The organism is Terrimonas sp. (genome assembly GCF_003075435.1).
GTDB lineage: Bacteria > Bacteroidota > Bacteroidia > Chitinophagales > Chitinophagaceae > Agriterribacter.
Map to the genome: position 1 here is coordinate 1 of NZ_QCZJ01000037.1, position 44545 is coordinate 44545.

General features: G+C 40.7%; 30 protein-coding genes. 18 read left to right on the forward strand and 12 right to left on the reverse strand.

Annotated features, from left to right (window positions below; translation table 11 throughout):
- Positions 1–133: 133 nt before the first annotated feature.
- The 3 genes from DC498_RS23710 to apaG form a co-directional block, all read right to left on the reverse strand.
- A complete protein-coding gene (locus DC498_RS23710; protein WP_116876609.1) occupies positions 134–928 on the reverse strand; it encodes a DNA adenine methylase in 795 nt (264 codons plus the stop codon).
- A gap of 241 nt (positions 929–1169) precedes the next feature.
- Entirely contained in the window at positions 1170–2276 is a 1107-nt protein-coding gene (locus DC498_RS23715) for a fatty acid desaturase family protein (protein ID WP_116876610.1), read from the reverse strand.
- A 176-nt stretch (positions 2277–2452) separates the two neighbouring features.
- A complete protein-coding gene (gene apaG, locus DC498_RS23720) occupies positions 2453–2839 on the reverse strand; it encodes a Co2+/Mg2+ efflux protein ApaG (RefSeq protein WP_116876611.1) in 387 nt (128 codons plus the stop codon).
- Between the two features lie 161 nt (positions 2840–3000).
- Here apaG and DC498_RS23725 point away from each other — a divergent pair, with 161 nt between their 5' ends.
- Both DC498_RS23725 and DC498_RS23730 read left to right on the forward strand, forming a co-directional pair.
- Entirely contained in the window at positions 3001–4452 is a 1452-nt protein-coding gene (locus tag DC498_RS23725) for an NADP-dependent isocitrate dehydrogenase (protein ID WP_116876612.1), read from the forward strand.
- A 266-nt stretch (positions 4453–4718) separates the two neighbouring features.
- Positions 4719–5399, forward strand: coding sequence for a Spy/CpxP family protein refolding chaperone (locus tag DC498_RS23730; RefSeq protein ID WP_116876613.1), 681 nt, complete (start codon positions 4719–4721; stop codon positions 5397–5399).
- A gap of 267 nt (positions 5400–5666) precedes the next feature.
- On the opposite strand, the gene DC498_RS23735 is transcribed toward DC498_RS23730, so the two are convergent.
- Entirely contained in the window at positions 5667–7370 is a 1704-nt protein-coding gene (locus DC498_RS23735) for a peptide MFS transporter (protein ID WP_116876614.1), read from the reverse strand.
- Between the two features lie 160 nt (positions 7371–7530).
- On the opposite strand from DC498_RS23735, the gene purD reads away from it, so the two are divergent.
- The 6 genes from purD (at position 7531) to rodA (ending at position 15047) form a co-directional block, all read left to right on the forward strand.
- Entirely contained in the window at positions 7531–8811 is a 1281-nt protein-coding gene (gene purD, locus DC498_RS23740; protein WP_116876615.1) for a phosphoribosylamine--glycine ligase, read from the forward strand.
- 218 nt (positions 8812–9029) lie between these two features.
- The gene (locus DC498_RS23750; RefSeq protein ID WP_116876617.1) at positions 9030–10055 is read left to right on the forward strand and encodes a rod shape-determining protein; all 1026 of its coding nucleotides are present in this window, start codon (positions 9030–9032) and stop codon (positions 10053–10055) included.
- 70 nt (positions 10056–10125) lie between these two features.
- Complete coding sequence (gene mreC, locus DC498_RS23755; RefSeq protein ID WP_116876618.1) at positions 10126–10974, forward strand: rod shape-determining protein MreC; 849 nt, start codon at positions 10126–10128, stop codon at positions 10972–10974.
- A gap of 3 nt (positions 10975–10977) precedes the next feature.
- The gene (locus DC498_RS23760) at positions 10978–11508 is read left to right on the forward strand and encodes a rod shape-determining protein MreD (RefSeq protein WP_116876619.1); all 531 of its coding nucleotides are present in this window, start codon (positions 10978–10980) and stop codon (positions 11506–11508) included.
- A gap of 3 nt (positions 11509–11511) precedes the next feature.
- Positions 11512–13707: a penicillin-binding protein 2 gene (gene mrdA / locus DC498_RS23765; RefSeq protein ID WP_116876620.1), complete on the forward strand. Its 2196-nt coding sequence runs from the start codon at positions 11512–11514 to the stop codon at positions 13705–13707.
- The gene (gene rodA / locus DC498_RS23770; protein WP_116876621.1) at positions 13704–15047 is read left to right on the forward strand and encodes a rod shape-determining protein RodA; all 1344 of its coding nucleotides are present in this window, start codon (positions 13704–13706) and stop codon (positions 15045–15047) included. Before mrdA ends, rodA begins: the two co-directional genes overlap by 4 nt.
- Positions 15048–15084: 37 nt before the next feature.
- On the opposite strand, the gene DC498_RS23775 is transcribed toward rodA, so the two are convergent.
- The 4 genes from DC498_RS23775 to DC498_RS23790 all read right to left on the reverse strand — a co-directional run bounded on the left by DC498_RS23775 (position 15085) and on the right by DC498_RS23790 (position 20729).
- Entirely contained in the window at positions 15085–15699 is a 615-nt protein-coding gene (locus tag DC498_RS23775) for a hypothetical protein (protein WP_133176964.1), read from the reverse strand.
- A 213-nt stretch (positions 15700–15912) separates the two neighbouring features.
- Positions 15913–16956 carry a hypothetical protein gene (locus DC498_RS23780; protein WP_133176965.1) on the reverse strand — a complete coding sequence of 348 codons (1044 nt, stop codon included), beginning with the start codon at positions 16954–16956 and terminating at the stop codon, positions 15913–15915.
- A gap of 183 nt (positions 16957–17139) precedes the next feature.
- Entirely contained in the window at positions 17140–19752 is a 2613-nt protein-coding gene (locus DC498_RS23785) for an MGH1-like glycoside hydrolase domain-containing protein (protein ID WP_116876624.1), read from the reverse strand.
- A gap of 149 nt (positions 19753–19901) precedes the next feature.
- The gene (locus DC498_RS23790; protein WP_116876625.1) at positions 19902–20729 is read right to left on the reverse strand and encodes a glycoside hydrolase family 16 protein; all 828 of its coding nucleotides are present in this window, start codon (positions 20727–20729) and stop codon (positions 19902–19904) included.
- 668 nt (positions 20730–21397) lie between these two features.
- On the opposite strand from DC498_RS23790, the gene ltrA reads away from it, so the two are divergent.
- The 3 genes from ltrA (at position 21398) to DC498_RS23805 (ending at position 26829) form a co-directional block, all read left to right on the forward strand.
- The gene (gene ltrA, locus DC498_RS23795) at positions 21398–22651 is read left to right on the forward strand and encodes a group II intron reverse transcriptase/maturase (RefSeq protein WP_116876626.1); all 1254 of its coding nucleotides are present in this window, start codon (positions 21398–21400) and stop codon (positions 22649–22651) included.
- 244 nt (positions 22652–22895) lie between these two features.
- Positions 22896–26309, forward strand: coding sequence for a transcription-repair coupling factor (mfd, locus tag DC498_RS23800; RefSeq protein WP_116876627.1), 3414 nt, complete (start codon positions 22896–22898; stop codon positions 26307–26309).
- A gap of 157 nt (positions 26310–26466) precedes the next feature.
- Complete coding sequence (locus DC498_RS23805; protein WP_116876628.1) at positions 26467–26829, forward strand: DUF4870 domain-containing protein; 363 nt, start codon at positions 26467–26469, stop codon at positions 26827–26829.
- Positions 26830–26952: 123 nt separating this feature from the next.
- On the opposite strand, the gene DC498_RS23810 is transcribed toward DC498_RS23805, so the two are convergent.
- Entirely contained in the window at positions 26953–28929 is a 1977-nt protein-coding gene (locus DC498_RS23810) for a lectin-like domain-containing protein (RefSeq protein ID WP_165813944.1), read from the reverse strand.
- Between the two features lie 101 nt (positions 28930–29030).
- A complete protein-coding gene (locus tag DC498_RS23815; protein WP_116876630.1) occupies positions 29031–31247 on the reverse strand; it encodes a S9 family peptidase in 2217 nt (738 codons plus the stop codon).
- 132 nt (positions 31248–31379) lie between these two features.
- Between DC498_RS23815 and DC498_RS23820 the strand changes: the two genes are divergently transcribed.
- Both DC498_RS23820 and DC498_RS23825 read left to right on the forward strand, forming a co-directional pair.
- Positions 31380–32771 (forward strand): dihydroorotase, encoded by a 1392-nt coding sequence (locus tag DC498_RS23820; protein WP_116876631.1) that lies wholly within the window; start codon positions 31380–31382, stop codon positions 32769–32771.
- Positions 32772–32804: 33 nt separating this feature from the next.
- Positions 32805–34121, forward strand: coding sequence for a MutS-related protein (locus tag DC498_RS23825; protein ID WP_116876632.1), 1317 nt, complete (start codon positions 32805–32807; stop codon positions 34119–34121).
- A 52-nt stretch (positions 34122–34173) separates the two neighbouring features.
- Here the strand turns inward: DC498_RS23825 and DC498_RS23830 are convergent, their stop codons facing one another.
- Positions 34174–34623, reverse strand: a complete 450-nt coding sequence (locus tag DC498_RS23830; protein ID WP_116876633.1) for a nucleoside deaminase — start codon at positions 34621–34623, stop codon at positions 34174–34176.
- A 92-nt stretch (positions 34624–34715) separates the two neighbouring features.
- Here DC498_RS23830 and DC498_RS23835 point away from each other — a divergent pair, with 92 nt between their 5' ends.
- Together DC498_RS23835 and DC498_RS23840 are read left to right on the forward strand one after the other, a co-directional pair.
- A complete protein-coding gene (locus DC498_RS23835; RefSeq protein WP_116876634.1) occupies positions 34716–36221 on the forward strand; it encodes a M28 family peptidase in 1506 nt (501 codons plus the stop codon).
- A 108-nt stretch (positions 36222–36329) separates the two neighbouring features.
- The gene (locus tag DC498_RS23840) at positions 36330–36689 is read left to right on the forward strand and encodes a hypothetical protein (RefSeq protein WP_116876635.1); all 360 of its coding nucleotides are present in this window, start codon (positions 36330–36332) and stop codon (positions 36687–36689) included.
- Positions 36690–36728: 39 nt separating this feature from the next.
- On the opposite strand, the gene DC498_RS23845 is transcribed toward DC498_RS23840, so the two are convergent.
- Complete coding sequence (locus tag DC498_RS23845; protein WP_116876636.1) at positions 36729–37703, reverse strand: deoxyhypusine synthase family protein; 975 nt, start codon at positions 37701–37703, stop codon at positions 36729–36731.
- A 376-nt stretch (positions 37704–38079) separates the two neighbouring features.
- On the opposite strand from DC498_RS23845, the gene DC498_RS23855 reads away from it, so the two are divergent.
- The 3 genes from DC498_RS23855 to DC498_RS23865 all read left to right on the forward strand — a co-directional run.
- The gene (locus DC498_RS23855; RefSeq protein ID WP_116876638.1) at positions 38080–39594 is read left to right on the forward strand and encodes a coiled-coil domain-containing protein; all 1515 of its coding nucleotides are present in this window, start codon (positions 38080–38082) and stop codon (positions 39592–39594) included.
- 29 nt (positions 39595–39623) lie between these two features.
- A complete protein-coding gene (locus DC498_RS23860) occupies positions 39624–42962 on the forward strand; it encodes a hypothetical protein (RefSeq protein WP_116876639.1) in 3339 nt (1112 codons plus the stop codon).
- An 18-nt stretch (positions 42963–42980) separates the two neighbouring features.
- Positions 42981–44545, forward strand: a 1565-nt coding sequence (locus tag DC498_RS23865; protein WP_240628087.1) for a DUF6443 domain-containing protein, incomplete at its 3' end; no start/stop codon positions are given.

Genomic DNA, 44545 nt, shown 5'->3' on the forward strand with positions numbered 1-44545 from the left:
TGCCGGAAAGGTTTTGTGGTATCTTTTTCCATAACATGCAATATGCTCATCAACTCTTATACCTTTTCTATTTTTAATTATTAACATATGTGCATATCGTTTAATACAAGAGGCCTATTGTCGCCTCAGGCAACTATACCCCATGGCTATAATGCAATCCAACATCATCACTCAATATCAACAACTCCTTAGAACTTTTATCCTTACTCATTCCATATTTCCAGCCAGGCTTAACTATTTTAAATCTGCTATACATCTTTCTTACTTCATCACAGTCGTTGTAAGATAAAATCCATTTATTTCTTTTGCTTAATATATCAACAAGTTCCTCATGGTCAAAACCTTTATGCGCATCGCCCTTCTTTCCATACAAAGCACTTTTTATGAGATAAGGTGGGTCGAGGTAGGCAAATTCATCTGCGTGTTTTAAAAGTGACACTTTATAGTCAGCTTCTGCAATAATGATATCAGAATTGTGGAAATTCCTCAATCGTTCAATCGCTGTTTTAGTAAATCGCGGGTGCCCCGGCGACATACCGCCTGATAAAGTAGCGCCTGAAAACGAGGAGCGGTTCAGTACATAATAAGCTGCCGCCCGTTGCAACTTTGTTTCTAATGTGGTATGTGTTTGCTGTAATTTGTAAAATTCATGTTTGGGTAAAGGAAAATACTTTTCTACTTCGTCAGCCAATACTCCCGGTTGCTCTAAAGTGCATTGCCAAAATTCAACCAGCGGCATAAAAATATCGTAACCATATACTTTAACTCCACGGGCTGCCAGTGATAGCTCTACGGATGCGCCGCCGATAAATGGGGAAACAAGCGTTTTTAAATCTTTGGGGAAAAATGGTAAAAGAAAAGATACAGCCCTTGTTTTGCCACCCGGGTAACGAAGTATTGATTTTTCGCTGTATGTAGTATAAGTCACAGGCGGCAGGTATGTGATTGTAAACTAAAGTTATGATAAACTGCGGGAAGTTGGAACGCTCCAAAAAAAGCCACAAATACACAGCGGCATACAAAGAGGTCACGGCATTGCATAAAGAATAATAATAAAAATGCTTTGAGTAACTTTGTGTATTCTTCGTGTCCCTCTGTGGCGAATGATATATTCCCGAAAATTCGTGCATTCGTGGCAAAAGATATATCACGTTATAAGGATACAGGCACTACGCAGCCGTACGTTCAAATCCGTTTACCTGCTCAACCGGCTTTTGCCCCAACTGCTTCATAAATTTAAAGTGAGAAACAACCGCCCCTCCGAACGTTGGGAAATAATTATAATACAAGCCAAATTCCTGGCAGGTTTTCGCAACTATTTTGCTGATCTCGGGATAGTGCACATGGCTTATACGCGGGAACAGGTGATGCTCAATCTGGAAATTCAACCCTCCTACTAACCATGATAGTACTTTATTATTGGCTCCAAAATCGGCAGTGGTTTTTACCTGGTGTATCGCCCATTCGTTTTCTATCTTTTTTGGTTCAATGCCTGCAAAATCAAATTCGGCATGTTCAACCACGTGCGCCAGCTGAAATACCAGCGCCAGCGTTAAACCCAATACAAAGTGCATTACCAGGAAGCCCAGCAGCCATGCCTGCCAGCCTACAACAGCTATAGGAATTACAACAGTAAAAGCAACATACAATGCTTTTGAGATCCAGAAGGTAGCATGTTCTTTAAAGTCCATCGGCTTAAGTGGCGTAGTATATACTTTCTTGGTAACGTATTTTATATAATCTGTAATAAATAAAAGAAACAGTGACGTAAACCCGTAAAGGAAGAACATATAATAATGCTGGTATCGATGAGGCGGATACCATTTTTGCGTAGAGCACTCTCTCATAAATGGCTTATTATTAATGTCATCATCAATACCATCAATATTGGTATAGGTATGGTGAACGATATTGTGCTTCAGCTTCCAGAAAAACGCGTTACCGCCAAGCGCGTTCATGGTAAGCCCCATCACGTCATTAACCCATCCTTTTTTGGAATAGCTGCCATGGCAGGCATCGTGCATGATGTTAAAACCAATGCTTGCCAGCGTAAAACCAAATAAACCGCTTAATACCACACCCCAGAATATATTTAAAGGCAAAAACAATAATGCGCAATATATTAATACGGATGCGGGAATAAGTATAAACGTTTTAAGGTAAAGCTTCCAGTTACCGGTTTTTTCAATATTGTTATCAATAAAGTACTGGTCAACGTTTGCTTTAAGCGCGTTGAAGAATACTTTGTTCTTGTTGTTGAAGGTTACTTTATACATTAATTGCTGTTTACCATTGCTATAAAGTTCCCATTTATATGCAATGGAGATTTACTAATAACGGAATTTTTCCCGTTTACTGCGTATCACTGAAAAATATATTTCCGGAAAGAAAGATATCTGGTAGTTGCGACGAACGGGTGTGCAAAGGTAATCCTTAAAATCGGAAAATTTGTTTAATTCATCTTAAAAGGCACAATCATGTCGAACATGGGTATTTTTACCTCAAATTGCTTTTTAGACGTAACATTTTCCATGGCGTATGTACCATACATTTTACCCATTTCTGTGCGGAGATTACAGCCGCTGACATATTGGTATTGCTCGCCGGGGTTAATTTGCGGCTGAACGCCTACAACACCCTCTCCTTCCACCTCCCGGTGAGTACCATTACTGTCAAATATATACCAATGCCTGCGAAGGAGCCGGACCGGAAAAGCATTATTATTCTGCAATGTGATGCGGTAAGCAAACATAAATTCACCACTCACGGGGTTGCTGTAATCGGGCTGGTAGAAAGTTTCAACCGTTACAATTACCCCTTCAGTGACTTTTGATGCCATTGCTGCTATAAAGTTTACGCTAAAAATAACGAAAAACTACGATAGCCTAAGGTAATTTATCTATAAATTTTGTGCTACTGTATAAAAACACATTTACCTTTGCGACTCTATCACAACATTTCTTGCCCGGATTTGTTTAATGACCAATTAAATTTTTGTAAATGAAAATAGCTGTAGCTAAAGGCGATGGTATAGGCCCGGAAATCATGGATGCCGTTTTGCGCATTTTTGAAGCCAATAAAGTTCCGCTTGAATATGAGTTTGTAGACATGGGCAAGTGGGTGTTTGATAAAGGGTTCTCCAATGGTATGACTCCCGAAGCGCAAAAGGCTATCGAATCGCTGGGATTATTATTTAAAGGGCCTATGGAAACACCTAAAGGCAAGGGCGTTAAAAGTATTAATGTAACAGCAAGAAAAACATGGAACACTTTTGCCAATAAAAGAGTATTTCAATCGCTGCATGGAGTTGATACTGTTTTTTCAAAGGCAGGCATACCAATAGATATTACAGTTGTGAGAGAGAATATTGAAGATACTTACGGCGGTATTGAACATATGCTTACCCATGATGTGGCTTTAAGCCGCAGGATGATCACCAGGCCCGGTAGCCTCCAGGTAATCCGTTATGCATTTGAAATGGCAAAGCAAAAAAAGGCCAGGCGCATAACCTGCGGACACAAGGCTAATATTATGAAAATAACGGATGGTTTATTCCTTGATTGCTTTTATGAAGTAGCTAAAGAATACCCTGAGTTAAAAGCAGACGATATTATTGTGGATGATCTTTGTATGAAACTGGTTACCAAACCGGATAGTTTTGATGTGGTGGTTTTAACCAATCTGCAGGGCGATATTGTTTCTGACCTGTGCGCAGGATTGGTGGGTGGTTTAGGGTTTGCTCCTTCTGCCAATATTGGCGACCATATTTCTATTTTTGAAGCTGTGCATGGTACGGCACCTGATATTGCAGGTAAAAATATCGCCAATCCTACAGCGTTGCTGCTTAGCGGTATATCTATGCTGATGCACGTTGGGCTTACAGAAAATGCCGGCATAATTGAGAACGCGTTATTATATACTTTAGAAAGTGGTATACATACCGGGGATTTTGGCGACAAATCAAAACCTTCTGTAAATACAACTGAATTTGCCGATGCCGTTATCAGCAATTTTGGAAAACAACCTGTTGTTAATCCAAAACCAATAATGCCGAATAAGCCCGGTACTCCTACTCCATTTAAGCTGCAGCAAAATGCAATGATGGAATCAAAAGAAGAAGGAAATGAAACGATCGTGGGCGTAGATTTTTTTATTGAAAGTAATGAACAGCCGCAATCTATTGCGGTTAAATGCGAGCGGCATGGTGGCGTTAAGTTTAAGCTGATTAATATCAGCAACCGCGGTACGCAGGTTTGGCCAACAGGCTCGGTATACACCAACCTGGTAAACGTGTATAATGTACGTTTTGAAACTTTGGATGGAGAACCATTAAATCAGCAGGATATTTTGGGCTTATATATAAGCTTAAGCGGAAACTTTAAAGTTTGCTCTTCAGAATTATTAAATCAATGGGGGGAGAGAAAAGGATATAGCCTGGCACAGGGGCAGTGAGGATTGAGCTATGGGCGGTGGGCTATTTCATGCAATTGAAAATTATTACTTGTAACAGCAGGGGCAAAGAACACCCGGCTCAATCTTTATAAAAATCATTGCTCATAGCCTGAACAAAATGCCTCATAGTTCCCCGCCCATTGCCCACCGCCCACAACCGATAGCTCCTGCCCCTCGTTAATCAACGTTAAAACATTTTTTACCCACTAAACCTTGCTTACCTGTGCGGGTCTATCTGCTATCATTCATTTAAAAAAAAACAACTCATGAAAAAGATAGTATTAGGAACCTTGGCTTTAATGATTGGTATTGCAGGTTTACAGGCACAGGACAAAACTGATAAAGCTCCTCCGTCAAAACCTGTTTATGGTAAGCATCATGGTAAACGCGGTATGCATGGTAAGCATGATGTAAACTATAAAAAGCTGAATCTTACACAGGATCAGCAGGATCAGATGAAAAAAATCAACGCGGATTTTAAAAGTAAAATGGATGAGCTGAAAAAATCAGAAGCCACCATTACAGTTAAAAATTATAAAGAAAAAAGGCAGGCAATTGCCAAACAACACCGTGATCAGGTACAAAATGTACTTACCAAAGAACAAAAAGATCAGTTGGCAAAAATGCACAGCGAAAGGGGTAAGACATTTGGGAAAGGACCCCGCAAAGGGTTTGAAGGCGGACCTGGCAGGGGAATGGATAAAATGAAAGCTGAACTTGGCTTATCAGACGAACAAACTGCAAAAATGAAAACATTGCAGGAAGATACAAGAGCAAAAATGAAAAGTATTCGTGAGAATCAATCATTGAGTGAGGATGCGAAAAAGCAACAGGTGATGGCTGCATTTAAAGATCAGCGTGAGGGTATGAACAAAATTCTTACACCGGAACAACAAAAGAAAATGGAAAGCATGAGACCTAAACACATGCATCGCGAAGCAAAATAATTTTAATGTGGGATTATAGCGTGTTTAATGCCGGGCTGCCTGAAAGAGCAGCCCTTTTTTTAAAAGCCTCCCTCCTCCTGCTCTTCAAAGGAAAGAAGGCGGTATTTAACTGCCAATTCAGCCATCGTATTTCTACTGTTCAGGCATCAGCCTCTTCATATTTTTTCAGCTTTAAACATCTCGTATAAAGCGCAGCCTGAATAATATAAAATATGTATACCGGGAAGCTGCCGACAGGCTGGCTCCGGGATGCGGGAAGGGGCATTGCTATTCCATCATCATCTTCTGCAGCTTCTTTGTAAGCAGAAATAGTACAATTGCCGCTATACCTGCGAGAAAAACAAAAAACATAAAGAAGTCGTAAAGGTTATGCATCTCATATCCAAGAAAGTTGGTTGCTTTTCCTCCGTCGGGGTAAAATGAACTTAATACACCTGCAAGTTTATTTCCAAAAGCATTAGCAGTAAACCATATTGCCATTAATAAAGAAGAGAACTTAAGCGGCGATAGTTTATTTACCAGGGACATACCAATGGGGGATAAACATAATTCACCAGCCGTATGCAGCGCATACATACCGGTGAGCCATATCATACTTACTTTAATACCGGGTGCAACATTGCTAACCCCTTTTGCTATCCACAAATAGCCAAGCGCTAATAAAAATAAGCCCCACGCCATTTTTGTTGGAGAGGAAGGCTCTCTTTTTCCAAGCTTCAGCCAAAGCCAGGCAAAAAATGGCGCGAACAAAACTACAAATGCTGAATTAAGCGACTGAAACCAGCTTGCAGGAATTTCTTTAATGTTTACATCAATGCCTTTTGTAAGGAGATATACATTAACAATAATTATAACTGCAAGAAACAATAATAAAAGTCCGTACACGGTAATACGTAATTCCCTGTCGAAAGCGGAGGCAAGATTTTTTGCGCCTTTTTTATACAGCGTATAAATAAAATAAATACATGCCGCTGATAATGTTGCTATCAGCCAGGTTGGGATGCGCAGTCCGAGAGTCCTGTCTGTTTGTTCGTCTGCAAATAGCGTAAGTGATGCACCGGCCTGCTCAAATGCTGCCCAGAAAAAGATCACGAAAAAGCACACTACAAAAATCACCAGTACTTTGTTTTTTTCTATCTGGTTGAGCGTTTTGTCCATAAAAATAATAGCGGGTATAATTACTATACAAGCTACCAGCAAATAAAAGAGGTAATTGATCCTGGTATCAAGATACAGTAACCCGATACATGCCAATGCAAGAACCGCCAAACCCAATATGGTTGGCAAGGGCGATGTCATGATTTTGGGGCTGTTGGCAGGCACCAGGCCCAGCACATTCTTATCAGGGTCAACAACGTATTTATGCTGATATAGTTTTTGAACGATCACACTTATCACCATACCTATGCCCGCAATTAAAAACGCCCACCTGAAATCAGACGGGTCGCCGGTATCGCCAAATAATCCGCAGATGAATGGACCTAATGCACCGCCTGTATTAATGCCCATATAAAAAATAGTATAGGCTGCATCTTTCCTGTGATCATTTTTAGGATATAGCTGCCCTACAAGCGACGAAATATTAGGCTTAAAAAAGCCATTCCCTGCAATCATTAATCCAAGCCCGGAAAAAAATAAAACCGAAGAAATATCAGGTGCGCTTTTATATAAAGTTCCGCAGGCAAATAAAATCAATTCACCAATGGCCATTACTATACCTCCGGCAATAATTGAGCGGCGGTTTCCCCAATACCTGTCTGCAATAAAGCCGCCCAGCAAAGGAGTAAGGTATATCAGGCTTAAATAGCTGCCATAAAGATTTGATGCGAACGCTTTATCAAACAAAAGCGCTTTGGTCATAAACAGCACCAGCATGGCCCGCATGCCGTAAAAATTAAAACGTTCCCACATTTCCGTTGCAAACAAAATGTATAGTCCCTTTGGGTGTCCTTTGGCCGGGGTATTATTCATTAATAAATAATTTAATCAAAGAAGAAGTTAAGTTGAAAAGCCAATATAGCGCATATTTTGCTACATATTACTCAATGTAAATGCCCACCTGTAAAATAAATTCACTTTTAAAACGGCTATATCTCTATTTTCGCACGCATAAATTATTATAGCTCATATCATGAATATTCTATTATTAGGTTCAGGTGGAAGAGAACATGCGCTGGCGTGGAAAATGAGCCAGAGCAGCCTTCTTACAAAATTATTTATTGCACCAGGCAATACCGGAACGGCATTGTGCGGAACAAATGTGAATATAGCAGCAACTGATTTCGAATCTATTAAAAAATTCTGCATAGATAATGCCATTGAAATAGTGGTTGTTGGGCCGGAGGAACCCCTTGTAAAGGGTATTTACGATTTTTTTAAAGAAGATGTTTCTGTTAATCATATTCCTGTGATTGGTCCATCTAAAAAAGGGGCACAACTGGAAGGCAGCAAGGCTTTTGCCAAAGCGTTTATGGAAAAGCATCATATTCCATCTGCAGGGTACAGGGAGTTTGATGAAAGCAATTATGAAGAAGGTGTAGCGTACCTGCAGGCGCATTCTTTGCCGATAGTATTAAAAGCAGACGGGCTTGCAGCAGGTAAAGGCGTGATTATTTGCCAGAATTATATAGAAGCAGTAGCCGAATTCGAGCTGATGATACAGCAGTCAAAGTTTGGAGATGCAAGTAAAAAAGTAGTAGTAGAGGAGTTTCTTTCTGGTATAGAAATGAGCGTTTTTGTACTTACAGATGGCGTTAATTATGTAATTCTTCCTGAAGCAAAAGACTATAAGCGGATAGGGGAAGGAGACAAAGGGCTTAATACCGGCGGTATGGGAGCCATCAGCCCGGTACCATTCGCTGATGAAGCCTTCATGCAAAAAATTATTGCCCAGGTAGTTGAGCCAACAATAAAAGGAATAAGGGAAGATAAGCTGGAATATGCAGGGTTCATCTTTATAGGCATTATTAAAGTGGGTGAAGAACCGTTTGTAATTGAATACAACTGTCGTATGGGAGATCCTGAAACTGAGGTGGTTATGCCAAGATTGCGAAATGACCTGGTGGCTTTGTTTAAGGCTGTTACCACTCAAAAACTGGATGAAGTGAACATTGAAACCGACCCGAGAAGCGCAGCTACTGTAGTAGCTGTAAGCGGCGGCTACCCCGGGGAATATGAAAAAGGCAAACCAATAGAGGGTCTCGATTTAATACAGGAAGAGGAAACAATTGTATTTCATGCCGGCACCAAACAGGAGGGAGAAACTATTGTAACGGCAGGCGGCAGAGTATTAGCAGTTACCTCTTTGGGTAATACCTTACAAAAGTCCGTTGAAAAATCGATGGCGATCCTTGAGGTTATTGAGTTTGATGGTATGCATTTCAGAAAAGATATAGGATATGAGTTTTATTAGGTGTCAGCAGTCAGGTGTCAGCTATCAGGTTTCGGAGATACTGACAGCAATTGCAACGGCTGAAACCTGATAGCTGAAACCTGATAGCCCTTCCCATAATCATTAAAAAATTTATTTCTCTCAAAGTCAATAAAAATCAAGGTTTTGCCGTTGTATTTCAAATTATTTACAACAACTTTGCAAACATTATTTACGAATAACATTCTCCAATATCAATTATGGGTCTCTTCAATTGGTTTACACAGGAAATTGCTATAGATCTCGGTACAGCTAACACCCTTATTATTCATAATGAGGAGATCGTAGTTAACGAGCCTTCTATTATTGCCCTCGACAGGAACAATCCCAAGAATGTACTTGCGGTAGGTAAGAAAGCTTTGATGATGCATGAGAAAACGCACGAAAGCATACGTACTATCCGCCCGTTAAAAGATGGTGTAATAGCCGACTTTAATGCCGCGGAATTAATGATACGGGAGCTGATCAAAATGATCTATCCCAAAAAACCGCTTTTTCCGCCAAGCTGGCGTATGATGATTTGTATCCCTTCAAGTATTACAGAAGTTGAAAAGCGTGCTGTAAGAGACAGTTCCGAGCAGGCTGGCGCTAAGGAAGTATACCTGCTTCATGAACCTATGGCAGCAGCGCTTGGTATTGGCATTGATGTGGAAGAACCAGTGGGAAACATGATTGTTGATATTGGTGGCGGTACAACAGGTATTACGGTTATCGCTTTAGCTGGTATAGTGTGCGATCAGTCTATACGTATTGCAGGTGATGAATTTACCGCGGATATTATGGAGGCTTTACGTCGTTATCATAGTTTACTGATTGGTGAAAGAACAGCTGAACAAATAAAGATCCAGATTGGCGCGGCAATGAAAGACCTGGAAGTTCCACCGGATGATTTACCTGTAAATGGCCGCGACCTGGTAACAGGTATTCCAAAACAAATTATGGTTAGCTACCAGGAAGTAGCAGAAGCGCTTGATAAAAGTATTTTTAAAATTGAAGAAGCGATTTTAAAAGCGTTGGAAACAACACCACCCGAGCTTGCATCTGATATTTATCGCAGAGGTATATATATTACAGGAGGCGGTGCATTATTGCGCGGATTAGATAAGCGTTTAAGCCAGAAGATAAAATTACCGGTACATGTAGCAGATGATCCGTTGAAGAGTGTGGTTAGAGGAACCGGTATCGCTTTGAAAAATTATCAGCGCTATCCATTTGTTATGCGATAGTTGATCCCGCGCATTTCAAAATATTTGCCCGATCCTATCCTTATAAATAGAATTTGTAAAAACACTTCATGTGCGTAATGTCTTTCTGTTCATCAGGCGATATTTTAATTTTCTGTTTTTCGTGATAATGCAGGTTATTGCCTTGTATATGTTGTTTCAGTACAACAGGTTTCACGAAGCGGCATTTATGAATGTATCCGGCGAAGTAACAGGAAGAATAAGCAGGCAATACAATAATGTTGAATATTATTTCAACCTCAAGAAAACCAATGATCAGCTTGTTGTTGAAAACCAACGGCTCAGAAATTTACTCAGACAGGATTTTCTCGTTAACGATACTTCTCATACGCTGGTAGTTGATTCCATCAAAGTTGATTCGATTGAACAATACAGACGATATTTCTATTATCCCGCCAAGGTTATTAATAATTCTGTTACAGCTCAAAATAATTATATTACCATCAGCCGCGGCACAGCCCAGGGGTTAGGTAAAGATATGGCTGTGGTAAGTCCTTCGGGTATAGTTGGAACAATAGTAAACGTGAGCCCTAACATGGCAACAGTAATGAGCCTGCTGCACAGGAACAGCAGGGTAAGCGCAAGCCTTCTTAAAACCGGGGAAACGGGAAGTATAGAATGGGATGGGAAAAATCCACAGGAGCTGACGTTTAAAAATATTCCCAAAAGTGTGCAGATAAAGGTTGGCGATAGCGTAGTAACAAGCCGCTATTCAACATTTCCTGCCGGAGAAATGGTGGGCGTGATCACACATATAGGAGAGCAGAAAGAATCAAATTTTTATTTATTGACTGTTAAGCCTTCAACCAATTTTTATAACGTGCAGTTTGTATATGCGGTTAAAAATTTGCAGAAGGAAGAGCAGGACGCTATTGAAAAAGCAACCCAAAAGCAGGAGTAAGCGATGAGTGAATTGCTCAAAAATATAATACGGTTTTTTATCCTGATTTTTGTGCAGGTATTTATTCTGAATAAAATACCGCCATTACATCAGTTTGTTGTTCCATACCTGTATTTTATTTATATTCTTTGGCTGCCATATAAAATTCCAAGACTTTCATTAACGCTGCTTGGGTTTATATATGGGCTTTGTCTCGATTTTTTTACAAAAACACCGGGGCTTCATGCTTCCGCGTGCATTACTGTAGCATATCTGCGCCCGTTTCTTATTAACATACTCATTTCAAAAGACGATCCTGGGTTTAACTATACATCTCCTGCTCCGTCAAGTATGGGATGGCCGCAATACCTTGTATACACATTAGTGCTTTCTTTTATTCACAATGGGTGGGTAGTATTTCTGGAATGGTTAAGTTTTGGAAATATTTGGTACTTCTTAGGCAAGGTAATTGCCACTACAGGCGTTAGTTTCTTATTAATTTTAATAACAGAAGTTCTTTTTTACAGGAAACAGAAGTTCAGGACAAACAATTAGGGTATGCCTGTATTTAACCAGTCACGTCAAACCGTTATTCGCCTCATATTTGCCACCACTTTTTTAATAATAGTGGTGCGCCTCGCAGTATTGCAATTGTTTTCCGACAAATACGACGCGCAGGCATTCAGCAATGCTGTTTACAAAAAAACGATTTACCCGGGCAGGGGTATCATCTTTGACCGTAACAACAAAGCCATCCTTAACAATACCATTATTTATGATCTTACGGTAACACCGTACGAAGTAAAACAGGTGGATACAAGTTACCTGTGTTCGTTATTAAGCATCGATACCGCGGAGTTTAAAAACAGGATAATTACAGCTATAATCAAAAACGGGCGATATCGCCCTTCTGTTTTTGAAGGATTGCTTTCGCTAGAGTTGCAGGCAAAACTGGAGGAAAATATCTGGCGTTTTCCCGGATTCACGCTGGTTGAGCGGCCCATACGCACCTATCCATTTAAAGCCGGGGCCCATTTATTGGGAGATATTGGAGAGGTTGATACCGCTATCATCAGGCGCAGCAAGAATTTTTATCAAATGGGCGATTATGTGGGCAGATCAGGTATGGAACAGTATTATGAAAGTGTGCTGATGGGGCAGCGGGGGGTGCAGCATCTTATAAAAGATAATAAGAACAGGATACAGGGGCCATGGGAAAATGAAAAATATGATACATCAGCGAAAGCAGGACGAAACCTGCGTACATATATTGACATTGAACTGCAGCAATTAGCAGAAAAATTAATGGCCAATAAAGTCGGGAGTATTGTAGCGATTGATCCTAAAACAGGAGGAATACTGACAATGGTATCCGGCCCAGTTATTGATCCTAATGATCTTACCGGCAATACACGTCAAAAAAATTATGCAAAACTGGCGCTTGATGTTTCAGCTCCCTTAATGAACAGGGCAACCCGCGGTTTATATGAGCCGGGTTCTACTTTTAAACCTGTAGGCGGTTTGGTGGCGCTCGATTTAGGAGTAATCAATGCAGGTTATGGTGTTAGCTGCGCTGGCGCATATTACGGATGCGGCAAGGTAATTAAATGTGAACACCACAACCCGGGGCATGCCGCCAATATGCGGCTGGCATTGGCCAACTCCTGCAACTCCTATTTTTCCCAGATATACAGGATGACGGTTGACAACCCAAAAGATCATAATACAAAAGCAGGCTATACCAGGTGGAAGGATTATATGAATGCATTTGGGTGGGGAGAAAAACTGGGTATTGATTTACCGAATGAACTACCTGGCAGCATTCCTGATACAACAATATATAATAAAGTATACCGCAACCAATGGAACTCCTGTACTAACGTTACGCTTGGCATTGGCCAGGATAAAATGCAGGTAACACCTGTGCAGTTGGCTAACGCCATGTGTGTAATTGCCAATAAGGGATATTATTATACACCGCATTTTGTAGAGAAAATTGATAATGAAACGCCTGCAGACAGCATTTTAAAACCTTTCAGAATAAAACATGAGGCGCTTACCCATATTTCTGACGAAGCATACGAAGCCATTCACGCCGGTATGCAGGATGTGGTGGAAAGCGGAACCGCACGTATCGCGAAAATTCCTGGTATAAATATTTGTGCAAAAACAGGAACCGCAGAAAAATATACGGTGCTTGACGGGCACAGGATTAAACTGCCCAACAATTCCATGTTTGTTTGCTTTGCTCCGAGAGAAGACCCTAAAATTGCTATAGCTGTAGCCGTAGAAAATGCAGGCTTTGGATCAACCTGGGCTGCGCCAATAGCTTCTTTACTCATTGAACAATATCTTACAGATTCTATCAGGTCTGAAAAAAAGAAAGATGTTGAGAGAATTGCTTCTGCTAACCTGATGCCTGCTTACCTTAAAAGAAAACAATTCATTGCAGACTCAACAAGAGCATATTATTATTTTAATTTAAGAAAAGACAGCAGCTATATTAAAAAATACCTGAAGCAACGCAGTGCTAAAGTTGAGAAGCCCAAACAGGACAATACTACGGTTAGTTCAAATAAAAATACTGCTGTTGAAAATAAGCAACAGCAGTCCGCGATAATCAAACAGCAGATCCCGGTCCCTGTTGTTTCATATAAAAGTTATGGCAACAGCAGGAACAGGAATCTGTGCTTTTATAAAGAAGCATTTCTTTTTGTTGATGATAAACATTTTAAAAAGCAGGCAGCTATATGAGTTTGAATAAACCTGAAATATCAAGGGGGATAGACGGATTGTTGCTGTGGTTGTATATATTATTATGCTGCATCGGCATTGTAAGCATTTTTGCCGCTACTTATAGAGAGGGAGATGATATCGTTAAAACCTTTCTGTCTTTCAAAACAGATTATAGCAAACAGTCGATTTTCTTTTTAATATCTATTGTAGCAGGTACTGCGGTATTGTTAACCGACAGCAAGTTTTTTACCGCAACAGCAAACCTTTGGTACGCGTTCGGTATTTTGTTGCTTTTACTCGTGTTTCCCTTTCACTCCAATGTAAAAGGTACAAAATCCATCATCAAATTTGGTAATGCGCTCCAGCTCCAGCCTATACAGCTTTGTATAGTGTTTGCCAATCTTGCGCTGGCCAAATATTTGTCGCGTGTAGAAACGGATTTTACCAAAACAAGATCGCAGCTTGTTGCCGCCGCTATTGTAATTGCGCCGGCTATACTGGCTATTGCGCAGAGTGAAACAGGATTAGCTTTGGTGTATTTCTCTTTTTTCCTGGTAATGTTCAGAGAAGGGTTGCCTGCAATTATTCTTATTATAGGATTTTCATTTGCGATACTGGTTGTTGCCACTTTACTGGTAGACCCTGATATATTGGCCCTCATACTTACCGGTATAGCCGGCCTTGCTATTTATATCATGCGGAGGCAAATCAAAAGATATAAATCTGTTTTATTTGGAATCCTCGGTATCTGGATTGTATGCGTAGGCATCCAGCGCTTCGCGGTGCCTTTAATTTTTGATCATGTACTGGAACCCTACCAGGTAAAGCGCATTTATGATACGTTGGGTAAAGATTATATACCCAAAGATGCCGCCGCTGCAGCGGATATTGCTAAAAATACTGAAACAAAAAAAGATGACGGTGATTATAATGTAAAGCAAAGTAAAATTGCTATTGGTAGTGGCGGTTTAACGGGCAAAGGATTATTAAAAGGCACACAAACCCGCTATTCATTTGTGCCTGAGCAAAGAACGGATTTTATTTTCTGCACTATTGGTGAAGGATTTGGCTTCGTGGGAAGCATGATCTTCCTTTCTATTTATATAGCGTTGCTATTCCGTATAGTAACTATTGCGGAAAGGCAGCGAAGTACTTTCAGCAGATGCTATGCGTACGGCGTTGCTTCTGTATTGTTTTTCCATATTGCCATTAATTTGTGTATGACGATGGGCCTGGCGCCTGTTATTGGTATTCCGCTCCCATTTGTTAGTTATGGAGGGCTTTCTCTTGTAACATTCAGTATGATGATCTTTATATTGCTGCGTTTGGATAAAGACCGGCAGATGGTGTTGAGATGATCGGTGGGCGGCGGTCAGCTATAGGTTGCTGCACATGTTAGCGGCTGTTTTCTATTTTAGGAATTTTAAATTCCATCGTGGGCGACACTGGTCGTGGAGGAGGTACAACGTATTTTGCACTCTCAAAATAAATAGTTGTGTCAAACTGATGCAACTGATACTGCTGTTTTCTTTTTACAATCCAGTCTTTGAAGTCCACTAATACTGAAGGAACGCTGTTACTATGAATCCTAATCCTTTTTTTGATCATTTCCTTTTCAATGTAAAATTGGTAGTCTATTCCGTCATGGTAATATTCATAATATGATGTGTCATAAATTTGAAAGGGTATTGTGCTGATAAAGCTGTCAATGATTTTTTTGTCTTCCTTAGAAAGTAAAGTATAATAAGAAGTTCCGGTTTTTAGATTGTCAGAAGAAGAAGTAAAGTGCTGTCTTATTAATGCTGTATCACTTTGTATAAACTTGATTGAAAAGCAGGTTGAAAAAACATCATTATAAGTAAAGTCAAATGCTTGAAATGGTTTTAGTAACTTCTGATTGCTACTTTTAGAAAAGTTGTGAAACCATTTGATGTCATCGTTGACAGCGGCAACCAAAAAAAAGTATATAGCAGCGGCAATTAGAAAAATTATTAAAAAGAGGCCTCGCATATAAAAGAGATGAATAAAAGTGCTGTTTCCATAAAATAGCCGTTATCAGCAATCTGCGTTGTAAATCTAAAAGATATGAAGACAGCATTGCCGGGCGGAAAATAGTTCATCAATATTTTCCGCAACATTTACAGCGCAGCAACGCACTTTTTTGCGGCTTTTTGTAAAATAATATTTTCTAAGCCGACGTATTACACCTGCGGCGTGTTGTTTTTATTTTTTTTCCGGGGAAGTGCCGGTAATATCATTTTTTACAAACTTTATCATCGCACTGCTACCTTCCGTACTTACCAATCTCGCTTCATAGCGCTTGCCTCCTACATTTGCAACCATAAATGAAGTATTAGGAGGAATGGAACCAAGGTTTTCAGCTACCATTACCAATTCATTGGTTTGTTGCAAGTCGCTTACGGGAATTTTTACAGTAAAGGCTTTATCTGTGAGATAGATGTGCTGGAAGATGAGCTTCTCATTTAAAAACAGTGTTATCGAATCACCGTCTATTTCTGCGTTATCATAAAAATTCAATTCAATAGAATCGCCCGATACAGGAATTTCCATTATCGGAACTTTCTGTCGTTGTGTAAACTTTTCTTCAATGGTTAGCGGCTTCAATGGCGTAATTGGCCTTTTTTCTTCCGCAACCGCTATGGGTTTGGGTGCAGGCTCTTCTCTAGCAGGTATAACTGTTCTTTCCGGCTGTGGCTGTAGCACAGGCGCAGGTTGACGCGCAATCATATTTACACTATCAATAACAAAAGGATCATTGGCACCAACGGTGTAATTTTCAATTACAAAATCCCATTCATCATTAAATGCGGTATTATTTGTTTTATCAAGATGCACTTCACCTTTTGATTTGTCTTCGTTTTTTTTTAATGCAGCATTGCCATCTAATTTCATAATGCCACCACCAGGACAATTAAAATCTGCCCTGGAAATCAATTCATATTTACCGGAGGAGCCGATATTCATTCTTCCTGTTTTTTCTTCCAGGAACTGATCATCCCACCAAACAGCTTCATTATTTATTCCGTCAAAATATCCCCTGATGCTATAGCGCCTGTAATTGCCAGGCGATTGATAATAATAAGATGTGCCAATTAAACTATCGCCTTTTTGAACAATTTTTATTTCAATTTTTTGCCTGTTTATTCTACCATGCCATACTCCTGTTATCATTTGAGCGTTGGTTTCTATGGTAATAAAAAATATAAAAACAACGGCTAAGGATAGTAAAAAAAGGAGCTTCTTCAATGTGTGAAATTTTGCTTGAAACGTACAATATCCGCCATTATTTTGCCACATCAAACACAGGAAAATGTTTTAACGAAATCTTGGTTTTAAGGAGCATAAACTGTTAAGAAAAGCTCAATGTTGATTGTGCTTTAAAACGGGATTAATAATAATGCAGTACAATTATTGCCGGATAAAAGTGAATCACTCATCCATTTCCAATATAAGATTTGCTATCAATGCCGTCCAGCCGGTTTGATGAGATGCGCCTAAGCCCTGCCCGGTATCACCATTAAAAAACTCATAAAACAGGTGATGATCTTTAAAATGTTTTTCCTGCCATTCAGGCTGATAATCTGCATGATACTGGTATTGCCCCTTTTCGTTTATTTCAAAAATTTTTAACAGCCTTTTGGTCAACTCATTGGCAATCTGCTTCAGATTCATTTTATTGCCTGACCTTGCCGGGAATTCATAAGTATATGAATCTCCGTAATATTCATAATATTTGCGTAACGCATTTATGATGATATAGTTTAACGGTAACCATATAGGGCCCCGCCAGTTTGAATTGCCTCCGAACATTGAGCTGGAACTCTCGCCAGGCTCATATTGAATACGGTAATCATGCCCCTGGTAACCAAAAACAAATGGATTGTGCTGGTAATATTTTGAAAGAGACCTTATACCATAATCAGATAAGAATTCATCTTCATCCAATAATCTTTTTAAGAGACTTTCCAGCCTGTCTCCTATCATTATCGCGAACAGGTATTTGTTGTCTTTATTCTTTGCCTCAATATCGGAAATAACACGGGTAAGATCAGGGCGGGTAAGCTTTATTACCTGCAGCCTTGTATTAAACTCTCTTAACTGATCAAACATGCTGCTATGCATTATTTCAACTGCGAGCAAAGGAATAATACCCACCAGCGAACGTACTTTCATCCGCTGGCTTGTACCATTCTCAAACTGTATGGCATCGTAGTAAAATTTATCTTCTTCATCCCACAACGATATATCTTTCTTGCCTATGTGATGCATTGCCCAGCCGATGTTGAGAAAATGCCTGAAAAATTTTGCGGATGATTCTTCATATGCTTTGTTGTGCTGCGCCAGCTCAAGCGAAATGCGCAGCATATTGATGGCATACATTGCCATCCAGCTTGTGGCATCTGCCTGTTGTAATTTTTTTATACCTGCAGGCATATGGTTCCTGTCAAACACACCTATATTATCCAGTCCAAGAAACCCCCCTTCAAAAATATCTATGCCATTGGCGTCTTTCTGGTTTACCCACCATGTAAAATTCATCAGCAGCTTCTGAAATGATCTTTCCAGGAAATCCCAATCAGGGACGCCTGTTTTCTTTTTGTCTGCCTCATACACATACCACACGCTCCATGCATGTACAGGAGGATTAACATCGCTGAAGTTCCATTCGTACGCCGGTATCTGTCCGTTGGGATGCATATAGTATTCACGCAGCACAAGCAGTAATTGCTGCTTGGCAAAATAGGGGTCTATATGTATAAAGCTTGCTGCATGAAAAGCAAGATCCCATGCCGCGAACCAGGGATACTCCCATTTATCGGGCATGGAAATAATATTACGGCAGGTAAGATGCTGCCAGTCGTAATTTCTTTTATAGTGCCGGTGCGGTGCGGTTTCATTCGGTTCACCAAATATCCATTTATATACGTCGAGATAGTAAAATTGTTTTGTCCACAGCAAACCGCTTACAGCACCGCGCAACAATTTATGCTGGCTTTTTGAAAGCTTTTTAGAAGAAGCCAGTTGATCATAGTATTCATTGGTATCTTTAATACGCTTAGCAATGACCTCTTCAAAATCGTTCCACGGATTGTCGAGCATGGCAGCGCTTAACCTTACCCTGAATGTTCTTGACTTACCCGGTGCAATATCTGCCTTAAGCCATACCGCGGCTTTTGTTCCTTCCCTGGCGGGATTGACCGTAGGGTGATTATTAACGATATAATCGTTGATGCCATCTTTTACATAAAGCACATCATTTGTGCGGTGATACATCCGTTCGTTGTTTGTTTCATTTTCACAAAACAACTGTTCGCCGCCCTCGTGGTAAAAATAGAAATTGCCATTGCGGCTGGATGTTGTTTTTATACATTTATCTGTTACTGATGTTATAGCAGGTTTGCTGAAACGGATATTATGTTTCCAGAAATTGCGAAACCAGATATGCGGTAATACATGAATTGTTGCCTTTTCAGGTCCGCGGTTAAATACGGTTATTTTCATCAGTATATCCGATACGCCTGCTTTGGCGTATTCAATATAACAATCAAAATAACGGTTGTCGTTAAAAATACCGGTATCCAGTAGTTCAAATTCCGGCGATAACCTGTCGCGCTGATTTTGCTGTATAAGCTGCATATATGGAAATGCATGCTGGGGATATTTGTAGAGAAACCTGCAATATGAATGTGTGGGAGATGAGTCGAGATGAAAATAGAGTTCTTTTACATCTTCTCCATGATTGCCCTCATTATTGGTAAGCCCGAAAAGGCGCTCTTTAAGAATGGGGTCTTTGCCATTCCAGAATGCAGGAGCAATGCACAAAACCTGGTCGCTGTCGCAAAATCCGGCAATGGCATCTTCGCCCCAACGGTAGGCATAACTGCGGGCAAGATCATGGTTTACAAACCCCCAGGTATTCCCTTCGGGGCTGTAATCTTCTCTTACCGTTGCCCATTGGCGTTCAGAAATATACGGTCCCCATTTTTTCCAGTTGTGGTTCTTTTGGGAGCGGATCAGACGCTCATTTTCATTCAAATCCATAGCAGCTTGTTAAGTAAACAACAGCATATGGGCGCAACCGTATAGTTAAATATACAATCTTAATATTTTTTTTACCAGGAAGATTTTGAAAAAGATAGAATAATCCTATTGACAACTTAAAGAGGCAACGTTGATATAGCGCGAAGCTATTATTCCTGCTGCCAAACCCTTACCCAATCCACCTCCATTCTTTTGGGAAAAGCGGTTTGTGATGGGTCTCCGCCATTTTGCCCGCCAATAGCAAGATTCAGCAGCATATAGTGAGGTTGTTTAAAGGGGTTAAAGCCGCTGCCATCTTTATTCACTAATTTTTCAACCGCTACCTTATTCAATAAAGAATCGTCAACATATAGGGCAACATACTCCTCTGTCCAGTCCATGCGCCAGGTATGAAACTGAGCCGCCCATGCTTTGCCACCTAATTGCTGCACACCGGTTTTGGTAGTATACCACTCATTGCTGTTGTTTACACCATGGCAAAGAATATTAGCCAAAAGGGTATCCCGGTAAAATTCCATAATATCAATTTCGCCGTTTGCAGGCCAATGTTTTTCTACGCCCAGCGTCCACCATGCGGGCCAAACACCTGCGTCAATATCAATACGGGCACGCAATTCAAATTTGCCGTATTGCCATTGATGCTTACCTGCTGTTATCATACAGGCTGAAGTGTATCCAATAATCTTTCTCCTAGTGCGCCAGTCAGCACGGTCTGGCTTATATAAAGGGTTGGGCTTTTTTTCTTTCCTTGCCTCAATAATTAATAAACCATTTTTGCAAAACGCGTTTTCCGGTTGATACCATTGGTGCTCTTCATTACGCACAAAACCTTTCTCATAATTCCATTTGGAAGAATCCGGTACGCCATCCTTATTGAATTCATCACTCCAAACAAGTTTGTATGTATGCTGGGCATGGAGAATAGTATTACAAGTAAGTAAACATAGTACTACTGTCGTTTTTTTAAAGAAATCCATAGTAAAACGTTTATGATTTATTTTTCAATGATACGGCATTTGTTTGAAATGTTGCCCGGAGCGATGCAGATGAACGGAGCGTCGTTGTGTCCTGAAAAGTTGTTGATTAGATGATAGAGTTCTTTTTTTTAAGAATGGCCTATCGGTAGGGTTGTCAGACAAACCTATCAAACCGGGTCAAGGTGCTGTGTTTTAACAGGCATGGTATTGAACGTTGACTGCAGGTAGGTGTAAATGAGTTGAACGCAAGTGAACCTTCGATGAGGTATCGAAAAGTTTATAGACTACGCCGAAAACAATCCTCCGACGCAGATTGTGATAAGTGCAGCGGGAGTAATCTGATACTGGCTGCATGGTGTACGGTATAGAGAAGGCAAGACATTTGCACAAGGCTAATCAATGGAACAGGAGAACCTGCTACAAGCCAGGCAACCCAAATAGGTAAAGACGCCGTAGAACCCAAAGAGTTGAAAGCGTACGAAAAGGAAGCGGGTGAAAAAGCCCAAGCAGCGCAAACTGTGAGGCAGAAAGTAACCGAGGAGCGGTAGCAGGGGCGGACAAGCTCGTAGTAGTGATGACATCTTGTGAAAGCAAGAAAGAGCGAAGGAGCTTGACCAGTCCGGTGAATCAATTAAACCAACCTTTTAAAAAGGGAAAGAATTTAAACGATGCAACCAACAGTAAAGAAAGAAGATGGCAGACACCCAATCAGCTTTGAGCAGATTGCACAAGCCTGTGACAAGGTAAGGAAGAATCAGGGAGCAGCAGGGATAGACGGCATGACATGGGAAGACCTTGATAAAAACAGAGCCCCCTTGTTATACAAGTTGTGGAACAGGATGACAAGTGGTAGTTATTTTCCTGTAGCAACTCTGGAAATAGAAATACCAAAAGCAGGTGGAGGGAAAAGAAAATTGGGTGTGCCAACGCTATTGGACAGAATAGCGCAGCAAGTAGTAGTTGAAGTGATAGAAGAAGAAACGGAAAAACAGTTTCATCCTGATTCGTATGGCTATCGCCCAAATCGAAGTGCCCATGATGCCATAGCAAAATGCAGGCAAAGAGGTGGAAGATATGAATGGGTGATAGACCCTGACATTAAAGGCTTTTTCGATAACATTAATCATGAACTGCTGATGAAGGCAGTGGAAAGGTTTACCTCTGAGAAATGGATACTGATGTATGTGCGCAGATGGTTAAAAGCCCCCATTCAAAAAGCAGAAGGGAACATAGAACAAAGGACAAAAGGCACACCACAAGGAGGTGTCATCAGTCCTGTACTGGCTAATATGTTTCTGCACTTTGCCATTGACAAATGGATGGAAAAGAATTATTCCTCCATCCCCTTAGAACGCTATGCTGATGATGTGATTGTGCACTGTGCAAGTTTGGTGCAAGCACAGTGGATATTAAAACAAATCACAGAAAGACTGAACGAGTGCGGACTGGAATTGAATAATAAGAAAACAAGGATAGTAAAATGTCAAAAATGGGGAAGTAATGAAAAGTACCCCAATAAAAGTTTTGACTTCTTAGGATACCAGTTCAAACCACGCAAAGCAAGAAACAAAGAGGGTAATATGATAGGTGTGTTTTCTCCGGCAATTAGCCCCAAAGCAGTTGTGAGAATAAGAGGGTGGATCAGAGAAAGCAAAGTGTTCAAGCAAACCAATCAAACATTAATGGAAATGGGAAAGAAGATTGAAAAGCAAACGAGAGGATGGATCAACTACTACGGAAAGTTTAGATCATCGGAACTAAGCAAGTTGTTTGATCCGATGAATAAACAAATAGAGAAATGGTATGCCAAAAAGCATAAACAAAACGCCATTGAAAGCAAGAAGCGGATAAAGCAAATTGCAACGACACATAGCTACTTGTTTGTGCATTGGTATAGAGGATTTACTTACTTTCAAAACTGAAAAGACTGGGAAGAGCCGTATGACGGGAGACTGTCACGTACGGTTCTGTGAGAGGGTGTGGATGAAATGCCGTGCCCTACTCGGCCCAATATAGCCTGATCAGGGGTGTAGGCCGGTTTCAAAAAAATACTCAAAATACAAAACGTATTCATGAAAATTAACTATGTGCCAACTTAAGTTTACGCCTTATCTTTGCAGCGCTTTACCTGAGCCTGTTGCATAAAACAGGCAGGATTAATACACGATGAATTTGAATGTGCTGCTGGACGAGTATTTGAAAGATACCCGCATTTTTCAGATTGCGGGCAGGCTCGTATTGTCTAAACCCCAACAACTTTATTTAAAAAACCTGCACGGAAGCGCTTCGCAGTTTGTTTTTGCCAGCGTGTTCAGGCATGATCTCGCTTCCCAGGTAAATCATTTGATTGTTTTGAATGATGCGGAAGAAGCCGCGTATTTTCATAATTCGCTGGAAAACCTTACCAGCGCGCTGAATGTTTTTTATTTTCCTGCCTCATTTAAAAACCGTAAGAACTACCGGCAGCTTAATGCTTCGCATGTAATGCTTCGCACGGAAATGCTCACCCGCTTTTCTACCGCAAGGGGTAACAGGGTTGGCGCCATTGTTACATATCCTGAAGCATTGTTTGAAAAAGTGGTATTGCCCAAAACGTTGTCAGGTAATATTATCCGTATTAAAGCAGGCGATACCATTAATGTTACTGAACTGCTTTCGCAGTTTGTGGATTATGGTTTTGAAAGGACGGATTTTGTATATGAACCCGGGCAGTTTGCCTTACGGGGAGGGATACTCGATATTTATTCTTTCGGCAATGAAAAGCCCTATCGTATTGAATTGTTTGGTAATGATGTGGATTCCATTCGCATATTTGATCCGGAAACACAGTTGAGCGAAAGAAAATTGTTGCAGGTAACTATTATTCCCAATGTTGAAACGCAGTTTGAAACCGGTGAAAAAGTCTCGCTGCCGGAATTTCTCCCGGAAAATACCGCAGTATGGATACAGGATTGGGATGTAGTGAAAGAAAAGTTGCATGTGCAGGAAGAAGATCTTGAAATATTTTTTCGTGTACAGGAAACAAGTAAGCCGCGAACTACGGCTAATGATGAAGGGGAAGATAATCTTGAAAAGAAAGATGTAAGCGCAGATGATTTTGTGCATGCAGCCATTATTGAAGAACAACTGCGCGGCAGACATGTTGTAGAGTTTGGGCACACACCACATTTTGGCGGAATAGAAATCGGGTTTGATACAAAAGAGCAACCTTCCTTCAACCGCCAGTTCGATATGCTGATAAAAGATTTGAAGAGTTGGGAGCTGAAGAAATACAGCATATACCTTTTTGCGGAAAATCCCCGCCAGCTTGAGCGCCTGCACAGCATATTTGCTGATCTGAAAGCAGAGATACCATTTACGCCTGTTCCGGTTTCTGTTAATGCAGGGTTTATTGATAATGATCTGAAAATTGTGTGTTACACTGACCACCAGATTTTTCAGCGCTATCATAAATACAAGGTAAAGCAGGCCTATAATAAAAATAAAGCGCTTACCTTAAGAGCGTTGCGTGAATTGCAGCCGGGCGATTATGTTACACATATTGATCATGGGGTAGGTATATACAGTGGCCTGCAAAAAATTGAAGTGAATGGTAAGCTGCAGGAAGCTGTCAGAATTATTTACAAGGATACGGATATACTCTATGTAAATATCAACTCGCTACATAAAATAGCTAAGTATACAGGTAAAGAAGGCACAACACCTAAAATAAACAAGCTCGGCAGTGATGTTTGGCAAAAGCTGAAAGAGAAAACGAAGGCGAAGGTTAAGGAAATTGCCTTCGATCTTATAAAATTATATGCGCAGCGAAAAGCGCAGGAAGGATTTTCTTTCAGCCCGGATAATTATATGCAAACAGAGCTGGAAGCATCTTTTATTTATGAGGATACACCAGACCAGAGCAAGGCCTCTGCAGATGTGAAAAAAGATATGCAAACGCCAAGCCCCATGGACAGGCTGGTATGCGGAGATGTGGGGTTTGGCAAAACAGAAATAGCGGTACGTGCGGCTTTTAAGGCTTGCTGCGATAATAAGCAGGCTGCTATACTTGTGCCCACCACTATTCTTGCATTTCAACACTATAAAACATTCAAAGAAAGGCTGAAAGATTTTCCGGTAACGGTAGATTATGTAAACCGCTTTAAATCATCCAAAGAAAAAAAAGAAACATTACAGCTATTACAGGAAGGGAAAATTGATATTATTGTCGGCACACATGCTTTGGTTGGTAAAGAAGTGAAGTTTAAAGACCTGGGTTTACTGATTGTTGACGAAGAACAAAAATTTGGCGTGGGGCATAAAGAAAAGATCAAAACGCTTAAAACAAATGTTGACTGTCTTACACTAACGGCAACGCCTATCCCAAGAACATTGCAGTTCAGCTTAATGGGTGCAAGAGATTTGAGCATTATGAATACCCCCCCGCCTAACCGGCAGCCAATACAAACAGAAGTGCAGGTGTTTAATGAAGACTTTATCCGCGATGCCATTTATTACGAAACAGAGCGTGGCGGGCAGGTTTTCTTTATACACAACCGTGTAGTGGGCTTAAATGAAATGGCGGTGCATATACAGGGGCTTTGCCCCGATTTGAGTATTGGTATTGCCCACGGGCAGTTGGAAGGCCATATACTGGAAGAAAGGATACTTGATTTTATTGACCGCAAATATGATGTACTGATCTGTACCAATATAGTGGAGAGTGGTGTTGATATCCCGAATGTAAATACCATTATAGTAAATAATGCACACCAGTTTGGTTTGAGCGATCTGCACCAGTTGCGTGGACGGGTGGGAAGAAGTAATAAGAAAGCGTTTTGTTACCTGCTTGCTCCGCCGATGAGTACGTTGCCCGCAGATTCCCGCAAGCGCCTGCAAACCCTTGAGCAGCATAGTGAGCTTGGCAGCGGTTTCCAGATAGCGATGCGTGACCTTGATATACGCGGCGCCGGAAATTTACTGGGTGGTGAGCAAAGTGGCTTTATGGCGGAGATAGGTTTTGAGATGTACCAGAAAATCCTTGATGAAGCCATAAGGGAGCTGAAGCGAACCTCTTTCCGTGAAGTGTTTAAAGAAGAAATCCAGCAGCAGGAAGATTATGTGCAGGATTGTACTATTGATACAGACCTTGAAATACTGATACCGGATAGTTATGTGGAAAGCATCAACGAAAGGTTATCGTTATATACCCGGCTTGATAATTCGGAAGGTGAAGAAGAACTACAGCAGTTTCATACCGAAATAATTGACCGCTTTGGACCAATGCCGCCGCAGGTAGAAGATTTATTTACCACGGTGCGTTGCCGTAAAATGGCGGTAGATATGGGCTTTGAGAAAATGGTGCTGAAAGAAAATACACTGCGCTGTTACTTTGTAAACAACCCCGACTCTCCTTATTTTGAATCAGGCACGTTTAACAAAATGCTCCAGTTTGTACAAACGCAAACCAACAAGGCGAGGCTGAAGCAAACCGGCAGGAACTTTTTGCTGATACATGAAGATGTAGAAAGTATGGAGCATTTATATAATTTCCTCTTTAAAATGCACAGGTACATAAAAGAAACTGTGACGGTTGTATAGCCGCTTATTTGGACCTGGTGATAAAAGATCAGGGGTTTCTCTGAATATATGATACAGATTACAGTAGACAATATGACTATACGAAAGGTTTGAAGTATTTCCCGATTATGAAATCTGTACTATTTGGTTTATATTTCAGTATAAAACCAACTACATTATGGATCAGCAAAGCGAATTCCTCGGCACAGAGGAACAACCTGTAATACCGCCAAACAGCGATGAGAAAACGCTGGCGATACTTTCACATGTTCTCACCTTTGTTGCACCTATCCTTGCACCATTAATAATATATCTTATTAAAAAAGATGATTCCACTTTTGTTGCGGCACATGCTAAAGAGTCATTGAATTTCCAGATAACATTGGTGCTGATCATAATTGTATTAATGATTTCGGTTATCGGGTGGTTTTTACTTTGGCTTCCCGGTATAATTGCGTTGGTATTGGTAATAGTTGCTACAATAAAGGCAAGCGATGGAAAGTTATACCGTTACCCGTTTACATTGAGGTTGATAAAATAATCATCTTTTTATAAAACAGCACACGGAATACGGGAATGGTGCTGATCAGCGCGGATCCTCCGTGAATATCTGTCGCATATGTTCCATTCTTTGCAGCAGCTCCTGAACAGACTTATAATATCTTTATCTCAACAGGGTTACAGTTCCCTTTCTTTTGACAATATTTCCTGTATAGTCTTTTCCTTCAATCATCCATACATAGGTATCGGTTGATTGAGGTTTACCATTTACTGTTCCATCCCATCCCTCGCTGATATTTTTTGAGGAATATACCACCTGCCCGTAACGGTTAAATACCTTAAAATAAAAGATCTCCTGCATACCTGCAGCAGTAAACCGGAAAACATCATTCTTCCCATCGCCATTAGGGGTAAATGCATTGGGCACATAAAACTCCGGTCCTTTATATGCTTTTATTTTTATTTCATCTGAAGTAGCACAGCCGGCATCGGAAGAAACAGTAACCGTATAAGTAATATCGCCTGCCAGCATTGCAACAGGATTTGCTATTGACGCATCGCTTAATCCTGCGGATGGAGACCAGCTATAATATTTCCCGCCTGAGGCCTGCAACTGGAGGGGTTGACCAATAGCAACAACGGTATCATTTCCCGCGTTTGCATAAGTGCCATAAATAATTATTTTCTGGGCAAGCGTATCTGACGGACATCCATTTTCTGCCAACGCATAGCTTCGTACAGTATAGACGCCGGTATCTGCATAACTGTGAAAGGCCGTAAATGAAACCGCGGTGTTATCATCCCCAAAATTCCAGTATGCCTGCTGCAAAGGCACGGCAGTATTTGCATTAAAAGCCATAAAACGAACTTCTTCTTCCCTGCAGGCTTGTGTGAAACCGCTTATGGTTATTTCAGGGTGCTGTTCTACTTCTATTGTTTTACTAACGATATCTGATATACATCCTTCTCTGGTGCCTACCTGCAATGAAATATTGCTTATACCCACAGGCAATTGCTTATAATAAGTATCGTCATGAGTAACAAAGCTGCTTCCATTTACTGTCCATTTCCGGTAATCAATCGTACCATATGCTACTTCCGACAGATCATTAAACGGGATCATTTTATCATCGCAGTAAGGCGGTGATTTAAAATCAAAATCCGGCAGAGGTTTTGACCCGGCTACTATCTGCTGCTGAAATGTATCTGAAAGACATCCGTTATTACCAAGTATATTCAGTTTAACAGTATAGTTTCCCGGCTCGGGATAAACATGTGGCGGCGGATGTGCCGTTGTATCGGTTGTGCCGTCTCCAAAGTCCCAATACCATTTTACAATATTTCCAAAGGAGGTTGAACTGTCAATAAATTGAATAGGTTCGGGATAGCAGGTAATCTGATCTGCGGGCAGAGAAAATTCGGCATTAAGAGATGTGCAAAATCTTTGGTGATTGGTAGCGCCGCCGGTTGCAGCGGTAAATCCCCAGAAAACCATAGGGTCTCCAGAAAAAACAGTTTGCACAAGATCTATGCCGGTGGTCAATCGCTGGTCTCCATCCATATAAATCGTCATCACTTTACCTGCAGCATTCCAAACTATCCTGAGCACATGCCACTGGCAATCTTCAATATTAGCACTACCTGCCAAAGCCTGCACGGGTCCTGCAATATTATTTGTTGATCCATGCACAAGATCTCCATTCAGGTGGATATCAATATGATCGTATGACGGATCATTTTTATTGGTATTCTGGTAAGTGTCGATAGCAACAATAACAGATGGCGATACGCCTTCCACACCTAATCCCTCACCTGTGGTCCCAATGCTTGTACTGATCGGCTGTAATACAAATGCGATACCGTCTGCCCCCTCCGTATCATTACAGCCGAGGTAAACATTAAAGTGATAATCGAAAGATTGTGTAAGATTTATTTTATTGATATTCCATACCGAGCCTGATGTTGTATTTTGATCAGGTGTAAGTGTATAGCAATTGCAGTTTTCCTGCGAAGCATTGCCGTTGATATGATATGGATTGTTTGACTGCGCCGCCGCGGCATTCATAAATGCCGGTATAAAGAAAATAACTGCCATTAAGAAAAACTCAGGCCTGGTATATATAATTTTTAGGGTACTCACTGGCAAAATGATAACCTGCGCATTACTCATGTGCAGTTAATGGCTGTAATTTACATTATAAGCACTTAGTTTATACAGCATATACAACATTAAACGGATACTTATTTCAGCTCCTTCTTTAAAAAATCATTTATCCGGGTATAGAGGCTGATGCGTAGTATATTCGGCGTGCCATCACTCAGGGTATGTGTTTTATCCGCATAAAAATGCTGATCAAAATTCGACTTCCTGCTGTTGGTTAATTGTTTGCTTAGCTCAAGGCTGTTCTGTAAATGTACATTATCATCTGCTGTACCGTGTACAAGAAATAACCCTTCCCTGTAATTATCTGTAAATGTAATGGGAGATGCCTGTTTATACCCTTCCGCATTTTCACTCGGCAATCCAAGCAACCGCTCTGAATAAACATTTTCATAAAACCTCCAGTTTGTTACCGGTGCAATAGCTACAGCGGCTTTAAACTGCCCGGCATACTTGGTTTGTGCCAATGCGGCCAAATAACCACCATAACTCCAACCCATAACCGCAGTATTTGCGGTATCAATGCGATAAGTTCTCAATAAAAAATTCCTGACTTTCAACAGGTCCTCCATTTCAATATCTCCCGGAGATTTATAATTGCTTTTCCTGAAAGCTTCACCTTTGCCCGGCGTGCCGCGCGGGTCAATACAGGCAACTATATAGCCCTGGTTAGCAAGCCAGCGCATAGTGAGCGTAAATTTATCATTCCATTTATCTATGGCTTCCTGGCGGGTAGCGCCACCATACACATACAGCACAAGGGGAAGCTTTGATTTGAAGTTATTATATGGACGGATTACCCATCCATTCATAACCATAGAATCGTTTGCTTTAACCGTAAAAAAATCTGCATCAGGAATACCGAAATCTTTCATACGGTCTTTCAGCTCTTTATTCTCAATTAATTTTTTAGGATCTTTTCCATTAATAGAAACAGCCTGGTAAACAGAAGGTGTATTGATAGAAGAAAACTCATCAAAGAAAAATCTTTTATCATTACTTACCGCAACATCGTGATAACCGGCGCCGGTGGTGATACGTGTTTTGTTTTTACCGTCATACCCAATTTTATATAAATGTTTTTGCCGAGAACCAATTTCATCAGAGGTATAAAAAATCTCTTTCTTGCTGTCATCTGTTCCTTCTACAGAAATCACTTCCCATTTTCCGGAGGTTAATGGTTGCATGCCTGCGGTGTCTAAACTTACATTATAGATATGCCGGAAGCCGTTAGTTTCACTTAGCCATAAAAAAGATTTACCATTATCGATGAACCAAATATTAGAAGGCTGAATAGCAACGTAATTAGCAGGGCGCTCCTCGGTAAATAAAACGGTGCTTTTACCGGTAATGGCATCAGTCTTCAATACTTCCAGCCTCTTTTGATCTCTTGTAAGTTTTTGAACAAGCAGTGTTTTATTATCCGGCGCCCACTTAATGCCGGTAATATATTGATCAGGATTTACACCCACATCAACAGAAATAAAAAGTTTATTCGTTATATCATATACAAATGCTTTTACGTCAGGCACCATTTCTCCGGCCAGCGGATAGCGCTGTCTTCTTATCTCAGCATAAGAACGCTCATACGTAGTAATGGGATATTGTTTTACGGTATTTTCATTAAACCGCAACATCGCAATATACCTGCCATCGGCGCTCCAGTCGTATGCTTTTGTAATGCCAAACCCATTTTCGTACAACGCGTCAGCCATACCGTATATAAATTCTCCGGGCGCACCGTCAACCGTAATGGGGATAGTCTTATTCTTATCAATATCCATCAGGTACAGGTTGCCGTCGAGTATATAAGAAAGATATTTGCTATCCGGGGAAAAAGCCGGGCATAACTGTTTTCCATTAGCTGAAACTACATTCAGGATTTTTTTATCAACATCCCAAACATAGTTGAAGGCTTTTTGTGAAATATTATTATAGGGTTCAATCTGTGTTTGAACGAGTATTTTACTATCGTCGGGAGAAAACTGAAAGTCCTGGAAATAAGTAAAAGTAGTTGCGAGAGAATCACTGTCTCTTTTGATCTGATTTGAAAACAATGTATCTACTATGCGGGTGGTATTAAAATCCAGTGCCAGAATTACCTGAGGACCTGCGCCGGTATCGGATTGAATCCAGGCAAACTTAGGCGACTGGTTCATTAAATGCACCACATATTTTCTCTCATCAAAGTAACCACTCCATATTTTGTCAAGGTCAAAATTTGTTACAGACTTTTGTTGCCCATGCGCTGCGATCGCTGAAATAATAATTAAAACGGAAACTGTTAATTTCTTCATCTCGGTGAATTGTTACAAACATGAATCAGGGAAGATTATTCGGGCCTAAGATATTGGGATCGGACTTGTAAAGGTGTGTAAAAATAAAGGTATTCATTTAAATTGCACCCATATTCAAGCATTTATTAATATATGAAAAATTATCTGGTTAAGAATATTGGTGTGGTTAATGAGAACAAGGTTGCAGTGATGGATGCTTTGATAAGGAAGGGGCGGATAGAAAAAATAGCAGGAACAATTGACGTGGATTTTGATGTGCAGGAAATTAACGGAGAAGGTAAGTACCTTTTGCCGGGCGTTATAGACGACCAGGTTCATTTTCGTGAACCAGGCTTAACGCATAAAGCTACTATATATTCGGAATCAAAAGCCGCGGTTGCGGGTGGAGTTACATCCTTTATGGAAATGCCCAATACGGTGCCCAATGCATTAACTATTGCGTTGCTTGAGGATAAGTACGCCATTGCGGCCCAATCGTCTTTGGCAAATTATTCCTTTTTTATGGGTACGGCTAATGATAACGCCGAAGAAGTGCTGAAAGTAAATAAGCTTAAAAAAGATATTTGCGGCGTCAAAATTTTTATGGGCTCCAGTACCGGCAATATGCTTGTTGACAATTATCTCACGCTGGATAAAGTTTTTCGTGAAAGCGAAGTGCTGATTGCTACGCATTGTGAAGATGAAAAGATCATCAGAACCAACTATGAGGCATTGAAACAATCAAAACAAAGCCTGGAAGCGTCTGACCATCCGGTTATCCGTAATGAAGAGGCCTGCTTTGAATCTTCGTTTACCGCTATACAGTTTGCAAAAAAACACAACAGCCGCCTGCATATACTGCATATTTCTACAGAAAAAGAACTGCAGTTGTTTACCAATCTTATACCGTTAAAGGATAAAAGAATTACATGTGAAGTATGCGTTCATCATCTTCATTTTGACAGTAGTGATTACGAACGGTTAGGCTATCTTATAAAATGCAATCCCGCCATCAAGGCAAAGAATAATAAAGAAGCTTTATGGAAAGCATTGCTTGACAACCGGCTGGATATAATAGCTACAGATCATGCGCCACATACCCTGAAGGAAAAAGGATATTACAGGAATGAACAGGGGAAGCTGGTAAAAAATGAAGACACCACTTATGAACATGCTCATGCCGGGCTGCCTTTGGTACAGCACCCGTTGCTGCTCATGCTGCATTACTATAAAATGGGCAAAATAAGCCTTGAGAAAATTGCTGAGAAGATGAGCCATGCTGTTGCGGATTGTTACAATATTAAAGACAGGGGGTATATGAGGGAAGGTTATTGGGGTGATATGGTAATAGCTGATATGAATAAAGCATCAACAGTTGGTACTTCGAACCTGTTATACAAATGTGGGTGGAGCCCTTTGGAAGGGTTTGGTTTTCCGGCAACTATTACCCATACTTTTGTTAATGGAAATCTGGTGTATGAAAATTATGGAAATACCAACTGGGATGAATCTCATAAAGGAATGAGGCTAAGTTTTGACAGGTGAGCATAGATTAACATGCCCGGCAGCTTATAAATAATGCAGATAGATAAAACCACATACAACGATCTCGCTCTTTTCAGCCATGAAGAGGAGTTTTCTGTATTTCATAAAATTAATTTTACCCGTACCAACGGCGGTAAGGAATGGCTGCGCTGGATGATGAATGAACCAACCGGTGATCTTAATAAAATTATTGATACACAAAATATAATCAGGCTCATTTTATCGTGCATCAATCATTGGCCGGCTTCTGTTACCAACGGAACCATGATGATGATTGATAAATTTTATGATACCCAGCTTGATCCTATTCCCCGCTCCAACGACATATTCAGCATACAGGCGTACAGAACATTTCATAGTGTTGATTTTGGGTTGATCAGGTATTCGGTTACCCATTTCCGTGATTTTATAGTAGGGTTGCAGCAAATCGCCTTACTGATTGAAGCGCCGGAAGCATCGCCGCGTTTACAGCTATTTGCTTCGCGTATACGCAGCCTGTTGCTGCATCAGCCTTTACAGGAACTTGCAAATAAAAAGGCCGGCGAAAAATTTTCACCCAAAGAGATCTTATACTTCGGGCATTTTTTTAAGCAAAGCTTTAAATCGCGGTATGAAGAGCTGGCTGAAATTTATTATCAACTGGATGCATGGTATTCTATGGCGAAAGCTGTTCAGCAATACCAGCTTACCTTTCCAACATTTGTGGTTACCGACGAGCCCTATATAAAGGCAGACAAAATATATCATATACTGTTGCCTAAGCCTGTTTCATACGATATACAACTATCGCCCAGCAGCAATTTTCTTTTTCTTACCGGCGCTAATATGGCCGGCAAAAGCACTTTTATCAAATCGCTTGGCATAGCGGTATTTCTTGCACATCTTGGAATGGGTGTACCGGCCAAACATCTTGAGCTTTCTTTATTTGATGGCGTGCTAAGTAATATCAATGTGGAAGACAATATCATGAAGGGTGAGAGCTATTTCTTTAACGAAGTACAGCGTATAAAAAAGACCATACTGACTATAAATAATGGAAAGAAGTGGCTTGTTTTGATTGATGAATTATTTAAAGGCACAAATGTGCAGGATGCCATGCGTTGTTCCCTTGCGGTAATAAACGGGTTAATAAAAATAAAAAGCTCATTATTTATTTTATCCACACACCTGTATGAAATAGGTGATGAGATCAAGGATCATCCCAATATATCTTTCAAATTTTTTGAAACCAATATCAGTAATGATAAGTTAGAGTTCAGCTACCAGTTAAAAGACGGCATCAGTAACGACAGGCTTGGATATTTTATACTTAAACATGAAAAGGTGGTAGAGTTGCTGGAGGGATTGTAGAATTTGAAATTTCTGATTTGAGATTTGAATTCGCTGGCTGCTGATAGCCCCCTCATCGTTTCTGCTGAAAAAAGCTTTTCATCAGTTGGGCACACTCTTCTTTTAGAACTCCTCTTTCAACTACCGTTTTGGGGTGAAACGGCGAAACCCCCTGGGTTATATAAGGTGGTTTGCTGATGCTGCCATTTTTTTCATCATCAGCGCCAAATACAATTTTACTTATTTTACTCCAGTACAAAGCTCCTGCACACATAATGCATGGTTCAATGGTAACATATAATGTTGCTTCAGGCAAATATTTGCTGCCGAGATAATTGAATGCAGATGTAAGCGCAATGATCTCTGCGTGAGCGGTTGAATCATTAAGCTTCTCAACCTGGTTATGTCCTCTTGCTATAATGGCAGATCCCTGTACTATAACCGCTCCTATAGGAATTTCTCCTTCATCAAAAGCCTGCCTTGCTTCTTTCAGCGCCTGCTGCATATAATATTCATTTGTCATAAATCATGTTAAATACCGGTTAAACCATTTATCAAAACTATGTTATGCATATCATAGTTTTGTTTATGTTTGATGATATTTAATACATCATCATGAGAATTACATGTATCGCCATTTTCATTATGGCTTCTTTAGGTGCTTTTGCTCAGAAAACAGCTAATCCCAAACCGTATGCTAAAATTATAACCGTAGACGACCTGAAAAAAAATCTCTACATAATTGCAGGTGATGAGATGGAAGGGCGGGAAACAGCTACAGAAGGACAAAGAAAAGCCGCGGCTTTTATTGAAGATTATTTTAAATCCATAGGCTTAAAACCCGGCAATAATGGAAATTACCAGATGACATTCCCTGTGTATATTGACTCCCTGGTTAATTCATCTATTGTAGTAAATGATGAAGCTTTTTCCCGGAACGAAGACTTTTCATTTGTAATCTCATCTAACCATTCGGCTTCCTATAATTTTGGTGAGGTTGTTTTTGCGGGATTCGGCATCAGCGATTCTACAAGAAATGATTACAGGGATATTGATGCCAAAGGAAAGCTGGTAGTGGTATTATCGCCGGATATGGCTGGCGAACCTTCTCCTCAAAACCGCAGGGGCTTTAATTTTTTTACACAACAGGAAGCTGCCATGAAAAATGGAGCAGCTGCATTGTTTGTAGTTAATGCTAAGATAAACCCGATGGAAGATAAAAGCAATATGTATGTAAATGCTTTTCAGAGATCAGTTCGTATCAATACTTTTTTTGTAAGTGAAAAAATAGCCAGGGCTATTATGAAAGACAGTTATGACGCGGTAAAAACCGCGACATTGAATAAAAGCGCGGCTTCAAAATCATTCGGCGCCAATGTATCTGTTGATCTGCAAAAACAAAGGCTGACACTGCAAAGCAGTAATGTGCTGGGCTTGCTGGAAGGAACTGATCTCAGGGATGAATTTGTTGTTATTTCTGCGCATTATGATCACCTGGGTATAAGAAAAGGAGTTATATGGTATGGCGCAGATGATGATGGATCGGGCACGGTGAGCATATTGCAGATAGCAAAAGCTTTTGCAAAAGCAAAAGCAGATGGCAAAGGCCCGAGAAGAAGTATTTTATTCATGGCCGTGAGCGGAGAGGAAAAAGGGCTGTGGGGTTCTGATTACTATGGCGCTAACCCTGTGTACCCGCTGGAAAAGACCAGCGTAAACCTGAACGTTGATATGATAGGAAGAATTGATCCCAGCCGCACATATGGTGACTCCACCAATTATGTATATGTAATTGGCGACGACAAGCTGAGTTCTGACCTGAAACCAATCAGCGAATCAATCAATAAAAAGAATACAAAGCTTGAGCTGGATTATAAATACAATGACCCCAAAGATCCTCAAAGAATTTACTATAGAAGCGATCATTACAATTTTGCAAAACGCGGGGTGCCTATCATTTTTTACTTTAGCGGTTTGCATGCAGATTACCACAAACCAACAGACACGCCAGATAAAATAAATTATGATTTAATGCGCAAAAGGGCTCAGCTTATATTTTATACCGGTTGGGAAATGGCCAACAGGAAGGATATGTTGAAGCGGGATATTCCATTGAATTAGCGAAAAATTAGTGATATTCATCTAAATCTCAGGTTTAATACTTTGAGAATGTTTGTTTTATCGGTACTTTAGGATTACAAACAATCGGGGAATTACCTAAACCTCTATATGGAGATTAACACTAATAAAATCAGGAATGTGCTATTGGATGCAATGTGCCTTATTATAATTGCAGAAATTATATCGCTTCTTGCAAACAGCCAGTTTTCGTGGGAGGTTACAATTGTAACAATGATTGCCGTTGTACTCTTTGCAATTTTTGCTATGTTGGCAAAGAAGGCTCCCTACCCTTCTTTGTTATCTGCATTGGTTGTTTTTATTATATTATCAATAATTTCTGCTGCTATAAAGCCTACCTATCTTGGAGGCAGTATAATAGTCAAGATTTTTATACTTATTTACCTTGTAAGGTCTATTCATGATGCAAGAGAAATGAGCCAGGCACTTAAAAAAAGAAGCGCTGCATAAAAAATATACAGCGCTTCTTAAAAAATCAGCAAATAAGGTTTACCAACCCAATAACCACGCAAAAATCAGTGGCGCTACAATGGTGGCATCACTCTCCACAATAAATTTTGGTGTATTAACATCCAGCTTTCCCCAGGTAATTTTTTCGTTGGGCACAGCGCCGGAATATGAACCGTAAGATGTAGTTGAGTCACTTATCTGGCAGAAATAACTCCAGAATGGAACATCGTGCCATTCCAGGTCCTGGTACATCATAGGCACAACACAAATAGGAAAGTCGCCTGCAATACCGCCACCAATCTGGAAAAACCCTACACCCTTTCCGCCGCTGTTGTTCCTGTACCAATCAGACAGCCATACCATATACTCAATACCACTTTTCATGGTAGTGGCTTTCATTTCATTTTTAATAATGTAAGAAGCAAAAATATTTCCCATGGTACTGTCTTCCCACCCGGGTACAACGATGGGAATGTTTTTTTGCGCGGCAGCCAGCATCCAGCTGTTCCGGGGATCAATTTCATAGTATTGTTCCAGCACGCCACTCAGCAGTAGTTTATACATAAACTCATGCGGAAAATAGCGCTCTCCTTTTGCGTCAGCGTCTTTCCATATTTTAGCGATATGCTGTTGTATTCTCCTGAAAGCTTCTTCTTCAGGAATACAGGTGTCTGTAACGCGGTTATAATGATTCTCCAACAAATCCCATTCATCCTGCGGGCTAAGATCCCGGTAATTAGGAACCCTCTTGTAATGCGTGTGCGCTACAAGATTCATGATATCTTCTTCAAGATTTGCGCCCGTGCAACTTATAATATGCACCTTATCCTGGCGGATCATTTCAGCAAATGATAAACCCAACTCCGCTGTGCTCATTGCTCCTGCAAGCGTAACCATCATTTTGCCACCTTCCAGTAAATGAGTTTCATAACCTTTAGCCGCATCCATAAGCGCAGCCGCATTAAAGTGGCGGTAATGATGCTGTATAAACTGAGAAACCGGACCTTTACCCATGATTTTGATTTTGTAAGCGGCAAAAATAGTGTTTTACTGTATTATGCAATAATTTCCCGGGCGATAGCAGCGCGGCCTCATCCGTTTATATGAATGCTGCTAAGATTGTGATGCAAGACACCAGTTAAGCATTTAGTGTTTGTTTTATACCGGCAACGGCAGTCGTATTTCCCAATTAGCGGTAACCAAAAATCATAACCTGGCCAAAAATAAAAGACGGTTTTTTTATCCGTTTTTTAACGGTAGGGGAGTACCGTTTTTTAGCGGTAGTAAATACCGCTTTAAACGGTTTTTTTTAATGATGGTTTTTTATTCAATTTCTTTCTCTACGTTTGTGCAGTATAAAAAAACGTAATCCTTATTTCACCTGGCTGCTATGAAGTTCCATTTTACTATTTTGTTGCTAACTATCCTGAACGGATTACATGCCCAGGAACGTAGTGCCGACTCCGTCATAGCTATACCAGGTAAATACATCAGCAGTGTTGATGATAAAATCAATTCCCTCGACAGGCAGCTCAGCAGGCAAACAGATAAGTATTTAAACAGCCTTTCCAAACAGGAGCAAAAGCTGAAAAAACAGCTTGCTAAAATAGATTCCTCCAAAGCCGCAGAAATATTCGGGGATGTAAAAAAGAGATATGAATCCCTCTCTCAAAAGCTTAATGGTGCTACCGGCAAGTTTGATAAGCTCACTTCCGGGGAATTTATGGCAGGTCTTGATTCGGTGCAGGGCTCATTAGCCTTCTTAAAAGATGCCGCAAATATTGTTTCCAAAACCAAAGATATCCGCCGGAAGCTTGGCAACTCGCTTAACCAGGCAAACCAGCTGCAACACAAGCTGAAAGAAGCAGGCGATATACAAAGCTACCTGCAAAGCAGGCAGCAGCAGATCAGAGAGCTCCTGTCTCAATACACTGGTCTGCCCAAAAGTGTAAGCAAATATTTTGGCAGGTATCAACAGGATGTTTTTTATTACTCGCAGCAAATTAAATCTTACCGGGAAGTTTTGAACGACCCGGATAAGCTGGTAAGAAAGATCCTTTCCACGCTGCAAACAATACCCACATTTTCAAAATTTTTCAGCCGCTACAGTATGCTGGCTTCCCTGTTTCCGCAACCGGAGAGCTACGGCACACCATCCGCCCTTTCAGGCTTGCAAACCCGGGCGGATGTGCAGCAGTTGATGCAACAGCAGTTATCATTACCAACTACAGGCAATACCAATGCAAATCCCGCGGCTTACCTGCAACAGCAGATGCAGCAGGCGCAGGGTGAGCTAAGCAAGCTGAAAGACAAGCTGAACCAGTTGGGCATAAATGGTGGCGGCAGCAGTGATATGGCAATGCCTGATTTTAAGCCCAACCAGCAAAAGACAAAACCATTTTTAAAGCGCATAGAGCTTGGAACCAATTTCCAAACTCAAAGGGCTACCCATTATTTCCCGGTTACCACGGACGTAGCGGTGACGGCTGCCTATAAATTGGATGATAAAACGCGCCTGGGCATAGGGATCTCTGCGAGGGCCGGATGGGGTAAAAGCTGGAAGGAGATACGGCTATCTGCGGAAGGGATCGGATTTAGAACGAGCGCGGAATGGAAAGCTCCTGATCTGTTCAAGACCGGTAGCCGTTTTATGGCAAGCCTGTGGTTCACTGCGGGAGCGGAGTTGAACTACAACCGGACGATTGAAAGCCTTGCCGTATTTAAGAATTACAGCAACTGGACAAAGAGCGCCCTTGCAGGGTTGACGAAAAAATACAGCATGAACTCACCCTTGAAGAAGGGAAAGAAGGTGGAGGGAACAGCAAGCTTTTTGTATGACTTTATGTATCATAAAAATATACCCCATACTCCTTCCTTTGTTTGGAGAGTAGGGTGGGGATTTTAAAATAACGAATTATAATCTTCAATTTGAATATGAAAAAAAAATTGGCTATCAGATTTTTGGTACCATTTGCTGTAGCATTCTATTGCCTGAATGTAACAATTGTAAAATGTCAGGTATCTACACCTCAATTTATAATACCATCAGCCAATGCTTATTCTTTAGGCAAGTATGGAGAAATACCAGTAGGAACATACTCAGGAGTACCAGATATTACAATTCCTTTGACCTCACTTTCACAAAATGATGTATCGGTTGATATAAATATATCTTATCATGGAGGGGGAGTTAAGGTAGACGAAATAGCTTCATGGGTCGGACTTGGATGGTCGCTGAATACAGGTGGAGTAATTACACGTGTTGTTCGCGGTAGACCAGAGTACCTGCTCAGTAATGGCGAGCATTATCCCATTCGTCGCTCACTAAATTTTTTTAGTTTACCCGGAGACAGGACAGATTACATTGCCTCGGCCGAATTAGATGCCCTCTCTGGAGGAAGTTTGGATGGAGAACCGGATGAATTCTTTTTTAACTTTCAAGGCAGGAGCGGAAGATTCTGGTTTAATGAGAATGGTGTAGCTATGCTAAATAAAAATGAAGCATTAGAGATCAACTGGCTGTATGTTAGTTCGTATCAGAGCACATTTGTGATAAAAGATGAAAATGGAACAACCTATGAATTTGCGGCGATAGAAACTGCATGGTATGCAGAATTTAATCAAAATTATCCTACTGCATGGCATCTGACGAAAATCACATCGGCTAATGGCAATGAAATTAATTTGGAATATTATACACCCAATTCCATTACACAAAGTATAAGATATACCAGTGAATATGTTGCAAGTTCCATTGATATTGCACTTTACCCTACGCCTGTTACAACTGACTTTAGTCTTCCTCAGGATGAGATTTTTATAAAAAAAATTTCAAATAGAAACGGCTGGATAGAATTTATTCGTGGCACTTCTCAGCGACTAGATTATAGGACCACTTCACCATCTTATGCGTTGGACGAAATAAGAATGTTCAATAAAGATAGTATTCCCTTAAAGAAATTTAAGTTCTATACAAGTTACTTTGAAGCCAATAATTTAAGAAAGTATGATGGTATATCTCCGGCAAATTACGCTCATCTTAATTATCGGCTTAGGCTTGACTCAATAGTGGAATTTGCAACAGATTTTATTACCCAAAAACCTGCTACACAATTTTTTTATTTGGGGGATAATAACCCGGCTACAGATGATAATTATACATTACCCTACAGACTATCACCGGAACAGGATCACTGGGGATATTATAATAAAAGCGGAAATAGTCATATTTTTCCGGCACCGCCTGTTAATAATTCCAATATAAGTTCCGACTTGATATATGAATACTTTATGACGGAAGACTGTGCGGGTCAAACATTCTCATTTTCTAATGGAGCAAATCGGAACCCTGATACGGCTGCAATGAAAGCCTGCACATTAAATTTAATAAAATATCCTACCGGAGGTATGGTTCAGTATACATTTGAGGCAAACTATTATAGTGGAGTATTTTATTATGGTGGTTTAAGAATCAAGGATATTGTAAATTATAGTAATGCGGACTTGCCAACACAGATAAAATTTGCTTATGGACCGGGCATTGCCACCATAAATCCAATAGAATATTATTTTACAAAGTATTGTATTTTATTTACCCAGAATGGTCCGGCCTTAGGTAATACTTTTTTACAGAATTTTGGATTACCTACTACGAATCCAGGAGGAACTAATAAAACAAATTTCCTGAAAATCAGAGCTCTACCTCAAGCGGTTTTGGGCAATGGCACACAATTCGGATACGCCAGCGTTACCGTTGCTCAAACGGGAAATGGCTATAGTGTGTATACTTTTGCTGAAGCGGGCGAATTCCCGGATTATACAAATAATGAGAATCTTTCCGAGAGCCCTAAGCTTGGAGGGTTGTACGGTGCTCAATACATTACTGATTGGCCAAGTCCAGAATTAGGCCCTGACGGTGTAGATTTTTACACTTCAATCCGTTTTACTGATTATCCCGGACTCCCTCTTTACACAAACGATTGGAAAAGGGGGGTGTTGAAATCAAAACAAGACTTTAATCAAAATAACATTTTGCTAAGATCGGAAACACATCAATACACGAGAACATTTCTGGATACTATTGCAGGTGTGAAAGTGAAAAAGATGACAAATCTGCCAGATTATATATATGCTAAATACTATGTACCACATGCATTAATTCAAAAGACAAAAGACAGCATCGTGGTTTTTGATCAAAGTGGAGCTAATCCTGTAACGACCACAACAGAATACTTTTTTGATAACGCCGCCCATCTTCAAAATACAAGAGTTGTTACTACTAACAGCAAAGGCGAGAAAGAGTCTGTCTATATAAAATATCCTCTTGATTATACCCTGACAGGAACAGTAACTGATGCAACTGCTCAGGGTGTAAAGCTTTTGCAAACTAATCATCTCATAAATCCTGTAGTTGAGAAATATACTCAGAGATCTAACCCGAATAATAGTAATCTTCGAACAACGTCGGCAAACTTAACAGCTTTTAAATCAAACAGTCCTTTACCGGATAAAGTATATAACTGGGAACCAATTCCATTGCCGGGAAGCTTTACGCCAACAATAATTACAACTACTTCTGTTAATAAGTCCGGGGATTATAAAACTAAGGTTGCAAGCTTAATCTTTGATACCAAAGGAAATTTGGTAGAGCAACAATTGCAGGATAATATCTCAGAATGCTATATTTGGGATTATTCCAATACTTATCCCGTTGCAAAAGTAACAGGATCATCTTTGGGAGACATTGCATATACATCTTTCGAGGCTGATAGTAAAGGTAACTGGAATAATTACACAGGTGTTATTAATACAGTAACAACAACGCCATTTCCGCCAACCGGTAAAAAATATTACAGTCTCACCTCAACGGCAACCTTAAGTAAAACTGTTACAAGCGGCAAAACGTATATCATATCCTATTGGAGGAACAGTACCAGCCCGTATACAGCTAACGGCGGCACCCAGATAAAATACGAGGTGGGCAAAACCATCAACGGCTGGACATACCATGAGCATACAGTAACAGCTACTTCCTCTTCGCTCACCATAACTGGAACAGGTGGTATAGATGAAGTACGCTTATATCCATCCACTTCCCAGATGACCACCTACACTTACGAACCGTTGATCGGCATGACGAGCCAGTGCGATGCCAATAACAAGATCATTTATTATGAATACGACAGTTTTGGCAGGCTAAAAACGGTAAGAGACCAGGACAGGAATGTTCTGAAGACCATGGATTACCAATACCAACAATCCAACAATCAATAAACCCTCAATAACTGCTATATGTTTTATATAATACACCAACCTGCAAAATTATTGAGCTGTTTATTGATCTGTGCCCTGCACATTACTGTTCAGGCGCAGCAACCACTACCCTCCGCATATCCCGGCAGCACAACTGTCAACTATATCCGGGTATGGGAAGCTAAAGCGCCTGAGCAGAACGCCATTACATTAACGACAAGAGAACTGCGCGATGTACAACAAACCACCCAATACTTCGACGGGCTGGGCAGACCCCTGCAAACCGTAGTAAAGCAGGGATCGCTGGTAACCAACCCTGCGGACCTGTTGTCTTCAACCAATGCGGCAGACCTCATAAGCCCTGTGATATACGATGAGTTCGGCAGGGAACAGTATAAATATCTACCCTTTGCATCAACAGCAACCGATGCCACAAAGAGCGACGGGTTGTTCAAGCTCAACCCATTTGAGCAGCAGGTAGCGTTTTATAATACAGAGCTATCGGGTCAGGCAGGCGAGACCAATGTAGGAACCAACGGAGAGAACTGGGCCTACAGCAAAACCAACTACGAGCCATCGCCGCTGAACCGTGTAGACAATACTTATGCTCCGGGTGCAGGCTGGGTAGGCAGTGAAGGCGGCAGCACAGAGGCGTTGAAGAAAAACCTGCGCATAAAGTATTATGCAAATACACTCACAGACGACGTAAAAATATGGAAAGTGACCAATGGCGCCGAAGTAGGCGACTGGGGTAGCTATGCCGTAGATAACACACTTGGGGAAAGCGGTGTGTATCCCGCAGGCACACTTTACAAGACTATAACCATTGATGAGAACGATAAGCAGGTAATAGAATTTAAAGACAAAGAAGGCAAAGTAATATTAAAGAAAGTACAGCTCAATAACGGGGTGGAAGATATGGGTTATGGAAAAGATTACTACGGCTGGCTGTGCACCTATTACATTTATGATGACCTGGGTAACCTCAGAGCTGTAGTACCCCCTGCGGTAACCAAAGAGCTGGTATATTACAACTGGAACATGATGGGAACCGCAAACCTCGTGGACAGGGGGATGTATTGCTACGAATACGACCAGCGCCGGCGCATGATCATGAAAAAAACACCAGGTATCACCAGGGCAGATGCAGTGTACATGGTATATGATGCCAGGGACAGGCTGGTGCTCAGCCAGGATGGCAAGCAACGTAAAGTAACCTACTGGATCGCTACTTTGTATGATGAGCTGAATCGCCCGGTGATAAGAGGTTTTTATGTAAATGCGCTGAACAACAAAACCTTTAAGCAAAACCTGGCCGATGCCTATAACAGCACAGCCTATCCTTTTCCCCTTGACGCTCAGCCGCCACTGAATGTCCATTGGTCCCAGATCGCTGAATGGCATTATGACGACTATGATAATATTCCATCACCCGGCGGGCTTACCAAAGATTTTGATGCTACCTATAAAACCGACGATTACATTTATACCACCTATAATACTGCTCCTTACTATGCCCAGGAGCCTGTGCAATCTTTTCAGACAAAAGGAATGGTTACCTGGACCAGAGAGCTTATACTGGGCAGCCAGAATTATATTTATAC

What these genes read in the sequence shown, in the direction of transcription:
- DC498_RS23805 (WP_116876628.1), top strand. Translation starts at nt 26,467, where the DNA reads ATGGATCAGCAAAGCGAATTCCTCGGCACAGAGGAACAACCTGTAATA.
- mrdA (WP_116876620.1), top strand. Translation starts at nt 11,512, where the DNA reads ATGCCTGTATTTAACCAGTCACGTCAAACCGTTATTCGCCTCATATTT.
- DC498_RS23825 (WP_116876632.1), top strand. Translation starts at nt 32,805, where the DNA reads ATGCAGATAGATAAAACCACATACAACGATCTCGCTCTTTTCAGCCAT.
- DC498_RS23760 (WP_116876619.1), top strand. Translation starts at nt 10,978, where the DNA reads ATGAGTGAATTGCTCAAAAATATAATACGGTTTTTTATCCTGATTTTT.
- DC498_RS23860 (WP_116876639.1), top strand. Translation starts at nt 39,624, where the DNA reads ATGAAAAAAAAATTGGCTATCAGATTTTTGGTACCATTTGCTGTAGCA.
- apaG (WP_116876611.1), bottom strand. Translation starts at nt 2,839, where the DNA reads ATGGCATCAAAAGTCACTGAAGGGGTAATTGTAACGGTTGAAACTTTC.
- DC498_RS23855 (WP_116876638.1), top strand. Translation starts at nt 38,080, where the DNA reads ATGAAGTTCCATTTTACTATTTTGTTGCTAACTATCCTGAACGGATTA.
- DC498_RS23820 (WP_116876631.1), top strand. Translation starts at nt 31,380, where the DNA reads ATGAAAAATTATCTGGTTAAGAATATTGGTGTGGTTAATGAGAACAAG.
- DC498_RS23715 (WP_116876610.1), bottom strand. Translation starts at nt 2,276, where the DNA reads ATGTATAAAGTAACCTTCAACAACAAGAACAAAGTATTCTTCAACGCG.
- DC498_RS23840 (WP_116876635.1), top strand. Translation starts at nt 36,330, where the DNA reads ATGGAGATTAACACTAATAAAATCAGGAATGTGCTATTGGATGCAATG.
- purD (WP_116876615.1), top strand. Translation starts at nt 7,531, where the DNA reads ATGAATATTCTATTATTAGGTTCAGGTGGAAGAGAACATGCGCTGGCG.
- DC498_RS23735 (WP_116876614.1), bottom strand. Translation starts at nt 7,370, where the DNA reads ATGAATAATACCCCGGCCAAAGGACACCCAAAGGGACTATACATTTTG.
- rodA (WP_116876621.1), top strand. Translation starts at nt 13,704, where the DNA reads ATGAGTTTGAATAAACCTGAAATATCAAGGGGGATAGACGGATTGTTG.
- DC498_RS23785 (WP_116876624.1), bottom strand. Translation starts at nt 19,752, where the DNA reads ATGGATTTGAATGAAAATGAGCGTCTGATCCGCTCCCAAAAGAACCAC.
- DC498_RS23845 (WP_116876636.1), bottom strand. Translation starts at nt 37,703, where the DNA reads ATGGGTAAAGGTCCGGTTTCTCAGTTTATACAGCATCATTACCGCCAC.
- DC498_RS23730 (WP_116876613.1), top strand. Translation starts at nt 4,719, where the DNA reads ATGAAAAAGATAGTATTAGGAACCTTGGCTTTAATGATTGGTATTGCA.
- DC498_RS23775 (WP_133176964.1), bottom strand. Translation starts at nt 15,699, where the DNA reads ATGCGAGGCCTCTTTTTAATAATTTTTCTAATTGCCGCTGCTATATAC.
- DC498_RS23830 (WP_116876633.1), bottom strand. Translation starts at nt 34,623, where the DNA reads ATGACAAATGAATATTATATGCAGCAGGCGCTGAAAGAAGCAAGGCAG.
- DC498_RS23725 (WP_116876612.1), top strand. Translation starts at nt 3,001, where the DNA reads ATGAAAATAGCTGTAGCTAAAGGCGATGGTATAGGCCCGGAAATCATG.
- DC498_RS23835 (WP_116876634.1), top strand. Translation starts at nt 34,716, where the DNA reads ATGAGAATTACATGTATCGCCATTTTCATTATGGCTTCTTTAGGTGCT.
- DC498_RS23815 (WP_116876630.1), bottom strand. Translation starts at nt 31,247, where the DNA reads ATGAAGAAATTAACAGTTTCCGTTTTAATTATTATTTCAGCGATCGCA.
- DC498_RS23750 (WP_116876617.1), top strand. Translation starts at nt 9,030, where the DNA reads ATGGGTCTCTTCAATTGGTTTACACAGGAAATTGCTATAGATCTCGGT.
- ltrA (WP_116876626.1), top strand. Translation starts at nt 21,398, where the DNA reads ATGCAACCAACAGTAAAGAAAGAAGATGGCAGACACCCAATCAGCTTT.
- mfd (WP_116876627.1), top strand. Translation starts at nt 22,896, where the DNA reads ATGAATTTGAATGTGCTGCTGGACGAGTATTTGAAAGATACCCGCATT.
- DC498_RS23790 (WP_116876625.1), bottom strand. Translation starts at nt 20,729, where the DNA reads ATGGATTTCTTTAAAAAAACGACAGTAGTACTATGTTTACTTACTTGT.